This is a genomic window from Pseudomonas sp. GW822-FHT06D10 (genome assembly GCF_058799535.1).
Genome location: NZ_JBXALN010000009.1, coordinates 225134 through 282804 on the forward strand (window position 1 = coordinate 225134; position 57671 = coordinate 282804).

The 57671-nt window shown below is 66.2% G+C and carries 39 protein-coding genes and 1 pseudogene (2 of these 40 running past the window's edge); 15 read left to right on the forward strand and 25 right to left on the reverse strand.

What is annotated here, in order from left to right; translation table 11 throughout:
- From AC1RL5_RS27055 to AC1RL5_RS27085, 7 genes are all read right to left on the reverse strand, one after another.
- A protein-coding gene (locus AC1RL5_RS27055) for a 3'-5' exonuclease (RefSeq protein WP_011062475.1) crosses the window boundary here: on the reverse strand, positions 1-171 show its beginning. It extends 369 nt beyond the left edge of the window; the window shows 171 of its 540 coding nt (coding positions 1-171); it begins with the start codon at positions 169-171; its stop codon lies beyond the left edge, outside the window.
- A gap of 149 nt (positions 172-320) precedes the next feature.
- Positions 321-2276 carry an acetyl/propionyl/methylcrotonyl-CoA carboxylase subunit alpha gene (locus AC1RL5_RS27060; protein ID WP_492589396.1) on the reverse strand — a complete coding sequence of 652 codons (1956 nt, stop codon included), beginning with the start codon at positions 2274-2276 and terminating at the stop codon, positions 321-323.
- Positions 2277-2333: 57 nt separating this feature from the next.
- Complete coding sequence (locus AC1RL5_RS27065) at positions 2334-3131, reverse strand: enoyl-CoA hydratase/isomerase family protein (RefSeq protein WP_072450596.1); 798 nt, start codon at positions 3129-3131, stop codon at positions 2334-2336.
- Positions 3128-4285, reverse strand: a complete 1158-nt coding sequence (gene atuD, locus AC1RL5_RS27070) for a citronellyl-CoA dehydrogenase (protein WP_011062472.1) — start codon at positions 4283-4285, stop codon at positions 3128-3130. The genes AC1RL5_RS27065 and atuD overlap by 4 nt, the downstream gene beginning before the upstream one ends.
- 41 nt (positions 4286-4326) lie before the next feature.
- Entirely contained in the window at positions 4327-5943 is a 1617-nt protein-coding gene (gene atuC / locus AC1RL5_RS27075) for a geranyl-CoA carboxylase subunit beta (RefSeq protein ID WP_072450595.1), read from the reverse strand.
- Between the two features lie 3 nt (positions 5944-5946).
- Positions 5947-6816 (reverse strand): SDR family oxidoreductase, encoded by an 870-nt coding sequence (locus AC1RL5_RS27080; RefSeq protein ID WP_492589395.1) that lies wholly within the window; start codon positions 6814-6816, stop codon positions 5947-5949.
- 10 nt (positions 6817-6826) lie between these two features.
- Complete coding sequence (locus AC1RL5_RS27085; RefSeq protein WP_492589394.1) at positions 6827-8617, reverse strand: acyclic terpene utilization AtuA family protein; 1791 nt, start codon at positions 8615-8617, stop codon at positions 6827-6829.
- A gap of 186 nt (positions 8618-8803) precedes the next feature.
- On the opposite strand from AC1RL5_RS27085, the gene AC1RL5_RS27090 reads away from it, so the two are divergent.
- The 3 genes from AC1RL5_RS27090 (at position 8804) to AC1RL5_RS27100 (ending at position 10773) form a co-directional block, all read left to right on the forward strand.
- Entirely contained in the window at positions 8804-9427 is a 624-nt protein-coding gene (locus AC1RL5_RS27090; protein WP_015636493.1) for a TetR/AcrR family transcriptional regulator, read from the forward strand.
- A 96-nt stretch (positions 9428-9523) separates the two neighbouring features.
- A complete protein-coding gene (locus AC1RL5_RS27095; protein WP_093407954.1) occupies positions 9524-10318 on the forward strand; it encodes a substrate-binding periplasmic protein in 795 nt (264 codons plus the stop codon).
- 95 nt (positions 10319-10413) lie between these two features.
- Positions 10414-10773 (forward strand): hypothetical protein, encoded by a 360-nt coding sequence (locus tag AC1RL5_RS27100; RefSeq protein WP_492589393.1) that lies wholly within the window; start codon positions 10414-10416, stop codon positions 10771-10773.
- Between the two features lie 33 nt (positions 10774-10806).
- Here AC1RL5_RS27100 and AC1RL5_RS27105 read toward each other — a convergent pair whose 3' ends face one another.
- On the reverse strand, positions 10807-11355 hold the full coding sequence (locus tag AC1RL5_RS27105; RefSeq protein ID WP_011062465.1) for an RNA polymerase factor sigma-70: 549 nt from the start codon (positions 11353-11355) through the stop codon (positions 10807-10809).
- Between the two features lie 373 nt (positions 11356-11728).
- Between AC1RL5_RS27105 and AC1RL5_RS27110 the strand changes: the two genes are divergently transcribed.
- The 5 genes and pseudogenes from AC1RL5_RS27110 (at position 11729) to AC1RL5_RS27130 (ending at position 29184) form a co-directional block, all read left to right on the forward strand.
- A complete protein-coding gene (locus tag AC1RL5_RS27110; RefSeq protein WP_492589392.1) occupies positions 11729-24745 on the forward strand; it encodes a non-ribosomal peptide synthetase in 13017 nt (4338 codons plus the stop codon).
- 227 nt (positions 24746-24972) lie between these two features.
- Complete coding sequence (locus AC1RL5_RS27115) at positions 24973-26010, forward strand: hypothetical protein (protein ID WP_072450593.1); 1038 nt, start codon at positions 24973-24975, stop codon at positions 26008-26010.
- 119 nt (positions 26011-26129) lie between these two features.
- On the forward strand, positions 26130-27179 hold the full coding sequence (locus tag AC1RL5_RS27120; RefSeq protein ID WP_083533693.1) for a hypothetical protein: 1050 nt from the start codon (positions 26130-26132) through the stop codon (positions 27177-27179).
- A gap of 728 nt (positions 27180-27907) precedes the next feature.
- Positions 27908-28263, forward strand: a pseudogene (locus tag AC1RL5_RS27125) (DUF6124 family protein).
- Between the two features lie 108 nt (positions 28264-28371).
- Positions 28372-29184 (forward strand): alpha/beta fold hydrolase, encoded by an 813-nt coding sequence (locus AC1RL5_RS27130; RefSeq protein WP_072450591.1) that lies wholly within the window; start codon positions 28372-28374, stop codon positions 29182-29184.
- A 212-nt stretch (positions 29185-29396) separates the two neighbouring features.
- On the opposite strand, the gene dsbG is transcribed toward AC1RL5_RS27130, so the two are convergent.
- Genes dsbG through dsbD form a run of 3 tightly spaced genes read right to left on the reverse strand, consistent with a single transcriptional unit; the run spans position 29397 to position 32754 of the window.
- Entirely contained in the window at positions 29397-30164 is a 768-nt protein-coding gene (dsbG, locus tag AC1RL5_RS27135; RefSeq protein WP_011062459.1) for a thiol:disulfide interchange protein DsbG, read from the reverse strand.
- A complete protein-coding gene (locus tag AC1RL5_RS27140; RefSeq protein ID WP_103407891.1) occupies positions 30140-31003 on the reverse strand; it encodes a TlpA disulfide reductase family protein in 864 nt (287 codons plus the stop codon). The genes dsbG and AC1RL5_RS27140 overlap by 25 nt, the downstream gene beginning before the upstream one ends.
- On the reverse strand, positions 31003-32754 hold the full coding sequence (gene dsbD, locus AC1RL5_RS27145; RefSeq protein WP_072450589.1) for a protein-disulfide reductase DsbD: 1752 nt from the start codon (positions 32752-32754) through the stop codon (positions 31003-31005). The genes AC1RL5_RS27140 and dsbD overlap by 1 nt, the downstream gene beginning before the upstream one ends.
- 153 nt (positions 32755-32907) lie before the next feature.
- On the opposite strand from dsbD, the gene AC1RL5_RS27150 reads away from it, so the two are divergent.
- From AC1RL5_RS27150 to AC1RL5_RS27165, 4 genes are all read left to right on the forward strand, one after another.
- Positions 32908-33585 (forward strand): response regulator, encoded by a 678-nt coding sequence (locus AC1RL5_RS27150; protein ID WP_011062456.1) that lies wholly within the window; start codon positions 32908-32910, stop codon positions 33583-33585.
- Entirely contained in the window at positions 33586-34911 is a 1326-nt protein-coding gene (locus tag AC1RL5_RS27155; protein WP_072450588.1) for an ATP-binding protein, read from the forward strand.
- A gap of 235 nt (positions 34912-35146) precedes the next feature.
- Entirely contained in the window at positions 35147-36559 is a 1413-nt protein-coding gene (locus AC1RL5_RS27160; protein ID WP_011062454.1) for an aspartate aminotransferase family protein, read from the forward strand.
- Between the two features lie 82 nt (positions 36560-36641).
- The gene (locus AC1RL5_RS27165; RefSeq protein ID WP_011062453.1) at positions 36642-36866 is read left to right on the forward strand and encodes an MbtH family protein; all 225 of its coding nucleotides are present in this window, start codon (positions 36642-36644) and stop codon (positions 36864-36866) included.
- A gap of 289 nt (positions 36867-37155) precedes the next feature.
- Here the strand turns inward: AC1RL5_RS27165 and AC1RL5_RS27170 are convergent, their stop codons facing one another.
- From AC1RL5_RS27170 to AC1RL5_RS27215, 10 genes are all read right to left on the reverse strand, one after another.
- Positions 37156-37983 carry a class I SAM-dependent methyltransferase gene (locus AC1RL5_RS27170; RefSeq protein WP_072450587.1) on the reverse strand — a complete coding sequence of 276 codons (828 nt, stop codon included), beginning with the start codon at positions 37981-37983 and terminating at the stop codon, positions 37156-37158.
- 211 nt (positions 37984-38194) lie between these two features.
- Positions 38195-39178 carry a metal ABC transporter solute-binding protein, Zn/Mn family gene (locus tag AC1RL5_RS27175; RefSeq protein ID WP_123397298.1) on the reverse strand — a complete coding sequence of 328 codons (984 nt, stop codon included), beginning with the start codon at positions 39176-39178 and terminating at the stop codon, positions 38195-38197.
- Positions 39179-40078, reverse strand: a complete 900-nt coding sequence (locus AC1RL5_RS27180) for a metal ABC transporter permease (RefSeq protein ID WP_047288112.1) — start codon at positions 40076-40078, stop codon at positions 39179-39181.
- Positions 40078-40821, reverse strand: a complete 744-nt coding sequence (locus tag AC1RL5_RS27185; RefSeq protein WP_093407968.1) for a metal ABC transporter ATP-binding protein — start codon at positions 40819-40821, stop codon at positions 40078-40080. The genes AC1RL5_RS27180 and AC1RL5_RS27185 overlap by 1 nt, the downstream gene beginning before the upstream one ends.
- Positions 40818-41747 carry a metal ABC transporter substrate-binding protein gene (locus AC1RL5_RS27190; protein ID WP_492589391.1) on the reverse strand — a complete coding sequence of 310 codons (930 nt, stop codon included), beginning with the start codon at positions 41745-41747 and terminating at the stop codon, positions 40818-40820. The genes AC1RL5_RS27185 and AC1RL5_RS27190 overlap by 4 nt, the downstream gene beginning before the upstream one ends.
- Positions 41748-41783: 36 nt before the next feature.
- A complete protein-coding gene (locus tag AC1RL5_RS27195; RefSeq protein ID WP_492589390.1) occupies positions 41784-42356 on the reverse strand; it encodes a DUF6162 family protein in 573 nt (190 codons plus the stop codon).
- Positions 42353-42691, reverse strand: coding sequence for a hypothetical protein (locus tag AC1RL5_RS27200; RefSeq protein WP_015636478.1), 339 nt, complete (start codon positions 42689-42691; stop codon positions 42353-42355). The genes AC1RL5_RS27195 and AC1RL5_RS27200 overlap by 4 nt, the downstream gene beginning before the upstream one ends.
- Positions 42688-43230 carry a PA2404 family protein gene (locus AC1RL5_RS27205; protein WP_011062445.1) on the reverse strand — a complete coding sequence of 181 codons (543 nt, stop codon included), beginning with the start codon at positions 43228-43230 and terminating at the stop codon, positions 42688-42690. The genes AC1RL5_RS27200 and AC1RL5_RS27205 overlap by 4 nt, the downstream gene beginning before the upstream one ends.
- Entirely contained in the window at positions 43227-44450 is a 1224-nt protein-coding gene (locus AC1RL5_RS27210) for a PepSY-associated TM helix domain-containing protein (RefSeq protein ID WP_053159635.1), read from the reverse strand. Before AC1RL5_RS27210 ends, AC1RL5_RS27205 begins: the two co-directional genes overlap by 4 nt.
- 296 nt (positions 44451-44746) lie before the next feature.
- On the reverse strand, positions 44747-45214 hold the full coding sequence (locus tag AC1RL5_RS27215; RefSeq protein WP_492589389.1) for a VOC family protein: 468 nt from the start codon (positions 45212-45214) through the stop codon (positions 44747-44749).
- A gap of 283 nt (positions 45215-45497) precedes the next feature.
- Between AC1RL5_RS27215 and AC1RL5_RS27220 the strand changes: the two genes are divergently transcribed.
- From AC1RL5_RS27220 to AC1RL5_RS27230, 3 genes are all read left to right on the forward strand, one after another.
- Positions 45498-46721, forward strand: a complete 1224-nt coding sequence (locus AC1RL5_RS27220; protein WP_492589388.1) for an SfnB family sulfur acquisition oxidoreductase — start codon at positions 45498-45500, stop codon at positions 46719-46721.
- A gap of 3 nt (positions 46722-46724) precedes the next feature.
- A complete protein-coding gene (locus AC1RL5_RS27225) occupies positions 46725-47390 on the forward strand; it encodes a methionine ABC transporter permease (protein ID WP_011062441.1) in 666 nt (221 codons plus the stop codon).
- A gap of 82 nt (positions 47391-47472) precedes the next feature.
- A complete protein-coding gene (locus AC1RL5_RS27230) occupies positions 47473-48243 on the forward strand; it encodes a MetQ/NlpA family ABC transporter substrate-binding protein (protein WP_492589387.1) in 771 nt (256 codons plus the stop codon).
- Positions 48244-48334: 91 nt separating this feature from the next.
- On the opposite strand, the gene AC1RL5_RS27235 is transcribed toward AC1RL5_RS27230, so the two are convergent.
- The 4 genes in view from AC1RL5_RS27235 to AC1RL5_RS27250 are tightly spaced (at most 15 nt apart) and all read right to left on the reverse strand, a layout consistent with a single transcriptional unit that may run on beyond the window.
- On the reverse strand, positions 48335-49669 hold the full coding sequence (locus AC1RL5_RS27235) for a coiled-coil domain-containing protein (RefSeq protein WP_492589386.1): 1335 nt from the start codon (positions 49667-49669) through the stop codon (positions 48335-48337).
- Complete coding sequence (locus AC1RL5_RS27240) at positions 49666-55983, reverse strand: AAA domain-containing protein (RefSeq protein WP_492589385.1); 6318 nt, start codon at positions 55981-55983, stop codon at positions 49666-49668. The genes AC1RL5_RS27235 and AC1RL5_RS27240 overlap by 4 nt, the downstream gene beginning before the upstream one ends.
- Before the next feature lie 15 nt (positions 55984-55998).
- The gene (locus tag AC1RL5_RS27245; RefSeq protein ID WP_123397295.1) at positions 55999-56643 is read right to left on the reverse strand and encodes a 4Fe-4S single cluster domain-containing protein; all 645 of its coding nucleotides are present in this window, start codon (positions 56641-56643) and stop codon (positions 55999-56001) included.
- Positions 56640-57671 carry the 3' portion of an AAA family ATPase gene (locus tag AC1RL5_RS27250; protein WP_072450581.1) on the reverse strand. It continues 807 nt past the right edge of the window, so 1032 of the gene's 1839 nt are visible here — the last part of the coding sequence; its start codon lies beyond the right edge, outside the window; it ends in the stop codon at positions 56640-56642. Before AC1RL5_RS27250 ends, AC1RL5_RS27245 begins: the two co-directional genes overlap by 4 nt.

Genomic DNA, 57671 nt, shown 5'->3' on the forward strand with positions numbered 1-57671 from the left:
CGGCGTCAGCATGGGGCGCCGCAAGGGGCGGACGAAACGCTGGAAGTGGTCCTGTTCCCGGCCCTGACGGTTGACCAGGGTGGCGCCGATCTCAATGATTTCCATCTCGCTCACCGGCCAGCCCCCTTCATCCGTCGTGGCTTCCAGATCTATTACCAGCCAGTGGGGCATCACGAATTCCAGCCTTGAAACATCCTGAAGAGGCTTGAGCGTAGCCAAAGCCGAGGCATCCGCCTAGGGGGACGGCTGCTTGAGCGCATCGAGGGGGCATCGTCCCGACCGATGCCCCGTCTGCCTGGATCTGCTGGAAGGTGCCCGGGCTACTCCACTTCCACCAGTACCTGGCGGTTTTTCACCTGGTCCCCGAGGTTGACCTGGACCCGGGTGATCACCCCGTCGATCCCGGCCTTGAGCGGGTGCTCCATCTTCATCGCCTCCAGCACCAGCAACAATTGGCCCTTGCTTACGTGCATGCCCTCACTGACCAGTACATCGACGATCGCCCCGTCCATGGGCGCCTTGAGCGTACCGCTGGAGGCAGTGTTCTGGCCCTGGGCCGGGGCATGGGTGCGATCCACCAGGTGCAGGCTGCCCTTGGCGTTGCTCAACCACAGCTCCCCGCCCTCCAGCCGATAGGCGCACGGGCGGCGAATGCCGTTGATCTCCAGGCTGGCCCGCCGGCCATCGGCGCTGCGTACCTTGAGCTCCAGCAGCCCATCGCCCTGGCGCACCTGCACAGCGCCCGAGGGCAGTGCGTTCAGGTGCAGCGACCATTGCCGGTCCTGCACCCCGAGCCGGTAGTCCAGGGGCACCCCGGCATTGTTGCTCCAGGCATTGAGCGCCGGGCCATGGGCGCTGGCGCTGTGGTGGTGGAAGAGCGCAGCGGCGATGGCCAGTTCCTCGGCAGTGGGCTCCTGGGGTCGCAGGCTCGGGTCCTGGGCAAAATGCTCGGCAATGAAGGCGGTGCTGAAGTGGCCGCTGGCGAACACCGGGTGGCGCAGCAGGTTGGCCAGCAGCCGGCGGTTGCTTTCCAGCCCCAGCAGCACGCAATCCTCGACGCCACGCAGCAGCTTGCGCCGCGCCTCTTCGCGGGTAGCACCGTGGGCGATCAGCTTGCCCAGCATCGGGTCGTAGAACGGGCTGATCCATTGGCCTTCCTGCAAGCCATGGTCGGTGCGGATCCCTGGTGCCGGCTCCCAGCGCAGGATCTGGCCGGTCTGCGGCAGGAAGTTCTGTGCCGGGTCCTCGGCATACAGCCGCACTTCAATGGCGTGGCCGTCGAGGCGCACCTGCTCCTGGCCCAGGGGCAGCGGCTCGCCGGCCGCCACTTGCAGTTGCAGGGCCACCAGGTCCAGGCCCGTTACCAGTTCGGTGACCGGGTGCTCCACCTGCAGCCGGGTATTCATCTCCAGGAAATAGAACTGCCCGCTCGCATCCAGGAGGAATTCCACGGTACCGGCGCCCACATAGTTCACCGCCCGCCCGGCCTTGAGCGCTGCCTCGCCCATGGCCTGGCGCAGCTCCGGGGTCATGACCGGGCAGGGCGCCTCTTCGATGACCTTCTGATGGCGGCGCTGGATCGAGCAATCCCGCTCACCCAGGTAGATCAACTGGCCATGCTGGTCGCCGAACAGTTGCACCTCCACGTGCCGCGGCTCGATCAGCGCCTGCTCCAGGATCAGTTCGTCGCTGCCGAAGGCGTGCAGGGCTTCGGAGCGGGCCGTGCGGATCTGTTCCAGCAACTGGCCGGCCTGGTGTACCAGGCGCATGCCACGCCCGCCACCGCCGGCGCTGGCCTTGATCATCAGCGGATAGCCGATGCGCTGGGCTTCGCGCTGCAAGGTGGCGTCGTCCTGTTCCGCCCCCTGATAGCCCTGGATGCACGGCACGCCGGCTTCGAGCATGGCGATCTTCGAGCGACGCTTGCTGCCCATCAGCTCGATGGCGGCAGCGCTGGGGCCGATGAACACCAGGCCGGCGCTTTCACAGGCGGCGGCGAACTCGGCATTTTCCGAAAGAAATCCGTAGCCCGGGTGAATGGCGTCGGCACCGGTGCGCCGTGCCGCTTCCAGCAGCGCGGCGCCGTCGAGGTAGGACTGCTGTACCGCGGACGGGCCGATATGCACCGCTTCGTCAGCCAGTTGCACATGCAGGGCCTCGGCATCGGCATCGCTGAACACGGCCACGGTGCGATAGCCCAGGGCCTGGGCGGTACGCTGGATGCGGCAGGCGATTTCGCCACGGTTGGCGATCAGGATCTTGTTGAAATTGGGCATACAGGCTCCCGGGAATCGGTGGGGGGCGTTCGCCGGCAAGCCGGCTCCTACAAGGGCTCAGTTGGCCCAGGCCGGTTTGCGTTTCTGCACGAAGGCCAGGGTGCCCTCGACCCCTTCCTCACCCAGGACTGCATCGGCGAAGTCGTTGGCGGCCTGGTCCAGCAATGGCCCCTGCGGTTGGTCGACACTCGCCAGGAGCAAGGCCTTGGTCGCCGCGTTGGCCCCCGGGGCGCAGCGCAGCACCAGGGAAAGCTGCTGCTCCAGGCGTTCGTGCAGGGCCTTGGCATCGTTCTCGACAAAGTGCACCAGGCCCAGGCGCTGGGCTTGGGCGCCATCGAAACGGGCGGCGGTCAGGGCCAGGCGCCGGGCCTGGGCCAGGCCGATGCGCTGCACCACGAACGGGGCAATTTGCGCGGGCAGCAGGCCCAGGCTGGTTTCCGGCATGCCGAACTGGGCCGAGTGCTCGGCGATGGCGATGTCGCTGACACAGGCCAGGCCGAAACCGCCCCCCAGCACCGCGCCCTGCAGCACACACACCAGCACCTGGGGCAGGTGCTGCGCTTCTTCCAGCAGGGCGCCGAAGGCCCGGTTCAGTTCACGGTAGGCGGCGCTGCCATGGGCCCGGGCGCCGGCCATGTCCTTGAGGTCGCCACCGGCACAGAAGTGCTCGCCGGTGCCGCGCAGCACCAGGGCACGGACGCTGCGCCGGTCACGGACCGCGGCCATCACCGTGCGCAGTTCGGCGACCATCTGCAGGCTCATGGCATTGCGGTTTTGCGGGCGATTGAGGCTGATGAACAGCACGCCGTTGCGCGGCTCCAGCAGCAGGGTCTGGCAGGCAGGGAGCGGGTTCATTTCTTTTTCCCCGGCAGGATGCCCATGAGCTTGCAGATGATCCCCAGCATGATCTCGTCGGCACCGCCGCCGATGGACACCAGGCGCACATCGCGATAGGCCCGGGCCACCGGGTTATCCCACATGAAGCCCATGCCGCCCCAGTATTGCAGGCAACTGTCGCTGACCTCGCGGCCCAGGCGCCCGGCCTTGAGCTTGGCCATGGAAGCCAGCCGGGTCACGTCCTGGCCGCGTACATACTGCTCGGTGGCCTGGTAGACCAGGGCCCGCAGGCACTCGATCTCGGTGGACAGCTCGGCCAGGCGGAAGTGGATCACCTGGTTGTCGATCAGCGGGCTGCCGAAGGTCTTGCGCTCCTTGCAGTACTCGATGGTGCTGTCCACGCAGTACTCCAGGCCCTTGATCATGTTCGCCGCGCCGAACAGCCGTTCCTCCTGGAACTGCAGCATCTGCATCATGAAACCGGCGCCTTCGTGGCCGATGCGGTTGCGTTGAGGCACCCGCACATTGTCGAAGAACACCTGGGCGGTTTCCGAGCTGCGCATGCCGAGCTTGTCCAGATGCGAGCTGAGGCTGATGCCCGGGGTGTTCATCGGCACCATGATCAGCGACTTGTTGACGTGGGGCTTGTCGTCCGAAGTGTTGGCCAGCAGGCAGATGAAGTCGGCGCTGGGGGAGTTGGTAATCCACATCTTGCTGCCGTTGATCACGTAGTCGTCGCCGTCCTTGCGGGCGTGGGTCTTGAGCCCGGCCACATCGGAACCGGCGCCGACTTCGGAGACGCCGATGCAGCCGACCTGCTCGCCCGTGATGGCCGGCCGCAGAAACTCGTCGCGCAGTTCATCGGAGCCGAAGCGCGCCAGGGCCGGGGTGCACATGTCGGTCTGCACGCCGATGGACATGGGAATGCCACCGCAATGGATGGTGCCGAACTCCTCGGCGGCGACGATGGAGTAGCTGTAGTCCAGGCCCATGCCGCCGAATTTTTCCGGCTTGGAGATGCCCAGCAGCCCCAGTTCACCGGCCTTGCGGAAAATCTCGTGGATGGGAAAGCGCCCGGCCTTTTCCCATTCCTCGACGTGGGGGTTGATCTCGCGGTCTACAAATTGGCGCACCGTGCGCCGCAGTTCTTCGTGTTCCTGGGTGAAGATCATTGTTGTTCTCCTCAAGTGGGGTCAGACCGCGAAATGTCCTATCAAAACCGCGCCACGCCAAAGCTGTTGGGCGCCAGCTCGCGCACCTGCGCCTCATGGCAGATGTCCAGCAGGTAGCCCAGCAGAGTGCGGGTATCGCGCGGGTCGATCAGCCCGTCGTCCCACAGGTTGGCGCTGCCGTAGAGCGCCGTGGACTGGCTGTCGAGCTTCTGCGCGGTGACCTGTTCCAGCATGTCGAGCATCTTCGGGTCGGCTTCCTGGCCGTTCTTCGCATGCTTGGCCTCGGTGACGATGCGCAGCACCTTGCCGGCCTGGGCGCCGCCCATCACCGCGGTGCGGCTGTTGGGCCAGGCGAAGATGAAGCGCGGGTCCAGGCCACGGCCGCACATCGCATAGTTGCCGGCGCCGTAGGAGCCACCGACCACGATGGTCAGCTTCGGCACTCGGGCATTGGCCACCGCCTGGATCATCTTCGCCCCGTGCTTGATCACCCCCTGCTGTTCGGATTCGGTGCCCACCATGAAGCCGGTGGTGTTGTGGAAGAACAGCAGCGGGGTCTGGCTCTGGTCACAGAGCTGGATGAATTGCGCGGCCTTGCTCGCGCCCTGGGGCGTGATCGGGCCGTTGTTGCCGATAAAGCCGCAGGGCCGGCCCTGGATCTGCAAGTGGCCGCAGAGGGTCTGGGCATCGAACTCGCCCTTGAACTCCAGGAACTGCGAGCCGTCTGCCAGGCGGGCGATGATTTCCCGGGCGTCGTAGGGCTTCTTCGGATCGTCGGGAATCAGCCCGAGCAACTCGTCGATGGGATACAGCGGCTCGTTCCAGGTCCTGGCGGGCTGCACTGGCAGTCGGGCGTTCCACGGCAACAGGCTGACGATCTCGCGGACGATGCGGATGCCGTCGGCGTCGTTTTCCGCCAGGTATTCGGCGGTGCCGGCCACCTGGGCGTGCATCTCGGCGCCCCCCAGTTCTTCATCGGTGGCCACTTCACCGGTGGCGGCCTTGAGCAGCGGCGGGCCGGCGAGAAACAGCTTGGCCTCGCCACGCACCACCACCACGTAGTCCGAGAGTCCGGGCTGGTAGGCGCCGCCGGCGGTGGCCGAGCCATGGACCACGGTGATCTGCGGCAGGCCCATGGCCGACATCCGCGCCTGATTGGCGAAGCTGCGTGCACCTTCGACGAAGATTTCCGCAGCGTAGTTGAGGTTGGCGCCACCGCTTTGCGCCAGGGTCACCACTGGCAGTTTGTTCTCCATGGCGATCTGTTGCAGGCGCAGGGATTTCTTCAGGCCGCTGGGGGAGATAGTCCCGCCCTTGATCGCGCAGTTGTTGGCCACCACCAGCATGCGCACGCCGCACACATAGCCGATGCCGGCAATCAGGCCGCCGCCGGCCTGGGTACCGTCCTTGTCGTCGTGCAGCTTGTAGCCGGCCAGGCTGGCCAGCTCGAGAAACGGCGCGCCCGGGTCCAGCAGCAGGTTGAGGCGTTCGCGGGGCAGCAGTTGGCCGCGCCGGTCGAACTTGGCCTTGGCTTCGGCGGCCTTGGCCAGCAGGTTCTGCTGCAGTTCCTGCAACTGTTGCAGGCCCGCCAGCATGGCTGCGCGGTTTTGTGCGAACTGCGGACCGTGGGGGTCGAGTTGGGACTGGATCACCGGCATGGCTTATTCCTCGCCCTTGAGTACGTCGGGCAGGTAGGCGCGATGGAAGCCGTTGTAGGACTCGCTGTTGCGTGCCTTGCCCAGGGGCCAGGCACGGCTGCCCAGGCTGGCGGCGCCGTCGATGCGCAGGGTGCTGCCGCTGATGAAGGCCGCGCCGGGGCTGAGCAAGAAAACGATGGTGGCGCTGACTTCCGATTCGCTGCCGATGCGCTTGAGCGGTACGTGTTCACGCAGGGTGGGGATCACTGCCTTGAACGCGCCTTCATAGGTGTCCATGCCGCTGGAGGCGATCCAGCCCGGCGCCACCGCGTTGACCCGCACCCCGGCGTGCCCCCATTCGTAGGCGGCGGTCTTGGTGAAGTTGTCCATTCCCGAGCGCGCCGCACCGGAGTGGCCCATGCCGGGCATGCCGCCCCACATGTCGGCGAGCATGTTGACGATGCTGCCGCCGTGGCGGCTCATGGACTGGTTGAACACTTCCCGGGCCATGAGGAAGCCGCCCACCAGATTGGTGCGCAGCACGGTTTCGAAACCCTTCTGGTTGATCGAGGCCAGGGGCGCCGGGTACTGGCCGCCGGCATTGTTCACCAGGCCATGGATCGGACCAAAGCGCTCCATCAGCCGGGCCACCAGGGCCTTGACCGCTTCCTCGTCGCGGATGTCGCAGGCCTGCCAGTCGGCCTTGCCGCCGTCCTCGGCAATTTCGCCGGCGACCTTCTGCAGTTTTTCCGCCTTGCGCCCCACCAGCAGCACCTGGGCCCCCAGGGCCGCCAGTTCGTGGGCAGTGCAGCGGCCGATACCGCTGCCGCCGCCGGTGACGATGATGGTCTGGCCGGCGAACAATTGCGCTTTGAAAATCGAGTCGTACACCACGGCAGCTCCTTTAATTGACGGCGTCGGCGATGCTCTGCGGCACCGGGATCTGGATTTCCAGCAACTGCTGGGCGAAGGCCTTGCCTTGCGGGTCGATGCGCAGGCTGGCGACGCCGCCGCCGCCCAGGGCGTTCTCCAGCAGGAAGTTGAGGCTATGGGTGCCCGGCAGGTACCAGCGCTGGACCCGGCCATGCACCGGGTCCAGCACATGGCCCATCCAGTCCACCAGCACCTCGGGAGTCAGGGCTTCGGCGATCCACGGCAGGTAGTCGGGGTGGCGCGCCATGACCCCGATATTGCTGTGGTTGCCCTTGTCGCCGGAGCGTGCCACCGCCAGCTTCACCAGCGCCACGCTGGCATCGGCGCGGCCGCGGGGGGCGGGCAGGGAATGGGGGGCGGGCAGGGCCGCCGGGTCCAGGCGGTCGGTGTGCGGCAGGGCGCAAGGGTGACGCTGGCCGGCAAGGTCGATCTCCAGCCGGCAGGCGTCCTTGTCCAGCAGGAAGGAGAACAGGCGGATCACCGGGTACACCGTCGGCCGGCCACCGACGATGCCGGTGAGCCCCGGGGCCATGCCGGTGGCGGCCTGGGCGATTTCCCGGGAGAACAGCACCAGCGCCGCCTTGTTCGGATGGCGCACCGCCAGCTTGATCACCACCTCGCGGCTGTCCTGGCGCTGGCCGTGGGGGCCGTAGGTGGCCTCGCTGCCCAGCAGTTCGATGTTCACTTCGCTGTAGGGCCCCCAGCCGCGCTGGGCGAACATCTCGCTGGTCTTGTCGATGATCGCCTGGCTGACCCGGTGCGCCTTGGCAACCGCGTCGATCCCGGCCATCAGGCAACTGGCGGTGCAGCGGAAGCCGTCCGGGTAGGTGGCGCTGACCTTGTACTGGTGGCTGGGGGGCAGGCCCCTGGCACCCTGTACATGAACCCTTTCCGGGCCCTGTTGCCGCAGTTCCACCTGAGAGAAATCGCACACCACATCCGGAAGCAGATAAGCCCTGGGGTTGCCAATTTCGTACAGCAGTTGTTCGCCCACCGTCAGCGGGCTCACCAGCCCTCCGGTACCGGGTGCCTTGCCGACCACAAACTGGCCGTCAGCGCCGACCTCGACGATGGGGAAGCCGATATGTTCGTAGTCCGGCACCTGGCGCCAGTCGGTGAAATTGCCGCCGGTGCACTGCGCGCCACATTCGATGATGTGCCCGGCCAGGGCGGCCTGGGCCAGGCGGTCGTAATCCTGCCAGGACCAGTTGAACTCGTGGACCAGGGCGGCGCTGACCACCGCGCTGTCGACGCCGCGGCCGGTGATCACGATATCCGCCCCCAGGCGCAGCGCTTCGACGATGCCGGGGGCACCGAGGTAGGCATTGGTGGAGACGCACATTGGCGGCAGTGGCGCGCCGCTGAACATCTCCACAATGGCGGCGTGGCTCAACTGCTTGAACTGCGGTTGCAGGTCGTCCCCCAGCAGCACGGCGATCTTCAGCGCCACCCCGGCCTGTTCGCAGGCGGCCTGCAAGGCACTGGCACAGGCCTGCGGGTTGACCCCGCCGGCGTTGCTGATGACCCGGATGCCCTGTTCGCGGATCGAGCCCAGCAAGGGTTTGAGCACCTCGACGAAATCCGTGGCGTAGCCCGCCGTCGGGTCCTTCATGCGCGCCCCGGCCATGATCGACAGGGTGATCTCTGCCAGATAGTCGAACACCAGGTAGTCCAGGCGGCCGCCTTGCACCAACTGCGCTGCGGCGCTGCTGGTGTCGCCCCAGAAGGCACTGGCGCAGCCGATTCTTACGGTCTTGGTCATGACAGGGCTCTCGAATGAAGAACTGCGAGGAGGCTACCAAGCAAGCGCTTGGTTTGTAAATACGTTGGCCTATTCTTCTGGCCAAGCGCTTGCTTGGTAACCGGCAGAGGCTTAAATTGCGCGCGCCGCGCCCGGATTTGCCGGGTTACGCTGAGCTATTGATGACGTGAAGGTAGGAGAACACCGGTGGACGAGCAAAAAGCCCTGCAGGTAGTACGCGAGCTGATCGCCAGTGGCCAGGTGACCGACCCCGAGAGCGCCCGGGGCAAACTGCTGCAAACCGCAGCGCACCTGTTTCGCAACAAGGGTTACGAGCGCACCACCGTGCGTGACCTGGCCAGCGCGGTGGGCATCCAGTCGGGCAGCATCTTTCATCACTTCAAGAGCAAGGACGACATCCTGCGGGCGGTGATGCAGGAAACCATCCACTACAACACCGCCTTGATGCGCGCTGAACTGGCCGAGGCCGGCAGCGTGCGCGAACGGGTGCTGGCGCTGATCCGCTGTGAACTGCAGTCGATCATGGGCGGCAGCGGTGAAGCCATGGCGGTGCTGGTGTACGAGTGGCGCTCACTGTCCCCGGAAGGCCAGGCAGCCGTCCTGGCGCTGCGCGATATCTACGAACAGATCTGGCTGCAGGTGCTGGGGGAGGCCAAGGAGGCGGGGTTCATCAAGGGCGATGTGTTCATTACCCGGCGCTTTCTCACCGGCGCCCTGTCCTGGACCACCACCTGGTTTCGTGCCGAGGGCAGCATGACCCTGGAACAGCTGGCCCAGGAGGCCCTGCTGCTGGTGCTCAAGGATCATTGAGCGGCTGGCTAATTGTGCGTGGCAACATTGTCGAAGTGGCTGAAAACGCCTAGCTTTAGCTCATTCATTTTCATTTCCTTGAGGTGTGTTGCCTTGATGTCCTTGCCGCTGCGGTCAGCCTTGCGAATGCTCTTGCTGGCGCTGGCAACACTTTGGGCCTGTCCGGCCTCCTCGGCGCAGCTGGTGCGGGTCGCGGCGGCGCATTTCCCGCCTTATACCGTCCGTCCAGAAACCGGTGCCGACACCGGTTTGCTGCCGCAACTGGTGGAAGCCCTCAACCAGTCCCAGAGCGACTATCAGTTCGTCCTGGTGCCCACCTCGATTCCCCGGCGTTTCCGCGATTTCGAGCAGGGCCGGGTGGACCTGGCGATCTTCGAGAACCCGGCCTGGGGCTGGCAGAACATTGCCCACACCAGTGTCGACATGGGCCTGGAAGACGCGGAAATTTTCGTCGCCCAGCGTCAGGGCGGGCGCCAGCAGGACTATTTCGCCAACCTGAAGGGCAAGCGCCTGGCCCTGTTCAGCGGTTATCACTACGCCTTCGCCCAGTTCAACGCCGACCCCAAGTTCCTGGCCGACACCTACAACGCCACCCTGACCTATTCCCATGACAGCAACCTGCTGATGGTCCTGCGGGGCAGGGCGGACATCGCCCTGGTGACCCGCTCCTACCTCAGCGACTTCCTGGCGCGCAATGCCGAAAGCACGGAGCAGTTGCTGGTTTCCGAACGCATCGATCAGGTCTACCACCATTACGCCCTGATCCGGCCCAAGGCGCCGATCACGGCCGAAGACTTTTCCGGGCTCCTGCAAAAACTGCGGGACAACGGCCAGATGCACAAGATCTTCGATCCCTATCGCATTGTGGTGATGAGCGTGCCCCACGCCTGACATCACGCAGCGACCGGCCCGGCCCGCGACGGGCTAAATTTCCGGCGGCGGCCCACGTCACTTGGTTGAATGCCCAACCGACGGTGAGCGCTGCCATGTCCCCTGTTGATCCGCTGAATGTTGCAGCCCTGCCCACTAGCCAGCTCACGGGAATCGATGAGATCATCGCCCGCCAAAGGCTGTTCGAGTCTCTGCGGGGCCGGGGGCAGGCGCCCGTGCCGGTGGATGCCCAGGCAGCCGAGGCGGCGCGCCAGGATCGGCTGGCTTTCTGGCTGTCGGCCCAGGTACATGCCCTGTATCTGGACCCGCCAGGTGCGCAGCGGCCGGCGCCAGGCGCCCACGCGCCGCCCTGTGCTGCGCATGACCGTTGTCGGTTCTGCCAGCAGGAGTTCGATCTGTTGCATAAACGTGCAGCGTTACTGGTGCTTGGCCGCAGTGGCCTGCTTGAGGTGTAGGCACCCTTCAAGCCGGGTCATGCAGGGCGCCAGTCAGCGACGGGCGAAGGTATCGGGGCGGTTGCCCGAGACTTTGCGGCAATGCACCAGGGCATCGCGAATCATGAAGTTGACCAGGGTCGGCGATACCCCCAGCTCCTTGGCGATGTCCTTTTGCGGGACGCCATGCAGGCGGTACATCTCGAAGGCGTAGCGCGTGCGGCTGGGCAGCTCGGTCAGGGCTTCGGCGATGTTTTCCAGGGTGGAAAAGTTCATGTGGGAGGTTTCAGGTGAAGCGCCATGAATAACCACATTCAAGCCTTCCTCTTCAGTACCCGAGTACTTCTGCTCCAGCGCCTGCTTGCGGTAGTGGTCGATGGCCAGGTTGCGCACGATCTGGAACAGGTAACTGAGCTGGGCCTTGAACGAGGAGGTGATCTGCGGCGCTGACTGCAGGCGGAAAAACGCATCTTGAACCACGTCTTCAGCCCGGGATCGGCAGCCGGTAATGCGGGCTGCAATCTTCACCAGGATCAGACGGTTGTCGACAAAAGCCTGGAGTAACGGTGAATCGCACCTGCTTGTGGATACTTGTTCCGTCATGGAAATCACCTTGTTGCAAAGAGGTTAGTGGGACGTCAGAAAAATCTGACCCGTCCTACACATCGAGCGACAAATTAGGCTGAATGATAATGATTGTCAATTGAGAAAAAGAACTAATGCTCTCTGTCAGTGCAGATTGCGAACGGCTGCTCGTCAGTGGGCTGGATCAGGCCTTGAAGGGCAGGATGCGGACTAATTATTTCAAGACGTCATCCGTTCTCATTGGAGAAAGATTCCGGGTAGCAGACCCGGCCACGGCGCCCTCCGGATGCCCACGACTTTCTTATAACTATTTGATTGATAGATAGTTATTAAAGTTATGGGAGAGCAGGGCCCGCTCTCCATTGCAAGCACAATCCTGGCAGGAAACCCCATGACGGACGCGTTCGAACTCCCCAGCACCCTGGCCCAAGCCCTTCAACGCCGGGCAGTCCTGGCACCTGATCAAGTGGCGTTGCGCTTTCTCGCCGAAGAGCAGGATCAGAGCGTGGTCCTCAGTTACCGGGACCTGGACCTTCGTGCGCGCACCATTGCTGCGGCTCTGCAAGCCAACGCCGAATTCGGCGATCGCGCGGTATTGCTGTTTCCCAGCGGCCCGGACTACGTCGCGGCGTTCTTCGGTTGCCTGTACGCCGGGGTGATCGCGGTGCCGGCCTATCCGCCGGAGTCCACCCGTCGTCATCACCAGGAGCGCCTGATTTCCATCATGGCCGACGCCGAGCCACGGTTGCTGCTGACCAGCGCCGGGCTGCGGGATTCACTGTTGCAGATGGACGAACTCAAGGCCGCGGGCGCGCCGCAACTGCTGTGTGTGGACACCCTGCAAGCCGGGCTGGCCGAAGATTGGCAGGCCGTGGCGCTGCAGGGCGACGACATCGCCTTCCTGCAATACACCTCGGGCTCCACCGCGCTGCCCAAGGGCGTGCAGGTCAGCCATGGCAACCTGGTGGCCAACGAACTGCTGATCCGTCGCGGCTTCGGTATCGACCTCAACCCGGACGACGTGATCGTCAGCTGGCTGCCGCTGTACCACGACATGGGCTTGATTGGCGGCCTGCTGCAACCGATTTTCAGCGGCGTGCCCTGTGTGCTGATGTCACCGGCCTACTTCCTGGCACGGCCCGTGCGCTGGCTGGAAGCGATCAGCGAATACGGCGGCACCATCAGCGGCGGCCCGGATTTCGCCTACCGCCTGTGCAGCGAACGGGTCAGTGAGTCGGCCCTGGAGCGCCTCGACCTCAGCGGCTGGCGCGTGGCCTATTCGGGGTCCGAGCCGATCCGCCTGGACACCCTGGAGCGTTTCGCCGAGAAGTTCAGCGCCTGCGGTTTCAGCCATGAAAACTTCCTCGCCTCCTACGGCCTGGCCGAAGCCACCCTGTTCGTGGCCGGTGGCGTGCGCGGCCAGGGCATCCCGGCCCTGCACCTGGACGACCAGGCCCTGGCGCAGAACCGCGCCGAGCCGGGGCAGGGCAGCGCAATGATGAGCTGCGGCTTCAGCCAGCCGGAACACGCCGTGCTGGTGATGGATCCGCAGCAACTGGGCGAATTGCCTGACAACCGTATTGGCGAAGTCTGGGCCGCCGGGCCGAGCATTGCCCATGGCTACTGGCGCAATCCTGAAGCCACCGCCAAGACCTTCGTCCAGCATGCCGGTCGTACCTGGTTGCGCACCGGTGACCTGGGCTTTATCCGCGATGGCGAGCTGTTCATCACCGGGCGCCTGAAGGACCTGCTGATCGTGCGTGGACACAACCTCTACCCCCAGGACATCGAAAAGACCATCGAGCGCGAGGTGGAAGTGGTGCGCAAGGGCCGGGTGGCGGCGTTTGCGGTCACCGAGCAGGGCCAGGAAGGCATCGGCATCGCCGCGGAAATCAGCCGCAGCGTGCAGAAGATCCTGCCCCCCGAGGCGCTGATCAAGGCCATCCGCCAGGCGGTGGCCGAAGCCTGCCAGGAAGCGCCGAGCGTGGTGGTGCTGCTCAACCCCGGGGCCCTGCCGAAAACCTCCAGCGGCAAGTTGCAGCGTTCCGCCTGCCGCACGCGGTTGGCCGATGGCAGCCTGGATTACTACGCGCTGTTCCCGCAGGCCGGCAGCGCAACGGCTGACGCCGCAGACAGCGCCGGTGACGCGCTGCAAACCCTGATCGGGCGCATTTGGCAAGAGCAACTGCAATGCGCTTCAGTGGCGGCCGACGATCACTTCTTCCTCCTGGGGGGCAACTCGATTGCCGCTACCCAGGTGATCGCCCGCCTGCGTGAAGAGCTGGGGCTGGAACTGGGCTTGCGCCTGCTGTTCGAGGCTCCGACCCTGGGTGCCTTCAGCGCTGCCGTGGCGCGCCAGCAGCAGGACGGCGGCGTGGCCCAGGGCAGTATCAATGCCCTGTCGCGCCAGCAGCCGCTGCCGCAATCCCTGGCGCAGAACCGCCTGTGGATCACCTGGCAACTGGACCCGCAGAGCAGCGCCTACAACATTCCCGGCGGCCTGCGCTTGCGTGGCGAGCTGGATGAAGAGGCCCTGCGCGCCAGCTTCCAGCAACTGATCCAGCGCCACGAAGCGCTGCGCACGCGCTTCTTCGAGCGTGACGGCCAGGCCCTGCAACAGGTGGATGCCGCCGGCGAATTCAACCTGCAGGTGATCGATATCAGCGACCTGCCACCGGCCGAGCGCGAAGCCCGGGCGCGGCAGATCCGCGAAGATGAGGCCCGGACCCAGTTCGATCTGGAGAAGGGCCCGCTGTACTGGGCGACCCTGGTGCGCCTGGACGATGAAGAGCACCAGTTGCTGCTGACCCTGCATCACATCATTGCTGACGGTTGGTCGCTGAATGTACTGATCGACGAGTTCTCGCGGCTCTATGCCGCCGCGGTCCAGGGCCAGAACCTGGAACTGGCACCGCTGGCCCTGCAATACGCCGACTACGGCAGCTGGCAGCGCCAGTGGCTGGCCCAGGGCGAAGGCCAGCGCCAGCTGGACTACTGGAAACAGCAGTTGGCGGACGAAGCCCCAGTGTTGAGCCTGGCCACCGACCACCCGCGTTCGGCCCAGGTCCGCCACAGCGCCGCGCGCCATGACCTGCGCCTGAGCGCGAGCCTCAGTGAAGCCGTGCGCCAGACCGCCCAGGCTCGGCAGGCCACGCCGTTCATGCTGTTGCTGGCGGCGTTCCAGACCCTACTGCACCGCTACAGCGGGCAGAGCGATATCCGCATCGGTGTGCCCAACGCCAACCGCCCGCGCCTGGAGACCCAGGGCCTGCTGGGCTTTTTCATCAACACCCAGGTATTGCGCGGGCAGTTGGATTCGCGCCAGTCCTTCGCCGACCTGCTGCAGCAGACCCGCCGCACCACCCTGGAGGCCCAGGCCCACCAGGACCTGCCTTTCGAACAATTGCTCGAAGCCTTCCCCGAAGCCCGCGAGCAGGGCCTGTTCCAGGTCATGTTCAACCACCAGCAGCGCGACCTCGGCGCCTTGCGCCGCCTGCCCGGGCTGCTGGCCGAAGAGCTGCCGTGGCACAGCCGCGAAGCCAAGTTCGACCTGCAACTGCACAGCGAAGAGGACCGCAACGGCCGCCTGAGCCTGGCCTTCGACTACGCCGACGAGCTGTTCGACGCGGCCAGCATCGAGCGTCTGGCCGGGCATTTCATCAGCCTGCTGGAGCATGCCTGCCTACAACCGGACTGCGCCCTGGGCGACTTGCCGTTGCTCGGCAACGCCGAAGCGGCGCAACTGCAGCAATGGAGCGTGGCCCCCTGCGCGCCGGCCGAGCAGTGGCTGCCGGAGCGCCTGCACGAACAACTGCGCCAGAGCCCGGAACGCACCGCGCTGGTCTGGGACGGCGGGCAACTGGGCTTTGCCGAACTGCACGCCCAGGCCAACCGCCTGGCCCACTACCTGCGGGACAAGGGCGTCGGCCCGGACGTGTGCGTGGCCATCGCCGCCGAGCGTTCGCCGCAACTGCTGATCGGCCTTCTGGCAATCATCAAGGCCGGTGGCGCCTACGTGCCCCTGGACCCGGACTACCCCGCCGAACGCCTGGCCTACATGCTCGAAGACAGCGGCGTGGGCCTGCTGCTGACCCAGACCCATCTGCTGGGCCGGATGCCCGAAGCCCCGGGTGTCAGCGCCATCGCCATGGACAGCCTCAAGCTCGACAGCTGGCCGAGCCACGCGCCGGGCCTGCACCTGCACGGCGAACACCTGGCCTACGTGATCTACACCTCCGGTTCCACCGGCCAGCCCAAGGGCGTCGGCAACACCCATCGCGCGCTGATGGAGCGCCTGCAATGGATGCAGGACAGCTACCAGTTGCAGGCCGACGATGTGCTGATGCAAAAAGCCCCCATCAGCTTCGACGTGTCGGTGTGGGAGTGCTTCTGGCCGTTGATCACCGGCTGCCGCCTGCTGATCGCCGCCCCTGGCGAGCACCGCGATCCCCATCGCATCGCCCAGTTGGTGCAGGAGTACGGCGTTACCACGCTGCACTTCGTGCCGCCGCTGTTGCAGTTGTTCGTCGATGAGCCGCTGAGCGCCGAATGCCACAGCCTGCGCCGGGTGTTCTCCGGTGGCGAAGCCCTGCCGGCCGAGCTGCGCAATCGCCTGTTGCAGCAGTTGCCCAATGCGCAACTGCACAACCGCTATGGCCCGACCGAAACCGCGATCAACGTCACCCATTGGCAGTGTTCAGTCGATGACGGCGAGCGTTCGCCCATTGGCCGGCCCCTGGGCAACGTGGTGTGCCGGGTGCTGGACGCGGACCTCAATCCGTTGCCGGCGGGAGTTCCGGGTGAGCTGTGCATCAGCGGCCAGGGCCTGGCCCGGGGTTACCTGGGACGCCCGGCGCTGACCGCCGAACGCTTTGTGGTCGACCCGCTGAGCGCGGAGGGCGCGCGCCTGTACCGCACCGGGGATCGGGTGCGTTGGTGCGCCGACGGCGTGCTGGAATACCTCGGTCGCCTCGACCAGCAGGTCAAGCTGCGGGGCTTTCGGGTCGAGCCGCAGGAAATCGAAGCGCGGCTGCTGGCCCAGGACGGCGTGGCCCAGGCCGCGGTGCTGGTGCGCGACACCCTGGCCGGCCCGCAGTTGATCGGCTACTACACGCCCAATGCGCACGATGAAGATGAACAGCAGCAAAGCGCCCGGCTGAAAACTGCCCTGGCCGCCGAGCTGCCGGAATACATGGTGCCGGCGCAACTGGTGCGTCTGGACGCCATGCCCCTGAGCCCCAGTGGCAAGCTCGACCGCCGGGCCCTGCCGGAGCCGCAATGGCAGGTGCGCGAGCACGTCGAACCGAGCACCGAACTGGAACAGCAGATCGCGGCTATATGGCGCGAAGTGCTGGGCCAGCCACGCATCGGCCTCAAGGACGATTTCTTCGCCCTGGGCGGGCATTCGCTGCTGGCCACCCAGATCATTTCCCGCACCCGCCAGGCCTGCGACGTCGAGCTGCCACTGCGGGCGCTGTTCGAAGCCAGCGAGCTGGGGGACTTTGCCGAACAGGTGTTGCTGATCCAGGAGTCCGGCGCGCGCAACCAGCAGCCGCCGATTGCCCGGGTAGACCGCAGCCAGCCGGTGCCGCTGTCCTATTCCCAGCAGCGCATGTGGTTCCTCTGGCAGATGGAGCCCGACAGCCCGGCCTACAACGTCGGCGGCATGGCGCGGCTGTCCGGGGTGCTGGACGTGGGCCGCTTCGAGGCGGCGTTGCAGGCGCTGATCCTGCGTCACGAAACCCTGCGCACCACCTTCCCCAGCGTCAACGGCGTGGCCCGCCAGCAGGTGCATGCCGACACCGGCCTGCGCATGGCCTGGAAGGATTTCTCGGCCCTGGCCCCTGATGCGCGGCAGCAGCGCCTGCAACAACTGGCGGACAGCGAAGCGCACCAGCCCTTCGACCTGGAGACCGGCCCCTTGCTGCGCGCCTGCCTGGTCAAGGCCGGCGAGCAGGAGCACTACTTCGTCCTGACCCTGCACCACATCGTCACCGAAGGCTGGGCCATGGACATCTTCGCCCGCGAGCTGGGCGCGCTGTACGAAGCCTTCCTCGACGACCGCGAATCGCCCCTGGAACCCTTGCCGGTGCAGTACCTGGACTACAGCGTGTGGCAGCGCCAGTGGCTGGAATCCGGCGAGCGACAGCGCCAGCTGGACTACTGGACCGGGCAACTGGGCCGCGAACACCCGCTGCTGGAGCTGCCCAGCGACCGGCCACGCCCGGCGGTGCAAAGCCACCAGGGCGAGCTGTACCGCTTCGACTTGAGCGACGAGCTGGCGGCCCGGGTGCGGGCCTTCAATGCCGAGCACGGCCTGACCCTGTTCATGACCATGACCGCCGCACTGTCGGTGCTGCTGTACCGCTACAGCGGCCAGAGCGACCTGCGCATCGGTGCGCCGGTGGCCAACCGCATCCGCCCGGAAAGCGAAGGGCTGATCGGCGCCTTCCTCAACACCCAGGTGCTGCGTTGCCAGCTCGATGGGCAGATGAGTGTCGGCCAGTTGCTGGAGCAGGTGCGCCACACCGTGATCGAGGGCCAGTCGCACCAGGACCTGCCGTTCGATCATCTGGTGGAAGCCTTGCAACCGCCGCGCAGCACTGCCTACAACCCGCTGTTCCAGGTGATGTGCAACGTCCAGCGCTGGGAATTCCAGCAAAGCCGGCAACTGGCGGGCATGACCGTGGAATACCTGGTCAACGATGCCCGGGCCACCAAGTTCGACCTCAACCTGGAAGTCACCGACCTGGATCAGCGCCTGGGCTGCTGCCTGACCTACAGCACCGACCTGTTCGACGAGCCGCGCATTGCGCGCATGGCCGGCCACTGGCGTAATCTGCTGCAGGTCCTGATCGACGACCCGCAACGGCGCCTGTGCGAGTTGCCACTGCTGCAGGCCGATGAACAGCAGCACCTGCTGGACAGTTTGAGCGTCGAGCCTGGCGAGCAACGCCTGGATCAGTGCATCCACCACCTGTTCAGCGAACAGGCCCTGGCCCGCAAGGACGCCCCGGCCCTGACCTTCGCCGGACAGACCCTGAGCTACAGCGAGCTGGACAGCCGCGCCAACCGCCTGGCCTGGATGCTTCGTGAGCGTGGTGTGGGCCCGCAGGTGCGAGTCGGCCTGGCCCTGGAGCGTTCCCTGGAAATGGTCGTCGGCCTGCTGGCGATTCTCAAGGCCGGCGGCGCCTACGTGCCCCTGGACCCGGAATACCCCCTGGACCGCCTGCACTACATGATCGAAGACAGCGGCATCGGCCTGCTGCTCAGCGATGCGCGGATGTTCGCCGCCCTGGGCGAGCTGCCGGCGGGAGTCGGCCGCTGGTGCCTGGAAGAGGACGGTGCGCTGCTGGCCGACTACCCGGCGGGCGAATTGCCCTTCATCAGCCTGCCCCAGCATCAGGCGTACCTGATCTACACCTCCGGTTCCACCGGCCAGCCCAAGGGCGTGGTGGTGTCCCACGGGGAAATCGCCATGCACTGCCAGGCGGTGATCCGCCGCTTCGGCATGCGCCCGGATGACTGCGAGCTGCACTTCTATTCCATCAACTTCGACGCCGCCACCGAGCGCTTGCTGGTGCCGCTGCTCAGCGGCGCCCAGGTGGTACTGCGGGCCCAGGGCCAGTGGGACGCCGAAGAGATCTGCCAACTGATCCGTCAGCACCGCATCAGCATCCTCGGTTTCACCCCCAGCTACGGCAGCCAGTTGGCCCAGCATCTGGCGACCCAGCAGCAGACCCTGCCGGTGCGCATGTGCATCACCGGCGGCGAGGCCCTGACCGGCGAACACCTGCAGCGCATTCGTGCGGCCTTCCAGCCGAACCTGTTCTTCAACGCCTACGGCCCCACCGAAACCGTGGTCATGCCCCTGGCCAGCCTGGCGCCGCAGCAGTTGGCCGAAGGCGTGGCCAGCGTGCCCATCGGCAGCATCGTCGGGGCCCGGGTGGCTTACATTCTCGATGCCGATCTGGCGCTGGTGCCCCAAGGCGCGACCGGTGAGCTGTATGTCGGCGGCGCCGGTCTGGCCCAGGGTTATCACCGTCGTCCGGGGATGAGTGCCGAGCGTTTTGTCGCCGATCCGTTCGCCACCGATGGCGGGCGCCTGTATCGCACCGGGGACCTGGTGCGCCAGTGCGCCGACGGCCAGGTGGAATACATCGGCCGGGTGGACCATCAGGTGAAGATTCGCGGTTTCCGCATCGAGCTGGGGGAAATCGAAACCCGCCTGCTGGATCATCCGGCCGTGCGTGAAGCGGTGGTGCTGGCCTTGGATACCCCGGCCGGCAAGCAGCTGGCTGGTTACCTGGTGACCGAGGTGGCCGAGCACAACGAGGTGCAGCAGGCCAACCTGCGTGAAGCCCTCAAGCAGCAGCTGAAAACCCAGCTGCCGGACTACATGGTGCCGACCCACCTGATCCTCCTGGCCAGCATGCCGTTGACCGCCAACGGCAAGCTCGATCGCCGAGCCCTGCCGATGCCCGATCCGGAGCTCAACCGCCAGCAGTACGTGGCGCCGAGCAACGAGCTGGAACAGACCCTGGCCAGGGTCTGGGGCGAAGTGCTGAACGTGCAGCAAGTGGGCCTCAACGACAACTTCTTCGAACTGGGGGGCGACTCGATCCTGTCGATCCAGGTGGTCAGCCGCGCCCGCCAGCTGGGGATCCACTTCACCCCGCGCGATCTGTTCCAGCACCAGACGGTGCAAACCCTGGCGCGGGTCGCCAGCCACACTCAGCGCGTCAGCGCCGAGCAGGGCCAGCTCAGTGGCGAATCGCCGCTGACGCCGATCCAGCACTGGTTCTTCGACAGCCGCATTCCCCAGCCGCAGCACTGGAACCAGGCGCTGCTGCTGGAGCCGCTGGGTGTCCTTGATGCCCAGTTGCTGGAGCAAGCCCTGCTGGCGCTAGTGGAGCAGCACGACGCCCTGCGCCTGCGCTTCAACCAGGCGGGCGGGCAGTGGCGCGCCGAGTACCTGCCGCTGTCCGATGCTCCCTTGTTGTGGCAGGTGCGGGTGCCGTCCATGGCCACCTGCGAGGCACTGTTCGCCGATGCCCAGCGCAGCCTCGACCTGGAACACGGGCCGCTGCTGCGGGCGGTGCTGGTGGACGGCCCTGAAGGCGAGCAACGCCTGTTGCTGGCCATCCACCACCTGGTGGTGGATGGCGTGTCCTGGCGCGTGCTGCTGGAAGATTTGCAAAACGCCTATCGTCAGTTGCAAGCCGGAAAGGCCCTGAAGCTGCCGGCCAAGACCAGTGCCCTGCGGGACTGGTCGAGCCGCCTGCAAGCCTATGCCGGCAGCGAATCCCTGCGTGAAGAGCTGGGCTGGTGGCAGCAGCAACTGGCCGGCCCGGCCGCGCAACTGCCAGGCTTGAATGCCGCTGGCAGCCAGCAGCATCAGCAGGCCCGCAGCCACAGCGTGACCCTGGATGCCGAGCGCACCCGGCAACTGCTGCAACAGGCGCCGGCGGCCTACCGTACCCAGGTCAACGACCTGCTGCTGACCGCCCTGGCCCGGGTGCTGTGCCGCTGGAGCGGGCAGCCTTCGGCCCTGGTGCAACTGGAAGGCCACGGCCGCGAGGCGCTGTTCGACGAGATCGACCTGACCCGCACCGTCGGCTGGTTCACCAGCGCCTATCCACTGCGCCTGACCCCGTTGCAGGTGGAAGAAGCGGCCGGGCAGGGGGCCTCGATCAAGGCCATCAAGGAACAACTGCGGGCCGTGCCGCACAAGGGCCTGGGTTACGGCGTGCTGCGCTACCTGGCGGATGACGCCTGCCGCGAGGCCCTGGCAGCGCTGCCGCTGGCGCCGGTGACCTTCAACTACCTGGGGCAGTTCGACCAGAGCTTCGGCGCCGACGCCTTGCTGCGCCCGCTGGATGAATCCGTGGGCCCGGCCCATGCACCGGAAGCACCGTTGCCCAACGAACTGAGCATCGACAGCCAGGTGTATGGCGGCGAGCTGGTGCTGCGCTGGACCTACAGCAGCGAACGTTTCGACGCCGAGCTGATCGGCGAGCTGGCGGACGCCTATCTGGGTGAGCTGCACAGCCTGATCGCCCATTGCCTGAAGGACGATGCCGGTGGCCTGACGCCGTCGGACTTCCCCCTGGCGCGTCTGACCCAGGCCCAGCTCGATGGCCTGCCGGTACCGGCTGTGCAGATCGAGGATGTCTACCCGCTGACCCCGATGCAGGAGGGCATGCTGTTGCACACCCTGCTGGAGCCGGGCACCGGCCTGTATTACATGCAGGACCGCTACCGCATCAACAGCGAACTGGACCCGGAGCGTTTCGCCCAGGCCTGGCAGGCGGTGGTGGCGCGCCACGAAGCCCTGCGCGCGTCTTTTTGCTGGAACGTCGGCGAAGACATGCTGCAAGTTATCCACAAGCCGGGCCGCACCCCGATCGAGTTTCTCGACTGGAGCGCGGTGCCCGAGGCCGAGCAGGAAGCCAAGCTGCAAGCCTTGCATAAGCAGGAGCGCGAGGCCGGCTTCGATCTGCTCAACCAGGCGCCGTTCCACCTGCGGCTGATCCGCGTCGGCGCTGCGCGCTACTGGTTCATGATGAGCAACCACCACATCCTCATCGATGCCTGGTGCCGCTCGCTGCTGATGAACGACTTCTTCGAAATCTATACCGCCCTCGGTGAAGGCCGCGAGGCGCAGCTGGCGGTGCCGCCGCGTTACCGCGACTACATCGGCTGGCTGCAGCACCAGAGCCTGTCCGAGGCGCGGCAGTGGTGGCGACAGAACCTTGAAGGTTTTGAACGCACCACGCCGATCCCCAGCGACCGGCCGTTCCTGCGCGAACACGCCGGTGACAGCGGCGGCATGATCGTCGGCGACTGCTACACCCGCCTGGATGCCCGGGATGGTGCGCAACTGCGGGAACTGGCGCAGCAGCACCAGCTCACCATCAACACCTTTGCCCAGGCGGCCTGGGCCCTGGTGCTGCGGCGCATGAGCGGCGATCGCGACGTACTGTTCGGCGTTACCGTGGCCGGGCGCCCGGTGGAAATGCCGGAGATGCAACGCACCGTCGGCCTGTTCATCAACAGCATCGCCCTGCGGGTCAAGCTGCCCCAGGACGGTGAGCGCTGCAGTGTGCGCCAGTGGCTCAGCGCCTTGCTCGACAGCAACATGCAGCTGCGCGAATACGAGTACCTGCCGCTGGTGGCGATCCAGGAAACCAGCGAACTGCCCAAGGGCCAGCCGCTGTTCGACAGCCTGTTCGTGTTCGAGAACGCGCCGGTGGAAGTCTCGGTGCTGGACCGTGCCCAGAGCCTGAACGCCAGTTCGGATTCCGGCCGTACCCACACCAACTTCCCGATCACCGCGGTGTGCTACCCGGGGGATGACCTGGGCCTGCACCTGTCCTACGACCAGCGCTACTTCGAGCAGGCGACCATCGAACGCATGCTCGGCGAGTTCAAGCGCCTGCTGCTGGCGCTGATGCAGGGCTTTCATGGCGACATGGCCGAACTGCCGCTGCTGGGTGAAGAGGAGCAGGACTTCCTGCTGGCCGGCTGCAACCAGAGCGAGCATGAGTACCCGCTGGAGCGCAGCTACGTGGAACTGTTCGAGGCCCAGGTGGCGGCTCATCCGCAACGCATCGCCGCCAGTTGCCTGGACCAGCGTTACAGCTATGCCGAGTTGAACCGCTGCAGCAACCGCCTGGGCCACGCCCTGGTTGCCAACGGCGTGGGCTTTGATCAGCCGGTGGCCCTGCTGGCCGAGCGCGGCCTGGAACTCTTGGGCATGATCATCGGCAGCTTCAAGGCCGGGGCCGGCTACCTGCCCCTGGACCCGGGCCTGCCGGGCCAGCGCCTGGGCCGCATCATCGAGCTCAGCCGCACGCCGATCCTGGTCTGCACCGCGGCCTGCCGCGAACAGGCCCAGGCCCTGCTGGACGAGTTCGGCTGTGCCGGGCGTCCGCGGCTGCTGGTCTGGGAAGAGCTGCAAGCCGCCGGGCATGCCGAGCACAACCCGGGCCGCTACAGCGCGCCGGACAACCTGGCCTATGTGATCTACACCTCCGGTTCCACCGGCCTGCCCAAGGGCGTGATGGTGGAGCAGCGCGGCATGCTCAACAACCAGCTGAGCAAGGTGCCGTACCTGCACTTAAGCGAGGCCGACGTGATCGCCCAGACCGCGTCCCAGAGCTTCGACATTTCGGTCTGGCAGTTCCTTGCCGCACCGCTGTTCGGCGCTCGGGTGGACATCGTGCCCAACACCATCGCCCACGATCCCCAGGGGCTGTTGGCCCACGTCGAGGAGCAGGGCATCACGGTGCTGGAGAGCGTGCCGTCGCTGATCCAGGGCATGCTCGCCCAGGACGCCATCGCCCTGGATGGCCTGCGCTGGATGCTGCCCACCGGCGAGGCCATGCCGCCCGAGCTGGCGCACCAGTGGCTGCTGCGTTATCCACAGGTCGGCCTGGTCAACGCCTACGGCCCGGCGGAGTGCTCCGATGACGTGGCCTTCTTCCGTGTCGATATGGCCTCGACCCGTGGCGCCTACCTGCCCATCGGCACGCCCACCGACAACAACCAGCTGTACCTGATGGACGAAGCCCTGGAGCTGGTGCCCCTGGGAGCGGTGGGTGAATTGTGCGTGGCTGGCACCGGTGTTGGCCGTGGCTACGTCAGCGACCCGTTGCGTACCGCGCTGGCCTTCGTGCCCCATCCGTTCGGTGCAGCGGGCGAACGCCTGTACCGCACCGGCGACCTGGCACGCCGGCGCAGCGACGGCGTACTGGAATACGTTGGCCGCATTGACCATCAGGTGAAGATCCGCGGCTACCGCATCGAGCTGGGGGAAATCGAAGCGCGCCTGCATGAACAGCCGGAATTGCGCGATGCCGCCGTGGGCGTGCAGGAGGGCGTCAACGGCAAGCACCTGGTTGGGTACCTGGTGGCCAGTGACACGAACCTGAGCCCGAGCGAATGCCTGGAGCGGATCAAGCCGCGGCTGCGCGCCGAACTGCCGGAATACATGGTGCCGCTGCACTGGTTGTGGCTTGCGCACCTGCCGCTCAACGCCAACGGCAAGCTCGATCGCAAGGCCCTGCCGGCCCTGGAGATCGGCCAGCTGCAGAGCCAGGACTATCAAGCGCCGGGCAATGAGCTGGAGCAAACCCTGGCGGACATCTGGGCCGAGGTGCTCAAGGTCGAACGGGTGGGCGTGCGCGACAACTTCTTCGAGTTGGGCGGGCATTCCCTGCTGGCGACCCAGATCGCTTCACGGGTACAGAAGACCCTGCAACGCAACGTGCCGCTGCGGGCCATGTTCGAATGCAGCACGGTGCAGGAGCTGGCCGCGTACATCGACGGCCTGGGGGCCAATGAAATCAGCGAGGAGAAAGTGGATCGGCTGAGCGACCTGATGGCCGAACTGGAGGGGCTGTGATCGACGGATGAGCGGTGGGGCGTTGTTCGCGCAGCAGGAGGACCGACATCTGGCGTAGGAGCCGGCTTGCCGGCGAAGAAGCCCGCAAGCCTTGCATCGTCCTGGCCGACGCCTTCGCTGGCAAGCCGGCTTCTACGGGCGAAGAGGCCCGCAGGTCCTCTGCTATGATCGCGCCCGGCCCAGGTCCAAGCACCTGCGCCGGGCGTTTTCATTCAAGGACCGGAACCATGGCAGAACAGCTTTATTGGCGCGACATCGAAGATTCCCTGGGCAATTGGAGTGGCCTCGGTGTCGAGGTCGAACCGGGCTCCACGGACAGACCGCCGTTGTACCTGCGCACCGGCGCCAATGCCCGGATCAAGCTGATGCACCACGACACGCCTTTGTTCTGGGCCACCCTGGCCCGGGACCACGGCGGCGTCTGGCTGGTGCGCAACCCGCTGGCGGACGGCGCCGAATGCCGGCTGCTGGCACCCATTGACTCACCCACCGTGGAGCAGCACGCCGCCCTGGCGCCCGAGCTGCGGATCAAGGCCTGGAGCCGCTATTTCGTCAGCCGTCTCAGTGAAAGCGCCCGGCACTTCCTCACCCCCGGTTTCTGGCTGGCCCAGGGCCTGCTGCCGGAGCCCTCCAGCACCGCGAGCGGCCTGGACCACTGGCGCTTCACCTCGGTGATCGACCCTTTGACCCATGTGCCCAACTGGCACCTGTACGGCGAGGATTTTCTCGACAACCTGCAACCCCAGACCCTGGAGTGGATCGACTGGTGGCATGGCGGCGGCAAGCTCATCGGCCTGCACCGTGTCGACCCCGAGGCCGGGCGCCTGAAGTGGTGGCGCAAGAAGGCCCGCGAAGGCAACCTGCCGCCGATCCTGTTGTGGTACGTCGGCGGGTTGGCGTCCTACGTGGTGATCGATGGCCATTACCGTTTGCAGGCGGCCATCGCGGAAAACCTCGCGCCATCATTCGTCGTCCTCAGCGCCACCCGCGAGCGCGGCTTCGCACCGAGCCTGGAGCATCAGCAACGGGTCATGGATTCACTGCGCAAGCGCGGCGACGCGGTGCCGCGCAACCCGGCCCTGAGCACCGAGAACCTCAACCGGGTGCTGATCCAGGCGTTCGATGACCGGCCGCAGTACCGCAGCGCTACCCCGGCCTGGGCCGGCAATGAGCCGGAGTCGCAGTGGTGCGACGAGGTGCGTCAGTGCCTGGGCGGGCAAGGGTTGGCAGACGAAGTAGACGCGGTCATTGGCCGCCATGGGTAAGGCGCTGGCCGCCTTCGCTGGCAAGCCAGCTCCTACAGGCGAATGCGCCCTCCAGCCCTCTGCTATAGTCGCGCCTGCCCGCCGCAGGGCCGGTCATTGATCAAGGATTAGGGACAATCGTGGAACAGATTTTCTGGCGTGATATCGAGGATTTGGCCGGCCACTGGAACGGCCTCGGCGTGGACGTCAAACGCCCGGCCAGTGGCAAGCCCAACCTGTGCCTGCTCAGTGGCAACAACAGCCGTATGCAGTTGGTGCTCGGCGACCAGACCCTGCTCTGGGGCACCATGTCCCGCTGCCTGTATGGCGTATGGCTAGTGCGCAATCACCTGCCGGAGCAACTGCCGCAAACCCTGGTGGGCCCCATCGACTCGCCTCAGGTGGAACAACAGGCGCGCCTCGACCCGGCGCTGCGCCTCAAGGCCTGGAGTCGCTTCTTCGTCGAGCAATTGATGCAGCACCAGCCGGACTTCTTTTACCCCGGCTACTGGCTGGTGCGGGCCCTGCGCCCGGCATCGCAGAAACCGATGCGGCCGCTGCTGGAGGGCACCGAAGCCTGGTACTTCAAGGGCGGTGAAGATGCCCTGAGCCATATGCCGCAGTGGGCGATCTATGGTCGCAACATCCTCGACAACCAACAGGCCGGTACGGCGCGCTGGGTCGGGTTGGGGGAGTACGGTGGCGCAGTAGTCGGCCTGCATGCCGTGGACCCGCATTCCGGGCGCTTGAAGTGGTGGCGCAAAAAGGCCCGCGAAGGCAGCTTGCCGCCGATCCTGCTGTGGTACGTCACCGGTCTGAGCTGCTATCTGATTCTCGATGGCCATTACCGCCTGCAGGCGGCCATCGATGAAAACCTGCCGCCGGAGTTTCTGGTGCTCAGCTCGCCGCGGCTCTACCGCTATCGCCCCAACCCGCAAGAGCAGCAGAAGGTGCTGGGGGCGCTGCAAGTGCAAATCCAGCGCAAAAAACTGGACACCGGGCGCTTCAACCAGTTGCTGATCAGCACCTTCGACGACCGGCCGTATCACGGCTTCGGCAGCCAGTCCTGGGCGGGGATTGCCTCGGAGCAGGCGTGGATCGACCAGGTCAGCGGCATTCTCAAGGAGCGCGGTGACCTGAGCGACCTGGAGGAAATCCTCGAACGCGAAGCGCCGGAAGAATACCGCTGAGTCATGCTTGCGGCTGATGCCAATCGGTTTTTTGTAGCCGCTGCCGCAGGCTGCGTACGGCTGCGCAGCAGACGCGGCGATTTCAAGGCCGCCAGCGGTCTTTGACGGGAGATCGCCAAGCAAGGTCCTGCGGACCTTTTCGCAGCCTCGCCAAGGCTCGACAGCGGCTACAGCAACCCCTGGCAACCCTGTAGCCGCTGCCGCAGGCTGCGTACGGCTGCGCAGCAGACGCGGCGATCTCAAGGCCGCCAGCGGTCTTTGACGGGAGATCGCCAAGCAAGGTCCTGCGGACCTTTTCGCAGCCTCGCCAAGGCTCAGCAGCGGCTACAGGTCCGCAGGGCCATAGGTCCACAGGCCTATGCCGATTGGGGCAAGGTGGTTTCGGAAACGAGCTGGAAGGTCGCTGGAATGGTGTTTAGTCGCTTTCTTTTGTAAGGCATTTCCGAGAAACTGCGGGCCGCTTGAATGCGCCTGGTGGGCGGGCTAGGGTGCTGGAGCCATCGCCCAATCGATGGCTCGGATGTGCAAGTCCGACTGTTACCAGACGCATAAGCGCTCAGTCATGCCTGAGCGATTTCATGTTCGCCGTGTTATGGCGGCCGTGCGCGGGAGATCTTCGGATCTGCCGGGGTTCTGGTAACTCGGTCTTGCACACCCGCGTACGGCTGCCACCTTATTCGTGTGCAAGCGAACGGTGTCGGCTCCTTGTCATTACCAGGAGTTTGACCATGAAAAAGCTCGTCCCCGATCCACCCACGTCCTATCGCGATCCCGCCCTCAAGGCCGCCAACGCCACCCTGCGCGTGGCCCTGGCCCGGCAACCGCTGGACCCCGCGCTGTTCCAGCTCACGACCCAAGCCAAACCCGTTTCCCCGACTCGCTGTTCAGCGTGCGCGAAGGCGTTAGCGCCGAAGAGGCCCTGGTGCATGTGGCGCTGCTGCTCAAATGCGCCGAAGAGGTCTGCGATGAAATCACCCAGCAGGGCAGCGGCCTGGAGCGCGGGCTGATCTGGTCCATGGTGCATTCCGTGGAAATGGCCAGGGCCGTGGTCGAAGCCTTGCTCGACGGTCAGCGCGGGCGTTGAATCCGGGCATCTCCTGATACGTTTTGTCGGACGGGTTCGATTGACTGGGCTTTTTTCACGGCACAGTCTGTCGGACCTTTTTCGTCATTTCCTTGCAGGAGCTAGCCCATGCCGTTCGCCACCATCGATGGACAACCGTTGCACTACCTCGACCAGGGCCAGGGGCCGGTGGTGTTCCTGGCCGGCAGTTATTTGTGGGACACCGGCATGTGGGCGCCGCAGATCGATGCGCTGTCGGCGCAGTATCGGGTGATCGCGGTGGACCTGTGGGGCCATGGCCAGTCCGGGGCGCTGCCTGAGGGCACGGCGTCGCTGGATGATGTGGCGCGGCAGATGCTGGCCTTGCTCGACCATTTGCAGATCGAGCGCGTAACCCTGGTGGGCTTGTCGGTGGGGGGCATGTGGGGCGCGCGCCTGGCCCTGGCGGCGCCGCAGCGTATCGACGGCCTGGTGCTGATGGACACTTACCTGGGCGCCGAGCCTGCACCGACCCGGCAGTATTACTTTTCCCTGTTCCAGCAGATCGAGGACAGCGGCCTGATCGCCGAGCCGCTGCTGGACATCGTGGTGCCGATCTTCTTCCGTCCGGGGATCGATCGGCAGTCGGCGCTGTTCCAGGATTTTCGTGCCAGCCTCGCGGCACTGCCGGCCGAGCGCCTGCGCCAGAGCGTAATTCCCATGGGGCGCATCACTTTCAGCCGGGCGGATGTGCTGGATCAGCTGCAGCACCTGGATGGGCCGAACACCTTGTTGCTGTGTGGCGACCAGGACCAGCCGCGGCCACCTGCGGAAACCCTCGAGATGGCCGAACGCATTGGCTGCCCTTACCAGTGGGTTCCTGACGCGGGGCATATTTCCAGCCGGGAAAACCCGGAATTCGTGACCCGGGCCTTGTTGGCGTTTTTACAGCGCGACGGCTGAAGCCTGATTCTTCCGTTGTAGGAGCTGGCTTGCCAACGAAGAGGCCCGCAAGCCAGGTGCCCGCCTGACGGGCGCTTTCGCCGGCAAGCCGGCTCCTACGGGTGGGATACGCGTTGTAGGAGCTGGCTTGCCAACGAAGAGGCCCGCAAGCCGGGCGCCAGCCTGACGGACGCCGTCGCCGGCAAGCCGGCTCCTACGGGGAAGGGGCGGGGTTATTTGGGGCCGAGGATCTGCGTCAGCTTGCCCGGGGCCGGGGCGCCTTGCTGCTGTTGCAACTCGCCCTTGTCGTCGAGGTAGAAGATCGCCGGGGTCGCCGACAGCTCCAGCTCTTCCATCAGTTTCATGTTGGCGTCGAGTTTGGCCTGCACCGCTGCGGGAATGCTGGCCAGGGGTTTCAGGGCGCTGCCCTTGCCGGCCTTTTCGTGATCCTGCAGGGCCTGCTGCGGGTCCTTGGCGGCCAGCAGAGCAGCGGATTTGCCCGGGCTGTCTTCGCGGATGATGCCCACCATGATATGCCGCAACTGCACTTTGCCAGCCTTGACCCAGGGCCGCGCCTGTTCCCAGAACATGTTGCAGTAGGGGCAGTTGGGGTCGCTGAACAGGTAGACGATGCGAGGTGCATCGGCCTTGCCGTCGGCGATCCAGTTGCTCTTTTCCAGGTTGCCCCAGACTTCCTTGGCCATGGGCGCGTAGACCAGTTTCTGCAACGGTTCGGCGCTCAGGTCCTTGCCGTCGGCATCGTAGAGGTTGCCCAGCAGCACGTGCTTGCCGTCAGGGGTGAGGTACAGGGTCATGCCGCGGTTCTGGTACTGCGCGGCGTAGCCCTTGAGGCCGTCCGGGGCGTCGAAGCTGCCGATGATCTTGGCGCCTTTTTCTTCGATCTTGCGAATGGGCGCAGGCAGTTCCTCGGCCTGTAGCAGCGGAGCGTTGAGCAACGCCGCGCCCAAAGACAGGCTCAGCAAGTGGCGGATGAAGGGCATGGCAGTTTCCTTGAAGGGGCGACCGAGGTCGGGTGGGCGTCGTCGAAGTTTTCCAGGGCCCGGGCCAGGCTGGCTTCCGAGAGTTCCCCCAGGTGGCTGCCCAGCAGGCGGCCATCGGCGCTATAGAACAGCGTAGTCGGCAGGGCCATGGAGCCCACGGCCTTGCCCAGGCGGCCACTGCCGTCGAACAGCACGTTGTTCAGGTTCAGGTCCTGGGTGGCCAGGAAGGTGCTGACGCTTTGCATGCTTTCGGCCTGGTTGACGAACAGGAAGGTCAGGTCCGGGCGTTGCTGCTGGGCTCTCTCCAGCACCGGCATTTCCCGCCGGCACGGTGGGCACCAGGTGGCCCAGAGGTTGATCACCAGCGGGCCACCCTGGTAGTCGGTGAGTTGCACGGTTTCGCCGGCGGCGTTGCGCAGGGCCACTTCCGGCAGGCGCGTGCCCTGGTCGTAGAGGGTCAGGGCCAGGGTCGCCAGCAGCCAGAAGGCCAGGCCGCTGGCCACCCCGGCACCCAATGGGCGGCGCAGCGCCGGGCGTTTCCAGCCCCAGGCCAGGGCCGCCAGGAGCATGACGATCACCCCCGGCCAGGCCAGGAAGCCGCCGTCGCGCAGGTCGATGATCATCCACAGGTCGTGCTGGTAGTGCTTCCAGTAAGCGAGCACGAAACTGACCCGGGCGGCGAGCATGCCCAAAAGGAACAGGCTGAACAGCACGGACTCGGGGTTGTCACCGCCGCGCTTGGCCACGCGCCAGCCCACCAGGGTGGCCAGGGCCAGGGCACTGATCAGCAGCAGGTGGTTGAGGGCGATGGCAAAGGTGCCGATGGTAAAGGTCAGCATCAACGGGCTTCCCGGGTCTGGGTCCAGCGTTGCAGGAAGGCGTTGGCATCCACTTCGCCGGTGATGCGCTGGCTGCGGCGTTCACTGCCGTCCGGGCCGATCCACAGCATGCTCGGTGGCCCCGGCACCTTGTAGCGGCTCAGGAGTTCGCGGCCGTCGGCGTTGTCCAGGGTCACGTCCAGGCGCAGCAGGCGCACATCCTTCAGGGCCTCCAGCACCTGAGGCTGGCCGAACACGGTTTTCTCCATGATCTTGCAGGACACGCACCAGTCGGCGTAGTAGTCCAGCAGCACCCACTGGCCCTGGGCCCGGGCGCTGTCCAGGGCGCCTTGCAGCTCGGCGGGGGACTTCACCGTGGTGAAGGCATCATGGGCCGTGACGCTATTGGCCACAGGGCCACCGCTGTAGACCTTAAGCGGCCGCCACAGGTCGTCGCCGCCACCGGCGGCACCCACCAGCAGCATGCCGCCCCAGGCCGCGAACAGCAGCGCGCCGGCACCGAACAGGTGCAGCAAGCGGCCGGCAATCGCCCGTTGCTGCCAGGCGCAGTAGGCCACCACCAGAGCCAGGGCGCCCCACAGCCCCATCCACAGGCCGGGGTTCAGTACCGGGCGCAGCATGTAGATGGCGGTGCCCAGGAACAGGATGCCGAATACACCCTTGAGCAGGTTCATCCACGGGCCGGGCTTGGGCAGGAAGCGGTTGCCCAGGGTCACCAGCAGCAACAGCGGCAGGCCGATGCCAAGGCCCAGGGCGAACAGGGCCAGGCCGCCAAACAGCGCGTTGCCGGTCTGGGCGATGTACAGCAGGCCGCCGGCCAGTGGCGCGGTCATGCACGGGCCCACCAACAGGGCCGACAGCGCGCCGAGAATGCCGCAGCCAATCAGGCTGCCGCCCTGGCGCTGGCGGCTGGCGCCTTCCAGGCGGTCGCGCAGCAGGGCCGGCATCTGCAGTTCGAAGAAGCCGAACATCGGCAGCGACAGCAGCACGAACAGCGCGGCGAAGCTGCCCAGGACCCAGGGTTGTTGCAGCCAGGCTTGCAGGTTGCTGCCCAAAAGGGCGGCGATTACCCCCATGCCGGCATACACCAGGGCCATGCACAGCACATAGCTTGAGGCCAGGGCCAGGCCCCGGCGCGGGCTGGCGCCACTGCCCACCACCATGCCTGCCAGAATCGGCAGCATCGGCAGCGAGCAGGGGGCGAAGGCCAGCAGCAGGCCGAAACCGAAGAAGGCCAGCAGGCCCAGGCCCCAGGATTTGTGTTGCAGGTCATTGGCCAGCAACTGGTCCTGGGCCGAGCCATTGCTGGTGGGCGCGACGTTGCTGGCGGCCACTGCCGGCGCACCGCCCAGGTCCACTTCCAGGGTTTGCGGCGGGTAGCACAGGCCGGCGTCGGCGCAGCCTTGCCAGCCCAGCTTGACCTTGCCGCTGGCGGCGGCCGGCAGCTTCACTTCCAGGCCCTGGCGATACACCGTCTGCTGGCCGAAGAATTCGTCGCTGTGGTCTTCACCGGCCGGCAGGGTGGGTTGCAGCTCTGGCGCCACGCCGTCGAATTTCAGGCGCTTCTGATACAGGTAGTAGCCGTCGGCGATCTGCCAGAACAGCTGGGTTTCCCCTGAAGGCAGGCGCTCGGAGGTGAAGACGAAGGCCTTGCCCACCGGCAGGAAGTCGGGCTTGACCTCGAACGGGTTGTTGCCGGCGTGCGCCAGTGTGGTGAAGAGCATGAACAACAGGAGAAACAATCGACGCATGGCCAAGCCTTAAACCGGTGCAAGTTGCGAGCACAATGGCCGGTCCTGATTAACCGATGATTAACCATACTTGGCTTGTGGCCAGGAAACGGCGGGCATAATGTCCGCTTAATCCGCAGCCCGCTTAATCAACGCCTTTGTACAGGACCGACCATGCACGTACTTGTCTGTGAAGATGATGAGCTGATTGCCAGCGGGATAGTCGCCGGCCTCACGGCCCAGGGCCTGACGGTCGAGCATGTGGCCACCGCTTCGGCAGCGCGGGCCATGCTCGGCGTGGCCGATTTCGACGTGATGGTACTGGATCTTGGCCTGCCGGATGAAGACGGTTTGAAGCTGCTCAAGCAGCAGCGCCAGCAGGGCCTGGAGATTCCGGTGCTGATCCTCACCGCCCGCGACTCGGTGACCGACCGGGTCGATGGCTTGCAGGCCGGTGCCGACGATTACCTGCTCAAGCCCTTCGACCTGCGGGAACTGGCGGCGCGCCTGCACACCCTGTTGCGCCGGGTGGCGGGGCGCAGCGTCAACCTGATCGAGCACGGGCGCTTGACCTATGACCCGAGCACCCGGGAAACCCTGCTCGGCGGCCAACCGGTGGACCTCTCGCGGCGCGAGCAATCCCTGCTCCAGGCGCTGCTGCACAACCGTGGCAGGGTGCTGTCCAGCGAGCAACTCAAGGACAGCGTCTACGGTTTCAACGATGAGCTGGAGAGCAACGCGCTGAATGTGCATATCCACCACCTGCGGCGCAAACTCGGCAACGGCATCGTCGAAACCGTGCGCGGCCTCGGCTATCGCCTGGGCCCGGCCGACGGTGAGGAGAACCGCTAAGTGAGAAGCCTGCGCCTGCGCCTGAGCATGACCCTGGGCGCTGCCTTCATCCTGATCTGGGCCCTGGCCGCGGCCTGGATGCTCAGTGACCTGCGCAACCAGATGATGTTTTCCCTGGACCAGCGCCTGGTCGCCTCGGCGCGCATGGTCGCCGGGCTGCTGGAGCAGATGCCGGCGCTGCCGTCCCATGGCCCGAGCAACCAGATCAACAGCGCGGCCCTGACCATCCCCGGCGGCATGGCCTGCCAGGTCAGTTCCCTGCGCGGGCAGATCCTGGCCCGCAGCCACAGCACTCCGGAGCACCCGCTGGAAGCCGAGAAGCTGGGCTTTCACGACCAGATGATCGACGGCGCGCCCTGGCGCACCTTCACCCTGGTGCGCGGCGACATGCGCATCACCACCGCGGATCGCCAGGTCGAGCGCGAAGCCCTGAACATGTCGGTGCTGCTGGCGGCTTCGGTGCCGGTGGGCGTGGCCCTGCTCGGCTGCCTGTGGCTGCTGTGGCTGGGCATCGGCCAGAGCCTGGCCCCGCTGAACCGGATTCGCGACGCGCTGATGCGCCGCAGCGCCGACTCCCTGGAACCGTTGCAGATCCAGCCCATGCCCAGCGAGCTGCGGCCGCTGCTGGAAACCCAGAACCAGCTGTTCCAGCGCATTGCCAAGACCATCGAGCGCGAACGCCGCCTGACCGGTGACGCCGCCCACGAATTGCGCAGCCCGCTGACCGCGATCAAGACCCACCTGCAAGTGGCGCGCATGACCGAAGGTGCGGCCCGGGACCAGTCCCTGGCCCGGGCCGAGGAGGGCGCCGACCGCATGCACCGCACCCTGGAGCAGTTGCTGTTGCTGGCCCGGGTCGAGGGCAGCCTGTCGTTCGACGACGGCGTGCACTGCACTGCCGAACAGGTGGCGCGCCTGGCGATCCAGGACGCCGCCGTGGGCGCTCGGGCCCGGGTCAAGCTGCATATGCAAGGCAAGGCCGGCGAGGCTGCGGTGGAAATGCCCTCGACCCTGGCCATCGCTGCCTTGCGCAACTTGCTGGACAACGCACTGCGCCACACCCCTGAAGAATGCCCGGTGGAGCTGAATCTGGAGACAGTCGGCGCCCGGGTGCGTTTCCAGGTCCGCGACCATGGTTCGGGCATTCCCGCGCAAGACTTGCAGCACCTGACCCAGCGCTTCTGGCGCGACAGCCAGAGCAGTGGCTGTGGCCTGGGCCTGGCGATTGTCCAGGCCATCGTCCAGCGTTGTGGTTGCGAGCTGAATTTCGACAGCCGCCCCGATGGCCTGCGAGTCGAGCTGACCCTGCCTGCCCACCGCGCCTGACCCATCACCTTCCCCTGTAGGAGCCGGCTTGCCAGCGAAGGGGCCCTTGAGACCGCCTTCGCCAGCAAGCTGGCTCCTACGGGGCGGCATGTGCAATTTCCTCGCCCCGGGGTGTAAATCCCCACCGCGCTGAAGCGTTTTTAGAACAGGAAAACCTGTCAGTGCGCGCCCGCGCTTGGGCTGCGCATCCGGCCGGTGGCCGTTTTGCTCAAATTGCAGCGTGAGGGTTCGAGACATGTCAGCCGTTACCAGCCTGATGGAAGATTCGCCGGTGGGCCTTGGCGCCGCCCCGCAAGAGACGCTTTACCAGTTCGACGAGTCGCCCCTGCTGGCCCGCCAGAGCCGCCAGGAATCCAATGCCCGCAGCTATCCACGGCGCATTCCCCTGGCCCTTAAGCGGGCCAGCGGCATTCACGTCGAAGACGTCGAGGGTCGGCGTTTCATCGATTGCCTGGCCGGTGCCGGGACTTTGGCCCTGGGCCACAACCACCCGGTGGTGATCGCCGCGATCCAGCAGGTGCTGGCCGATGAATTGCCGCTGTTGACCCTGGACCTGACCACCCCGGTCAAGGATCAGTTCGTCCAGGACCTGTTCGGCCTGTTGCCCGAGGCCCTGGCTGGCGAGGCCAGGATCCAGTTCTGCGGCCCCACCGGCACCGATGCCGTGGAAGCCGCGCTGAAGCTTACGCGCACCGCTACCGGGCGCAGCACCGTGCTGTCGTTCCAGGGCGGTTACCACGGCATGAGCCAGGGTGCGCTGAGCCTGATGGGCAGCCTGGGGCCCAAGCGCGCCCTGGCCGGGCTGCTGAACAACGGCGTGCAGTTCCTGCCGTTCCCCTATGACTACCGCTGCCCGTTCGGGCTGGGGGGCGCCGAAGGGGTCAAGGTCAACCTGCATTACCTGGAAAACCTGCTCACCGATCCGGAAGCCGGGGTGGCCCTGCCAGCGGCAGTGATTGTCGAGGCGGTGCAGGGCGAGGGCGGGGTGATCCCGGCCGACCTGGAATGGCTGCAAGGCGTGCGCCGCATCACCGAGAAGGCCGGGGTGGCATTGATCGTCGATGAAATCCAGAGCGGCTTCGGTCGCACCGGCAAGATGTTCGCCTTTGAGCACGCGGGGATCATTCCCGATGTGGTGGTGATGTCCAAGGCCATCGGCGGCAGCCTGCCGCTGGCGGTGATGGTCTATCGCGACTGGCTCGACACCTGGCAGCCGGGTGCCCACGCCGGCACCTTCCGCGGCAATCAGATGGCCATGGCCACCGGTTCCGCGGTGATGCGCTACCTCAAGGAACACCGGGTGCCCGAGCACGCGGCGGCCATGGGCGAGCGCTTGCGCGAGCACCTGCTGATCCTGCAGCGCGACTTCCCGCAACTGGGGGATATCCGTGGTCGTGGCCTGATGCTCGGGGTGGAACTGGTGGACCCGGCCGGCGTGCCGGATGCCCAGGGCCATCCACCCCAGCATGCGCGCCTGGCACCGCTGGTGCAGCGCGAATGCCTCAAGCGCGGGCTGATCCTGGAGCTGGGCGGGCGCCACGGCGCCGTGGTGCGTTTCCTGCCGCCGCTGGTAATCACCGCAGCGCAGATCGACCAGGTGGCCCAGATCTTCAGTAAAGCCGTAGCGGCGGCAGTGGCCAGCCTCTAATTTTTTGCCCCGCCGTTTCGTTCCTTCTACACAACCGCCGTGCGCTGAGCGCGGCGAACCTTATCAGTGATGGAGACAAGCAATGACTTCAGTATTCGACCGTGAGGACATCCTGTTCCAGGTGGTGGTCAACCATGAAGAGCAATACTCGATCTGGCCCGACTACAAGGCCGTGCCCCAGGGCTGGCGCACTGTGGGCAAGAGCGGTTTCAAGAAGGACTGCCTGGCCTACATCGAAGAAGTCTGGACCGACATGCGTCCCCTGAGCCTGCGCCAGAAGATGGACCAGCAGGCCGTAGCCGGCTGACCTGTAGCCGCTGCCGAGCCTGCGAGGCTGCGCAAAGGGCCGCAGGACCTTCAGCGATCTCACGAGCAGCGCCTCCTGCGGAGCCGTTCGCAGCCTGCGGCAGCGGCTACAAAGATCCCGGATCAAGATTGTTCTGTAGCCGCTGCTGAGCCGTGGCGAGGCTGCGAAAAGGGCCGCAGGACCTTCAGCGATCTCACGAGCAGCGCCTCCTACGGAGCTGTGCGCAGCCTGCGGCAGCGGCTACAGAGGCGCTGCCTTCTTGAGCTTGGCGGTTTTTCATGCCGGGCGATCAGCCCCCGCGCTTGACGGCCTGCAAGGTGTAGCTCAGTGGCAGGCGCCATGGCGCTTCCTTGAGTCGCCATTCGCCGCGTTCATCCACCACCATCTGCCCGGGCAGGGCTTCCCAGGGGATGCTCTGGTGCTCCACCAGTCCCGTGATGTCCAGGCCCTGGGCCAGCAAGGCGCTGATGATCTCTCCCAGGCCGTGGTTCCATTCGTGGGTCATGGTGGCCTTGAGGGGGCTGTCGGTTTCCACGTAGGTGTTTTCGTCGTCCCAGACCAGAGGCTCGCGGGTTTCGAAGTAGGGCAGTTCCACCCGCAATGAGTCGTGGTGATCTTCGTTGATGGCCCAGAGCATCGGGTGGCCTTCGCGGATGAACAGCCGGCCACCGGGCTTGAGCAGGGCGCCGACGGTCTGCGCCCAGCGCTCGATGCTCGGCAGCCAGCACAGGGCGCCGATGCCGGTGTAGACCAGATCGAAGTTGCCTTGGGGCAGTACCTCGGCGGCCAGGAACACGTCGGACTCGTGGTAGTCGATAGGCGTATTGCAGCGTCGGGCCAGGGTCCGGGCTTCAGCCAGGGACGCCGGGGAAAAATCCACGCCGCTCATCTGCGCGCCGAGGCGGGCCAGGGACAGGGTGTCGGTGCCGATATGGCATTGCAGATGCACCCCGCGCAGGCCTCGGATATCCCCCAGCAAGGGCCGGTCGAACTGCACCACGTCGGACAGATAGCCGGTTTCGTCGACAAAACGCTGCACCGCGTAGTCCGCCGAGGCGGCATGCAGGGGCGCGCGTTCGTCCCAGTTGGTCTTGTTGAGTTTTACGTAGTCGCTCATGGCGCGGGCTTCTTCTCTGGGCTTTTGGCGAAGCGCAGACTAGCACCGGAAAATGCGCGCGATCTTGAGGGAATATGTAAGCGGCCCCGGCCCCCTGACCCCGACTGTAGCCGCTGCCGAGCCATGGCGAAGCTGCGCCAAGCTCCGCAGGACCTTCAGCGATCTCAAGAGCAGCGTCTCCTGCACAGCCGTTCGCAGCCTGCGGCAGCGGCTACAGGCTCAGGGCCTGGGTGACTTTCTGCAGGTTGCCTTCCAGTTCGGCGAGCGGGTCGGCGCTGTCGGTTTCCAGCACCAGTAGCTGGCTGCCGCCGGCGCTGATGGCGGCTTTCAGTGCATCGGACGGCTGGCGGTGGTGCAGGACCAGGGCCACATCGTTGTCCTTGAGCCGGGCTTGCAGCTTTTTCAGGGCCTCGGGGGTCCATTCGTTGTCGGCCCGGGCGTCCACTTCCAGCAGTTCCAGGTTCAGGCCACTGACCAGGTACCCGAAGTGCTCGGAGAGGCTCAGCACGCTGAGGTTGTCGGCCTCGGCCAGGCGCGCTTCGCTGTCGGCGCTGAGTTTCAGCAGGCGCTGTTTGAGGCCTGCCAGGTTGCTTTCGATCTGCGGTTTGGCTTCGGGCGCCAGCCGCGCGAGGTCCGCCGCCAGCACGTCGGCCATGCGCCCCAGGTTGTTGCTGGACAGCCAGGGCTGGGCGTTGAGCCCGTCGCTCTTGCCCGGTTGCAGGGCCACCCCGGGCAGGGCGCCGTCCACCGGGCGTGCAGCGTCGATCTCGACGATGCGGATGTTGCTGCGCCGGGCGTTGGGGTACAGCGGGTCGTCCGGCCAGATCGAGCGCAGGCCGATCACTGCGTCGGCATTGAGTGCCAGCTTGGCCAGGGCCGGAGCGCCACGCCCGGTGAAATAGGCAGTCTGCCGCGAGCCCGGCAGGTTGGCCGGGGCGGCCCGTTCCAGCTTGATGTCGGTACCCTGCAGCAGGATCTGCCCCAGGCCGAAAGTCACCGGCAGGGAAGCCAGCACCGTCGGTGATTTGCTTGAGGTGGCGCTGTGCAGCGCGGTGTTGCCCATGCCGTGGCTGGCGACCACGCGCATCGGTTCGAAGTGGTCGCGCTCGGCCAGGGCCGGAGTAACGATCAGGCCGCCGAGGGCCAGGGCCAGGGTCAGGCGACGCAGTGACAGGTGAGGCAATGAACTGTGCATTTATCCGATATTCCCTTTCAGGCTGGGGACAGTGCCGCGAGCGATGGCGGCCAGGGCGAAGGCGACACCGGCCACCAGGATGATCGCGGCGCCGGAGGGCACCGGCAGGTCGAAGACGATCGGCAGCAGGATGCCGCACAGGGTGCTGACGGTGGCGATGCTCACCGAGATCCAGAAGAAGCCCTTGAGCGACTGGCTCAGCAGGCGTGCCGCGGCGGCCGGAATCACCAGCAGGGCGCCTACCAGGATGGCGCCGATGACTTTGACCGCGGCCACGGTGATCAGGGTCACCAGGATCACGAACAGGTAGTCCAGGGCCTTCACCGCTACGCCGCGTACCGCCGCCAGCTGCGGGTTGAAGCTGGCCAGCATGATGCGGTTGTACAACGGCAGGCTCAGGCCCAGCACCAGGGCGCCGACGATCAGCAGCACCAAGAGGTCGCTGCCGTTGACCGTGAGCACCGAGCCGAACAGCACGTTTTCCAGGATGTGCACGTTGATCTTGCCGGCGAGGATCAGCAGCAGGCTGGCGCCCAGGGCCAGGGACACCGAGAGGAACACGCCGATCAGGGTGTCCGGGGCCAGGCCGGTGCGGTTGCGCAGGTAGTTGAGCAGGATGCCGAACAGCAGGCAGTAGCCGAACAGGCTGCCGTAGGGGCCGGTGTAGGGTTCGCCCAGGAGGATGCCGATGGCCACCCCGGTCAGCGCCGCGTGGCCCACGGCTTCGGAGAAGAAGGCGAAGCGTTTGACCACCACCAGGGTACCCAGGCCGCCCAGCACCGGGCCGATCAGCAGCCCGGCCAGCAGGGCGTTGACCACGAACCCGTAGGCCAGGGCTTCGGGCAGGTAGCCGGCCGAAGCCCAGCCCTGGACCATCAGGCGAAAAGCTTCATAGGTCATCAGGCAGTGCTCCCGGCGGTTCGTGGATGGGTGGAGAACAGGCTGAGCAGGCGCTCCGGGGTCAGTGTCTGCTGCGCCGGGCCGTCGAACAGCACCCGACGGTTGAGGCCGGTGACCCGGTCCGCCAGGCGGCCCACGGCCTCCAGGTCGTGCTCGATCCACAACAGGGTGATGCCGCTCTGGCGCCAGTCGTGGAGCAGTCGTTCGAAGACCTGGATGCCGGCCTCGTCCAGGGCCGACATCGGTTCATCCAGTACCAGCAGTTGCGGTGCCGGGATCAGGCCCTGGGCCAGCAGTACCCGCTGGCGTTCACCGCCGGACAGGGCGCCCATGCGCCGCTTGCGCTTGTCCTGCATGCCGACTCGTTCCAGGGCCTCGCCAATGGCCTGGGCGTAGTGCCGGCTGAGGCCGAGAAAGGCCGGGCGGCGCTGGCACATGGCGGCCATGAAGTCGTCCACGGTCATGGGCAGGCCGCGGTCGAACTCCAGGGCCTGGGGCACGTAGCCGATGGTGCCGGGGGCATCCGGCCACTGCAGGCGCAACTGGCCCTGGTGCGGCATCTGCCCCAGCAGGGTCTTGATCAGCGAACTCTTGCCGCCGCCGTTGGGGCCCACCAGGGCGTGCACGCTGCCGGGCTGCACCTGGAAGGCGACGCGATCGAGGATGGTGGTGCGGCCCAGGGTCAGGCTGACCTGGTCGAACTCGATGGCCGGGCCCCGCAGCAGGGTCTCGATGGCGGTCATGCCCCGGCCTCCTGGATGGCCCGGACCACGGTGTCGAGGTTGCCCTTCATTTCCTTCTCGTACTTGTCGGCGCTGTAGTCGCCGTAGGAAATGTGCGACAGCGGGTAGAGCTTGACCCCGGATTCACGCTGGATGGTGTCGACGTAGGTGGAGGGGAAGTCCATCTCCGAGAAGATCACCTTGACGTCCAGCTCGCGCAGTTGGTCGATGGTCTTCTTCAACTGGCTGGGGCTGGGTTCGATGCCGTGGGCCGGCTCCACCACCGCGGTGACTTGCAGGCCGAACTCGCGCAGCAGGTAGTCGTAGGCAGCATGCACCGTGGCCACCCGCAGGTCGGCATTGGGCGCCTGGGTCAGCTTGGCCAGGGCGTCGGCGCGCATCTGCCGCAGGCGCTTGCCGTAGGCGCGGGCGTTATGGGTGTAGGTCTTGGCGTTGGCCGGGTCCATCTTGCCCAGCTCCCGGGCGATGTTGTTGACCTGGGCGATGGAGGCGCTGATGGAGAGGAAGGTGTGCGGGTTGACCACTTTGCCGGCGCCTCGCGCGGCCACCCCGGTGGCGGCCAGCAGCGGCACGTTTTCGTTGGCTTCGATCACCGGGATGTCCGGGCGCTCGCTGGCGGCGATCATGCGGTCGGCGAAGTCATCGTGGCCCACGCCGTTGAGCACTATCACGTCCAGGGTGCCGATGCGCTTGATGTCCTCGGCCCGGGGTTCGTAGGCGTGGGGGTTGAAGCCGGCGGGAATCAGCGGCACCACCTCGGCCTTGTCACCGACGATATTGGCCACGTAGCTGTAGTAGGGGTGCAGGGTGATGCCGATGCGCAGGCGCTTGGCCGGGTCGGCGCTGGCCAGGGGGCTGAGCACCAGGGCCAGCAGGCTGACCAGCAGCACCCGCAGGAATGGGCGGCGTTGCGATGAAATAGGCATGGGCAAGCGTTCTTCTCTCGGATGAATGCAAAAAGATCAATGACGATGCTGGCGAGTCACCCCGGCATCGAATTGCGCGACCACCTGTTGCCAGCCGGTGGCGGCCAGCGTCGCGTCGCTGAGATCGACAGGCACGGTGACGGACGGGGCACGATTGAGCCAGATATCCACCTTGGCCTGATCCTCGGTATCCAGGCGCATCAGAAAGGAACCGGCCACTTTCGGGTTCTGGCTCAGGCCCAGGTAGGCCTGATCCTGCAATTGCCAGGCATGGCCACCACGGCTCACCGAGCTGGCGTCCTGGGCGAAGGGGGCGAAGCCTTCCTCGGCCAGTTGCGCCGGGCTCGGCAGCGTCTGGCTTTCGGCCTGCAGCAGGTGGATTTCATCGAGGGTCACCCGCAGGTCGGCGTAGATGCCTTGTTCGCCGGCACTCAGGTCGCGGCGGGCGTCGAGCTGGTGGCTGGCGACGCTGGCGGTTTCGACTTTTTCGCCGCGCCACAGCACCACGGTGGCAGCCACACTCAGAATCAGTGCACACAGCAACAGCACATAGAGGGTTTCATGGCCGGCGCCGGCGGGGCGCACGACCTGGGTGGTGGCAGGAGTCATGGGGCCTCGATATCCGCTTGGTCGATCTCGACCACGTGGCCGGGGCCCGCATCGAAGAGTACGTAGAACTCGCTGGAAGGTTTCTTGAAGGTCAGGGTCGAGTCGGCCCCCAGCTTGCCCGGCACCAGGATGGTTTCGTCGTAGCCGATCACGTCCAGGGTCACCCCCGGGGCGCCGCTGCCATCGGAAAAGCCACCGGTGCAGCGGATCTGCTCGGCGTCTATGGCCTTGCACTCGCACATCGGGTTATGGGCCAGGGCGCTGTGGCTGAAGGCGCCGCCCAGCAACAACAGGGCCAGGGCGCCAAGGCGCCGTGGGGATACTGCGCAACTCATCGTTTGCCTCCTTGTTTTTCGAGCCAGGCCACGGTGGCGGGTGACGCCTGGCTCAGGGGAATGGATGCCTGGTGCATGCTGCCGTCCCAGCCTTCCATGGTGATCCACAGCTCGGAATCGGCCTTGGTCTTTTCCGGGATGGGCAGGCTGGCGCCCATGCGGTACGGGCTGCCGAAGAAAATCACCCCGGCGGCCCGCAGGCTGCGGGGCTTGCCGATGCGCAGGTAGGTGGCCTTGACCGGCTCGATGCAGGCCTGGCACAGGGCGGCGTTGAAGCTTTTCAGGTAACCGGCGGGGCCATCGCTGCGCGGCGCTTCGTTGCGCATTTCCGCCAGGCGCAGGCTCCAGGGGCCGACCTGGATTTCGCCGATCTCCCGTTCACCCAGGCCGCTTTCGCCGCGAAACAGGGCAACGTCGGCGAAGTATTTGGGCATGAAGCCCAGGGGAATCAGCAACAGCAGGATGTTCAGGTGAAAGCGCCACTTGTGCCAGAGCCGGCTCAGGTTCGAAGGCGCGGCGGCGGTGCTGGTCTGGCTCACAGGGTGCTCTCCGAGGTTTCGGCGCTCATGGCCGGGGCGGGTGCCTGGGCGGGTTTGCTGGCGGGGCGCGCCCGGGCGGCCTTTTCTTCGCGCTTGAGGGCGTTGGCGGTGGCCAGGGCGGTACGCTTGGTCCAGATCAGCAGGCCGCTGAGGACCATCATGCTCAGCACCAGGCCGAAGAAGAACCAGATCAGCTTGATCCAGAGGCCGCCGAAATCACCGGTGTGCAACGGGCGCATGGATTCGGTGACGAACTCCAGGGTGTTGCGGTCTGCCAGCAGGTGCGAGGTGTCCAGGGAGCCGGTATAGGGGTTGATGTTGGCGGTCTGGTACATCAGCGGATACCAGCCGCGGCCGCCGACATACAGGTGGCTGTAGGCGTTGCTCGGCAGGCTGACGAAGCTGATGTCGAAGCCGGGGATTTTCTGTGTGGCAATGCCGATGGCCTGGTCCAGGCCGATCATCGGCGCCGGGCTGCCATCGCCCGTGGTCGGCACTTGTTCACGGGCGATCACCGGGACCACGGGTTCGCTGGAGATACTGATGTGGTTGTCCGAAAGAATCGCTTCGATCATGAACCAGGTGCCGGTGATGGAGATCACCGCGATGAACCAGATTGACCAGATACCGCTCAGGCGATGGAAATCACCCCAGAAGATCCGTGCGCCATGGCGCAGGCGCAGGGTCGGCTTGAGAAAGCCTTTCCAGAACTTCTTGTAGACCACCAGCCCGGTGATCAGCGACACCAGCATGGGCAGGCCCAGCAAGGACACCAGGTACCAGCCCCAGCTGTAGCCGTTGGTGAAGGGCACCAGCCACCAGCCGTGCAGGGCGCGGGTGAAGCCCTGGAAATCGAACTGCGGGCTGGTGCCCTGGATCACCCCGGTGTAGGGGTTGACGTAGAGCGTCGGCGAGCGGCCGTCCGGGTAGCTGACACTGACACTCAGGGCGAAGTGGCTTTCATCCGGGGTGACGATGGTGTCCACCCGGGTCTGGGGTTCGGCGCGCTTGATGGCCTGGACGATCTGGTCGTAATTCAGCGGTTGTGCGTCATCGCTGGGCTTGCTGGCGCGCACGTCGGGGTTGGCCAGCCACACGATCTCCTGGCTGACCACCGCCAGGGTGCCGGTGACGCAGACAATCAGCACAAAGAACCAGATGGGCAGGGCCAGCCAGCTGTGCACCAGAAACCAGATTTTTGAACGGGACTTCTTCGACATTGAATGGGCGTCTTGATTCGAGGAATGGAGCGGCACTGGAACCCGGGACCGGGCCCGGGACAAAAAGCGCCGGGCATAGCCTGGGCCAACGCGGCCTGCTGCATCTAATTAAGACGAATGAGAATCGTAAATCCCGAAAGGCGATATGAAAGTAAATGTTACGAAGCTGCGAAACCCTCGTGAAAGCCGCTGCTTGACTGGTTTGGCCAATGCCCATGGCCCCGTAGGAGCGGGCTCGCCCGCGAACGGGTCCGCGAGACGCCTTCGCCGGCAAGCCGGCTCCTACAGGGGCAGGCTCAGCCGGCCTGTTGCTGGAACATTTCCCGGGCCCTTCGGCCGATTTCCTCGGCGCTCAGTTCCTCCTTGCGGCTGGCGAGGAACCACACATGCCCGAAAGGGTCGCGCAGGCTGCCGCTGCGATCGCCGTAGAACTGGTCCTTGACCGCCGACACTTCGGTGCCGCCCGCGGCGATCGCCTGGGCAAAGCGGTTGTCGACATCTTCCACATACAGGTGCAGCCCGACCGATGTCTTGTGGGCTTCCGGGCTGCCCATCGGGGTTTGTTCGCAAGGGCTGCCGAGCATGATGGCCGAACCGCCGATGCGCAGTTCGACATGGCCGACCCTGCCGTCGGGCATGTCCAGGCGCATGATCTGCACCGCGTCGAAGGCCTTCTTGTAGAACTCGATGGCCTCGGCGGCGCGCTGGATGCCCAGGTAGGGGGTGACGCCGCTGAAACCTTCGGGAATGGGATTGACGCTCATCAGGGTTTCTCCTTGATCTTGTTGTTGGGGGCGACGCTGACGCCGCGTGGAGCAGGCTTCACTCTATACCCGGGCCCTTGCCTGCCCGGCACGGGCCGACGAGGTGTCGTCCAGGCAACACTGGCCTACTGTTGGCCCATCAACAGCCTTCCAGCAATCTGCCCGGCAGAGGGCTTGATGCCGGGGCGAAATAACCACCCAAGTCCTTGAATTCATGGGGGCAGGCTTTAGGCACAGAAGCTGCAATGAACGGCAGTCACCTTCATTCGCCCGAGAGCGCCGTATGCCTGCATTGCCTGAATCTGCCGTTTATCCCCTGCACACTCCCGCTGCCCATGTGATCCGCGATGGCGCCGAAGCCCTGACCGTGGCCCGGCAAGTGGCCGCGATCCTGCTGGAGCAGGACGCCGAGCGCGACCGTACCCGGGAAGTACCGGCGCAGGTGGTCGACCTGTACTCCAACAGTGGCTTGTGGGGCATCAGCGTGCCTCGCGAATTTGGCGGCGCCCAGGTGTCCTATGCGGTGCTGGCCGAGGTCATCGCGATCATTTCCGCTGCCGACCCGTCCCTGGGGCAGATCCCGCAGAACCACTACTGCCTGCTGGAAGACATCCGCCTGCAGGGCACGCCGGAGCAACAGGCGCACTTTTTCGCCCTGGCCCTGCAAGGCCATCGCTTTGCCAATGCGTTGTCGGAAACCGGCGGCAAGAACGTCCAGGACATCCAGGCCACTGTCCGCCGCTCGGGTGACGGTTATGTGATCAATGGCCGCAAGGGCTACTGCACCGGTTCGCTGTATGCCCATTGGCTGGCAGTGCTGGCCCTGGACGAGCAGGGCAGGGGCCAGCTGGCCTTCGTGCCCCGGGGCAGCGAGGGGCTGGCGGTGATCGACGACTGGGACAGCATCGGCCAGCGCACCACCTCCAGTGGCACCGTACTGGCCCAAGACCTCAAGGTGCCGGCCTTCAACCTGTTTCCCACCTACCGTTCCTACGAAAGCCCGACCCTGGCCGGGCCCTTCGCCCAGCTGACCACGGCCGCCATCGACGCCGGGATTGCCCGGGCGGCGCTGCGCGACACCATCGCCTTCGTGCGTGAGCATGCCCGGCCGTGGATCGATGCCGGGGTGGAGAAGGCCAGTGAAGACCCGCTGGCCATCATCCAGGTGGGGGCCCTGGACATTCGCCTGGAAGCCGCCGAGGCCCTGCTGGAACGGGCCGGCCTGGCCCTGGACGCGGCCCGCCCGGCACCCGATGAAGACAATGTGGCCCGGGCCTCCCTGGCGGTGGCCAAGGCCAAGGTGCTGACCACCGAAATCGCCATCGAGGCCAGCAACAAACTGTTCGAACTGGGGGGCACCCGTTCCACCCTCAAGCGCCACAACTTCGACCGCCACTGGCGCAACGCCCGGGTGCATACCCTGCACGACCCGGTGCGCTGGAAATACCACGTGGTGGGCAACTGGCTGCTCAACGACATCAAGCCACCGCGCCATGACTGGTCCTGAACCATGGCCGAACTGTTCAAGAACATTTACTGGGCCGATATCGCCCAGGCCTGCGTCGATACCCTGAGCATGCTCGGCGCGGCCCTGGGTTTTACCGTGCTGCTGGGGCTGCCCCTGGGCGTGCTGCTGTTTCTCACCGGCAAGCGCCAGTTGCATGAAGCGGTGGGCCTGTATCGGGTGCTGTCGGTGCTGGTCAACATGCTGCGCTCCTTGCCCTTCATCATCTTGCTGATCGTGCTGATTCCCCTGACCACCTTGCTGGTGGGCACCTCGCTTGGCGTGCCGGGCACTATCCCGCCGCTGGTGGTGGGCTGCACGCCGTTCTTTGCCCGGCTGGTGGAAACCGCCCTGCGGGAAGTGGACCGCGGGGTGGTGGAAGCGACCCAGGCCATGGGCGGCAGCACCTGGCAGATCATTCGCCACACCTTGCTGCCCGAAGCCCGGGGCGGACTGCTGGCGGCGGTCACGGTGACCGCCATCGTGCTGGTGGATTACACCGCCATGGCCGGGGTGATCGGTGGCGGCGGCCTGGGCGACCTGGCCATCCGCTACGGCTACCAGCGTTTCCAGACCGATGTGATGGTGGTCACCGTGGTCCTGCTGCTGGTGCTGGTGCAGGCCCTGCAGATGACCGGTGACCGCCTGGTGGCGCACTACAGCCGCCGTTGAAGCGATTTCTTCGAACCCAACCCGAAACACGGCCCCACGTGCGCCCCACGACGGCTGTCTGCCTCTGCCTTAGGAGCAACCCATGAAGAAGACCCTGGCCGTATTGGCCGCCGTACTGTCCCTGAGCGTCAACGCCAACGAAAAGCTGCTGGTGGGCGCGACCCCGGTGCCCCACGCCGAGATCCTCGAATTCGTCAAACCGCAACTGGCCAAGGAAGGCGTGGACCTGCAGATCAAGGTGTTCACCGACTTCATCCAGCCCAACCAGCAACTGGCGCTGAAGAACCTCGACGCCAACTACTACCAGTACCGGCCGTTCCTCGATGACTTCAACAAGACCCGGCACACCGACCTGATGCCCGTGGTGGGGGTGCACATCGAACCGTTCGGCGCCTATTCCACCAGGATCAAGAGCATCGCCGAGCTCAAGGACGGGGCCAGTGTGTCGATTCCCAACGACCCGGTGAACACCGGCCGGGCCCTGGTGCTGCTGGATGAAGCGGGGCTGATCAAGCTCAAGGACCCGAGCAACACCCTGGCCACCCAGCGCGACATTGTCGAGAACCCCAAGCACCTGAAGATCCGTGAACTGGAAGGCGCCTTGCTGGCCCGCTCGGTAAGCCAGGTGGACCTGGCGTTTGTCTTCGCCAACTACGCCCTGGAAGCCGGGATCGATACCAACAGCGCCTTGATCGTGGAGAAGGGCAAGGACCTGTACATCGAATTTCTGGTGGCGCGCCCGGACAACATCAACGACCCGCGGATCCAGAAACTGGCCAAGGCGCTGAACTCCGACGCCGTGCGCCAGTTCATCCTGACCCGCTACAAAGGCCAGATCGCCCCCGGCTTCTGAGCATCTGCTCCCTTGTAGGAGCTGGCTTGCCAGCGAAGAGGCCCGCGAGACCGCCTTCGCCGGCAAGCAGGCTCCTACAGGGTGAGGCGGGTCAGGTGCGCTGTTGCGCCTGCTCCCGGTATTGCTGCCGGGTGTCGTCCAGCAGCACCTCCCTGAGCGGCACCGCCCCTACGGCCAGGGCTTTCTCGATGCTCAGGTCGTCGCCACGGGCCGCCAGCAGGGCTTGCAGCCGCTGGAACTCGCCGCACCAGATGGTCTCGATGTCTTTGTCGCGCTGGGTATCGCGCTGGGCGCTGAGGGCTACCGCGCGTACCTGCAACCGGCCGTTATCGGCATTGCCGCCCACCTCCACGCCATAACCCGGAGTGGCGCCCTTGCGCAGCACCACCCTGCCGTCCTGGGCCCAGGCGGTGGCCATGCCCTCGCGAACTTCGTAGCCCAGGCTGGCCAACCCTTCGAGTACCGCCTGGCGGCGGGCCAGGGCGGCGCGTTGTTGCAGCTCGGCTTCGATCAGCGCACTGAAACGGGCAATCAGCCCATCCACTGGCGCCATATGGGCCAGGCTGCATTGGCCGGCCTGGGCCAGCTCGTTTTCGGCACTTGCGGGGCACAAGGTCGCCACTTCGCTGGCCAGTTCCTCAAGGCGCGCCAGGCGCGCGCGGCGCTCCTGGCTGTCGCGGGTGGCCTGGGCCAGCTCCAGCACCAGGCTGTCCAGCAGCAGGTTGCGCTGCTGCACGCGGGTTTCTGCATCTATCTGGCGCAACTTGGCCAGGTAGGGTTCGGCGCTGGCCTGATCATCGAGGGTCAGCAACTGGGCAATGTGCTGCTCGATGCGTTCCAGTCTGGGTTCCGCTTGCTCATTGGCGGCGCGCCACTGCGCCAGGGTCTGGGTTGGGGTTTCGCCTTGCAGGCGCCGGGCCAGTTGCTGCTGGGCCTCGCTCAGGCCCTGTTCTTCGACTGCCGCCCCCAGGCTGGCGAAACCCTGGGCCAGGATCGACTCCACAGCCGGCACCGGCTGCCCATCGGCAATCGCCCGCAACGGCTCCAGCAATTGGGCTGCGAGCGGCTTGCCTTGCAGGGCGCCCAACAGGGTGGCGGCGTTTTCCCGCTGGCGGCGGGCCAGTTGGCGCTGTTGCGTGGCTTGCTGCACCGCGCGGTTTTCCCGTTGTTGCAGATCGTCCTTGAGGAACTCGATTTCGATCGGTACCTGCTTTTGCAGGTCCTGCAGGCGATCGGCCTCGATCAACTGGCGCAACTGTTTGAACCGCTCGTGGGTGGCGGCCCGTTCCTGTTCGGTCAGTTGCCCCAGGCGTTGTGCCTGCTCTTCCCAGCGGGCAATAGCTTGCTCCAGGCGCCGCAGGTGACCGGCGCAGATCTCCAGGATTTCTTCACGGGTGACGATACGCACCACTTTCGGGCCGCTCATGGGGTTTGCTCCGTGTCTGCCAGGGCTTGGGGCTGCGTCACCGAATCGGCACCGGCCAGCGGCTGCAGGGCCTGCTCGATGGCGGCCTGCAGGCGAGCGCGCTCGCTTTGCGGGTCGTGGTACCAGGCCTGCGACGAGACCCGGTGCAGGTGGGGAATGGCCCGGCGCAGCACCGAAGGGCGCCAGATTTCCCGGGAGCGAGCGCGGGCCAGGAGGCCGTGGCGCGGGGTATCGCATTCGATGCCCAGGGCGTAGAGCCCGGTATCGGGGTGCTCGATGGCAAAGTCCAGGCCGAAGGCATCCCCTTCGTTGGCGCTGACCGGGCTCCAGCCCAGGGTGCGGATGAACGCCGCCACCGCCTGGGTGAAGCCGTCGCTGTGGGCGTTGTGCTGGACCTTTGCATCCTGGCGCTCGGTGACCAGGCGCCCCAGCAGGCTGTGGCCGCTGGCAAACTCCCCGGCCGACAGGGCGCGGGCGTACTCCAGGTAGCCTTGCAGGTAGTCCCGCGGGCTGGCGGGCGGGCGCTGGGTGGTGAGCATGTCGGAGATATCGGCAATCGGCATCGAGGTGATCATCACCACTTTGCGCCGGGCCCGGGTCACCGCCACATTGAGTCGGCGCTCGCCGCCGGTCTGCCCCAGGACCCCGAAGTTGCGGCGGAAGCTGCCCTGGCTGTTACGCCCGAAGGTCGAGGAGAACACGATGATGTCGCGCTCATCGCCCTGGACGTTCTCGACGTTCTTGACGAACACCGACATGTCCTCGCCGTCCTCGCTGCGTTCGCGCTCCTGGCTGTAGGCTGCACGAAACGCCGGATCCTGCTCGGCGCGCAACTCCAGGCGCTCTTCGATCAGGTCGGCCTGCTTGCGGTTGAAGGTCACCACCCCCACCGAGGGGCGTTCGGCATAGGGCGCCTGCCAGAGCTCGGCCAGGTAGTCCACCACCCGTTCGGCCTCGTCGGGGTTGACCTGCTGCTGGTAGACGCCGTCCACGCGGATCAGCTCCAGCGGCTTGATGGCGAGGATATTGGCCTGGGGATGGCGTACCGGGATGCTCAGGCGGTTGCCGTAGAACGAGGCGTTGGAGAAACCGATCAGCTCGCGGTAGGCCGAGCGGTAGTGGATCTGCAGGGTGGTGGCGGGTAGCGAGCTGCGAGCCAGTTGCAGCAGGTCCGGGCAGTCCTTGATTTCGCGGCGGTTCCAGGTGTCTTCGAAGGCCTCCCGTTGTTCCTCGTCGGCATCGGCGTCCGGCTGGTCGCCATCGAACAGTTCGGCTTCGTCGCTTTCCACCCGGCTGGAGAAGAAGGCGGTGGGCGGCATCTGCTTCTCGTCGCCGCTGACCACCGTGACCCGGCCCCGGTACAGGGTCGGCAGGGCGAACTCCACCGGCATCTGCGAGGCTTCGTCGTAGATCACCGTATCGAACAGCCCGGGCTTGAGCGGCAGCACCCGGCTGGCCACGTCCGGGTTCATCAGCCACACCGGTCGCAGGCTCATCAGCCCCAGCCCCGCGCCCATCTCCATGAACTCGCGCAAGCGTCGCGAACGACGCCCGGTGAGGCGGGTGACGTCCTCCCACTGTTTGCGGGTGCCCAGGCGCGACAGCTCGATGCCTTCACTGAGCAACTGACGGTTGAGGTTGCGCATCTGGGTGTCGGCTTCGCCCAGGCTGGCGATCTTCGCCGCGGTTTCGCTGTGCTCGAGCATCAGCTCGGGTTGGCGTTGTTCGATCTGGCGCTTCCAGCCCAGCCGTGCTTCGCGGTTGAGCATGCGCCGCACCACGGCTTCCAGTTGCTCGGCGGGAATGGCGTCGAGCGCGTCCTGGTAATCGCGCAGGACTACCAGCAACTCCAGGTCCGCCGGCGACAGCTGGCCGGCCCGGGCCCGGAAAGCCTGGTAGGCGCTCAGGGTCGGCAAGGCGTCGCGCAGGCGGTTGAGGGCCGACTGATTGCCCTGGTTGTGCTCCACGCGCTGGCGCAGTTGGCCCAGCAGCTCGGGTTGCAGCCACTGATCCAGGCGCTGCAGGGCATTCAGGCTGTCCTGGCGCACGCTGTGGCGGATAAACGCGGCGTCGTAGCCGGCCAGCAGGCTGTCCAGGGAGCGCCGCTCGCCGGTCAGTACCACCGCATCCAACTGCTCCACCCGGGGGGCTTGCGCCAGGGTCATGGCCAGGGCGCGCATTTCTTCCAGTTGCCCGAGGTCCTGGCGTACCTGCGGCAGCAGGCCCGGGCCGCAATCGCTGGCGATCTCTACAAGGCTCAGTTGTTGATGCAGGTGTTGCAACTGCGCGCGCAAGGGCCGCCACTGGCTTTCCAGCAGGGCCGCCGCCAGCAGTTCCGGCAGGCGCTGCGGCTGGGCCGCGGCGCCCTGTTCGGCGAGGAAGGCCAGCAACTGGCGCTGGCGGATCAGGCGCAGCGGGTTGAGCCGCGCCAGCCAGGAGCGACCCTGGATAACGGCGCGGGCGCGTTGCTGCAGGGTGCGCAGTTGGGCCGCGGGCAGGGCGCTGAGGCCCGGCGCCAGGTCGGCCTGGTAAGCGGCGGCGTCGCACTGTGCCAGTTGTTGAGCCAGTGCCTGCAGGGCCTGGATCAGCCCGTCGCCTTCTGCGGCCTGGCCGTTGCTGCCACGAAACAGCGGGAGCCAGCGTGCCAGCCGTTGGCGACGCTCATCGTCCAGGCCCAGCAGGCTGTGCAGGTGCTGGTCGAGCCAGGCGCGGTAGGGCGCCGGGTCGTCGACTTCGAAGTCGGCCGGGTGTGCCTGCAGGGTTTCCAGGCGCTGTTCCTCGCAGCTCAGCAGGCGCTCGAAGCCCTGGTTGAACGCTTGCACCGTGGCGGCGTCGGTGGGGAAGGGCTGGAGCTGGGCCAGGGCGCTGTGTTCATAGCGGGCCGGCAGCCACAGGCGGATCAGCGGCGCGCAGGCCTCTTCCAGACGGGTCAGGCTGGCGATGTCCAGGGCCGCCAGGTGCTGGCGCAATACCGGGACATCCAGGGCCGCTGGCCCCTGTTCCAGGCCGATCAGCTCGCCGATCAACTGGCGGTAGCTCAAGCCACAGTGTTCATCGATGCGGTGCAGGCTCTGGTGGAAGCGATCCAGTTCGCCCTCCAGGGCTTCGATGCGTGCCGCCAGGCGTTCACGCTGGTGCAGCCAGGGTTGCTGGACGGCATCGTCCTTGAACAGGGCCTCAAGCTGTTCGCGGACACTGCGGATCACCGGTTCGCGGTCACGGTTGATGTCGTTGAGCATCACCACCCGGTTGCCCAGTCCTTCGGCCACCAGGCGCTTGTGCACCACTTCCAGGGCGGCGTGCTTCTGGCAGACGATCAGCAGGCTGCGCTGGCGGCCGATGGCGTCGGCCACCATGTTGACGATGGTCTGGCTCTTGCCGGTGCCGGGCGGGCCTTCCACCAGCAGCCCGGGGGCCTGTCGGGCCTGGAGCACCGCGGCTTCCTGGGAGGGGTCGCTGGCCACGGTAAAGAAGCGCTGCAGTTCAGGCGCGAGCGCGGTGGCAGCGCTGTCGCCGCTGTCGGGCTCCGCGGGGTTCAGGCGCAGGGCGGTTTCCAGGCCGGTGCCGCCGGGGGGCAGGGCCTTGAGCTGGCGCAGGTCCTCGCCGATGGCCTGGCCCATGAAGGCCACATGGAACAGCACGGCGGCACAGGCCAGTTGATCCTGGTAGGGCTGCACTTCGGTGCTCGGCGGTGGCAGGCTGCCGAGCACCCGGGAGCTGGCAGTGGCCAGCATGCCGAAGGCGTCCATCACGTCGGCGGCCTTGAGCGCCGAACGCCCCAGTAGTTCATCGGCGGCCTTGCGCCAGAGCTTGGCGGCATCGATGCCCAGCAAGGTGTCGAGCCCCGGATTGAGGCGCACCTCTTCACGCTCGCTGTCGAAGACCAGGGCCACCTTGCCGCGGCTGCCGACTTCCAGCAGCAGCTTGACCGGCCACAGCAGCAACGGCGCGATGCGAGTGCGAGTGGTGCCACGCGCGTCCCGGGTCAGGAGGAAAGGGAAGCCCAGGTACAGGCCATCGATCCCGGTGTCGCGCTTGTACAGCGAACTCTGGCGGTACAGGCTGCTGAGCCGTGCATCCAGCTGCGGGTTTTCGGCGAAGCACGCCGGGTCGAGGCTGATGGGCTGGGCGTTGCGCGCCACCAGGTGATCCAGCAGCGCCGTGGCCGGGCTGCGCTCACTGTGAAATTCGTTGAGGTCGACCCGGGCGGTGGTCTTGCCGATGCTCATGCGCACCAGCGGGCCGCGCAGCACCACGCTGGCGACCTTCTTCTCGAAGAAGTCGAGGATCTGCGACACGTAGTGCTGCTTTTGCGGCTCCAGCCACTGCTCTGCGCCGATGGCCAGCAGCACCAGGGCCCTGGCCAGGGGCATGCGGCGTTCCAGGCGGAACTGCTCGGCCCATTCATCGACGCTCGGCACGCCACAACGGGCGAAGCCGCTGATGCGCTCGTCGACTTCACGGTACAAGGCCGGGCGCGGCAGCCCCAGCAGGGCACGCGCACTGGCCGCATCGAAGCTCAGGACCACGGCTTCGCGGGCCAGGGTGGCGGCTTCTTCGAGGATCGCGTCCACCGAGCGGAACTGCCCGATGGCGGCGCTGAGCAGCACGATCAGGTCTTCTTCGCTGATGGAGCGGCGGTCCGACAGGGACAGGATGCCGTTGTGCTCGCTGTCCGGCAGCAGGCGCTGGCGTTCTTCCCACTGTGCGGCCAGACGGGCGCGGGAGCTGGAGAGCAGGTAGATGCGCAGTTGCTCCTCGTCCAGTTCGATGGCCTGGTGCTGGGCGCGCTGGCGTACCTGTTCGGCCCGCAGCTTGAGCCGCGACAGCCAGTGCTCGGTCTCCAGGCGTTCCAGCAGGTCCGGGGCCGGGCCGCTGATCAAGCGGTAACCGTCCAGGGGATGCTCCAGCAACCAGCCGGGGGTGACGATCTCGCCGCGCTGGATCAGGGGCATTTCCGGGTTCAGCAGTTTCAAGGCGAGCATCAGCCGGGTGTCATCGTCCAGCCCTTCGTGCTGGGCCACCTGGCGCAGGCCCGCCAGCTGCCGTGCGGGCAAACCGGCCTGTTCGGCCCAGGTGACGATCACCCCGCGCAGCAGGTGATCCAGGGCCTGGGGCCAGTGTTCGACTTCGGCGGCAGCCAGGGCGAACGGCCCTGGCCGGCGAAAGCGCCGGCTGCCCAGGGCGATGCTGGCGCCTTCCTCGGCGTCCTCTTCACTGGCGACCGAGGCCGGGACGCTGGGGCTTTCGCCTTGGAGCCAGGCCTGCACCTGGGGCCATTGCCAGCGCTGGTGGCGGTCCCGGGCCAGCAGGCCGCGCAGCAGCAGTTCCAGGCGCGGGTCGAGGTCGTCCGGCAGCAGCACGCCGTTGGCCAGAATGTGAATCAGGTAGGCGTTGGCATTGATGCCGGCGAAGCATTCTCCCTGGGTCAGTTGTTCCAGCAGGATCATCCCCAGGCTCCACCAGTCGGAGGCTGCGGCCACGCCCCCGGCAATGGCTTCGGGGGCCATGTAGCGGCTGGTTTCCAGGGGCGAGACGATGTCCAGGTCGAACTCCGACAGCCGCGCCGAACCGAAGCCGCTGATCACCAGGTCCAGGGGCTCGCGGCTGCGCACCAGCAAGGTTGCCGGGCGCAGGTCGCGGTGGCGCAGGCCGGCTTCGCTGAAGGCATGCAGGGCCTGGCCCAGTTCACGGACGATGTGCTGCACCGCGGCCCTGTCGCTGACCACGATCCCCAGGTCGGCCAGGGTGCCGCCGGTGAGTTCTTCAGCCACTTCGAAGGCGCGCTCGTCCCAGCGGCCGGTGAGGATGATTTCCGGCACGTGTTCCCGGGGCAGGCGCTTGAGGGCTTCGTACACCGACGGGTCGGGTTCGGCGCCGGCCTGGTACAGGGTCAGCACCGCCTGGTGCGCGGTTTCCCGGTGCTCGGCGATAAAGCGCTCGCGCACGCCGCCGCTGCTGATCTGGCGCAGCAGGCGCCAGCCTTCGATCACGGTTTCACTGTCGGCGGCTGGGGGCGCTGCGGGTGGCTGTTGCTCCGGGGCGAGCGGGTCGGCGCCGCAGACCAGGCACATCAAGTCGCCGTCCGCCATGGCATGACCGTTGCTGCAGAGCAGGGGCGAGCCGCTGTCCGCCGCGACCGGGGGCTGCGGCTCAAGCGCTTCGAGGGTGACTACCGGTTGTGGGCGCCAGCCTTCGGGATGAATCGCTTCGGCGGAGAGTTCCCAGCCGCAGGCCCGGTTGTCTACCTGGCCTTCACAGAAAATTTCGGCCAGTGGGCGTTCAGTCTGGCAATTGGGGCAAAAACGTATCATCGGTAGCGGTTCCGGTTAACGGCGGCGTGAGGTGTGGGCGCTGATCTGGAGTTGGTGGCCCTGGTCGTGCAGCAGGTCGCGCAGACGCAGCACGTCGTCACGCCGGGGAATTCCAGCCATCCAGACACTGCCGTCGTCGTCGAACATCACATCCAGCGCGCGGTCTTCGTGGTGCAGCGGGCGCTGGTAGGTGGACAGACGCTGGCGGCCCAGCTCGGTCAAGAAGATCAGGCGCTGGTTGTCGCTGCCCCGTAGGACCAGCGTTTGCGCCTGTTGTTGCTCGAAGGGGTCGCAGATCAATGCATCCAGCAGGCCTTCGGCTTGTTGCAATAGCGGTTGCAGGGTTTCCAGGGAGTGGCCGCTGTAGACCAGGATGTCGACCTCGGTGCGCTCGCGCAGGCCTCGAAGCAGGGCCAGCAGCGCCTCGGGCTGGTCGAAGGGCTCGCCGCCGGACAGGGTGATGCCTTCGGCCCGGGCCAGCCAGGGTTGCAGGTCGTCCAGCACCTGGGCCAACGGCAAGGGGTGCTTGCCCGGCCCCCAGGTGTCCGCGGAAATGCAGCCTGCACAGCGGATGCTGCACCCCTGGAACCACAGGCCCAGGCGCTGCCCCGGCCCCAGGGTGGTGACCGGGAAGTGCACCCGCGACAGGCTGATGTTCACGAGGCTCGGGCAAGCAGTTGCAGGCCGCCGGCCTGCAGTTGGCGGATTTCGAAGGATTGGCCGGGCTGCGCATCCTGGTCGAACAGGGCCCGGGCCAGGGGGTTGAGCAGGTGCGCCTCCAACTGGTTGCGAATGCCCCGGCCACCGTTGGACAGGTCCTGCAGGCACAGCTGGCGCAGGTTGTGCAGCGAGTCGTCATCGAGCTGCACATGCAGGGCCTGGGCCGCCAGGTCGGCGAGGATATTGCCGACCATCTGCTGGAAGATCTGCTCGGCGATGTCCGGGCGGATGAAGTCGAAGACGATGACGTTCTCGCCGATCCGGTTGAGGATTTCCGGGCGGTTGAGCACCAGTTTGAAATAGCGCTCGATCTCGCCCTGGACCTTGCCTTGCACCGCTTCGAAGGCTTCGCCGGGCTGGACGTTGGCGACTCGCTCGCCGTTGTCGCCCTGGCGGTAGATGCCCAGGTTGGAGGTGAAGACGATCAGCGCCTCGGAGAAGTACACCCGGTCGCCCCGGCCTGAGGTAAGCACACCGTCATCAAGGATCTGCAGGAACTTGTCGAGGATCCGCGGGTGAGCCTTTTCGATCTCGTCGAACAGCACCACGCTAAAGGGTTTTTCGCGGATCGCATTGGTCAGTTCGCCGCCCACGTCGTAGCCGACATAGCCGGGTGGCGCGCCTACCAGACGCTGGTCCGCGTGTTCGGCGCTGAATTCTGACATATCGAAGCGGATGTACGCGCTTTCATCGCCAAACAGCAGGCTGGTGATGGTCTTGGCCAGTTCGGTCTTGCCGACCCCGGTGGGCCCGGCAAGAAAGGCCACGCCCCGGGGCCGGTTGCCCTTGCGGCTGGCGCCGACCCCGGTCATGGCGCGCTTGACGATATCCAGCATGTGGGTCACGGCGTGGCCCTGGCCCTTGACCCGCTGGCGGATGAAACCGTCGGCCTGGCGGATGCGCTGGCGGTCGATCTTCAGCCAGGGGTCTTCGGTGACCCCGACTTTATAGCGGCGTACGGCATCGCC

Bases quoted from the DNA above. Each gene is read 5' to 3' on its own strand.
- AC1RL5_RS27060 (WP_492589396.1), bottom strand. From the start codon at position 2,276: ATGCCCAATTTCAACAAGATCCTGATCGCCAACCGTGGCGAAATCGCC.
- AC1RL5_RS27065 (WP_072450596.1), bottom strand. From the start codon at position 3,131: ATGAACCCGCTCCCTGCCTGCCAGACCCTGCTGCTGGAGCCGCGCAAC.
- atuD (WP_011062472.1), bottom strand. From the start codon at position 4,285: ATGATCTTCACCCAGGAACACGAAGAACTGCGGCGCACGGTGCGCCAA.
- atuC (WP_072450595.1), bottom strand. From the start codon at position 5,943: ATGCCGGTGATCCAGTCCCAACTCGACCCCCACGGTCCGCAGTTCGCA.
- AC1RL5_RS27085 (WP_492589394.1), bottom strand. From the start codon at position 8,617: ATGACCAAGACCGTAAGAATCGGCTGCGCCAGTGCCTTCTGGGGCGAC.
- AC1RL5_RS27095 (WP_093407954.1), top strand. From the start codon at position 9,524: ATGTCCTTGCCGCTGCGGTCAGCCTTGCGAATGCTCTTGCTGGCGCTG.
- AC1RL5_RS27100 (WP_492589393.1), top strand. From the start codon at position 10,414: ATGTCCCCTGTTGATCCGCTGAATGTTGCAGCCCTGCCCACTAGCCAG.
- AC1RL5_RS27105 (WP_011062465.1), bottom strand. From the start codon at position 11,355: ATGACGGAACAAGTATCCACAAGCAGGTGCGATTCACCGTTACTCCAG.
- AC1RL5_RS27110 (WP_492589392.1), top strand. From the start codon at position 11,729: ATGACGGACGCGTTCGAACTCCCCAGCACCCTGGCCCAAGCCCTTCAA.
- AC1RL5_RS27115 (WP_072450593.1), top strand. From the start codon at position 24,973: ATGGCAGAACAGCTTTATTGGCGCGACATCGAAGATTCCCTGGGCAAT.
- AC1RL5_RS27130 (WP_072450591.1), top strand. From the start codon at position 28,372: ATGCCGTTCGCCACCATCGATGGACAACCGTTGCACTACCTCGACCAG.
- dsbG (WP_011062459.1), bottom strand. From the start codon at position 30,164: ATGCCCTTCATCCGCCACTTGCTGAGCCTGTCTTTGGGCGCGGCGTTG.
- AC1RL5_RS27140 (WP_103407891.1), bottom strand. From the start codon at position 31,003: ATGCTGACCTTTACCATCGGCACCTTTGCCATCGCCCTCAACCACCTG.
- dsbD (WP_072450589.1), bottom strand. From the start codon at position 32,754: ATGCGTCGATTGTTTCTCCTGTTGTTCATGCTCTTCACCACACTGGCG.
- AC1RL5_RS27150 (WP_011062456.1), top strand. From the start codon at position 32,908: ATGCACGTACTTGTCTGTGAAGATGATGAGCTGATTGCCAGCGGGATA.
- AC1RL5_RS27160 (WP_011062454.1), top strand. From the start codon at position 35,147: ATGTCAGCCGTTACCAGCCTGATGGAAGATTCGCCGGTGGGCCTTGGC.
- AC1RL5_RS27165 (WP_011062453.1), top strand. From the start codon at position 36,642: ATGACTTCAGTATTCGACCGTGAGGACATCCTGTTCCAGGTGGTGGTC.
- AC1RL5_RS27170 (WP_072450587.1), bottom strand. From the start codon at position 37,983: ATGAGCGACTACGTAAAACTCAACAAGACCAACTGGGACGAACGCGCG.
- AC1RL5_RS27175 (WP_123397298.1), bottom strand. From the start codon at position 39,178: ATGCACAGTTCATTGCCTCACCTGTCACTGCGTCGCCTGACCCTGGCC.
- AC1RL5_RS27180 (WP_047288112.1), bottom strand. From the start codon at position 40,078: ATGACCTATGAAGCTTTTCGCCTGATGGTCCAGGGCTGGGCTTCGGCC.
- AC1RL5_RS27185 (WP_093407968.1), bottom strand. From the start codon at position 40,821: ATGACCGCCATCGAGACCCTGCTGCGGGGCCCGGCCATCGAGTTCGAC.
- AC1RL5_RS27190 (WP_492589391.1), bottom strand. From the start codon at position 41,747: ATGCCTATTTCATCGCAACGCCGCCCATTCCTGCGGGTGCTGCTGGTC.
- AC1RL5_RS27195 (WP_492589390.1), bottom strand. From the start codon at position 42,356: ATGACTCCTGCCACCACCCAGGTCGTGCGCCCCGCCGGCGCCGGCCAT.
- AC1RL5_RS27200 (WP_015636478.1), bottom strand. From the start codon at position 42,691: ATGAGTTGCGCAGTATCCCCACGGCGCCTTGGCGCCCTGGCCCTGTTG.
- AC1RL5_RS27210 (WP_053159635.1), bottom strand. From the start codon at position 44,450: ATGTCGAAGAAGTCCCGTTCAAAAATCTGGTTTCTGGTGCACAGCTGG.
- AC1RL5_RS27215 (WP_492589389.1), bottom strand. From the start codon at position 45,214: ATGAGCGTCAATCCCATTCCCGAAGGTTTCAGCGGCGTCACCCCCTAC.
- AC1RL5_RS27220 (WP_492589388.1), top strand. From the start codon at position 45,498: ATGCCTGCATTGCCTGAATCTGCCGTTTATCCCCTGCACACTCCCGCT.
- AC1RL5_RS27225 (WP_011062441.1), top strand. From the start codon at position 46,725: ATGGCCGAACTGTTCAAGAACATTTACTGGGCCGATATCGCCCAGGCC.
- AC1RL5_RS27230 (WP_492589387.1), top strand. From the start codon at position 47,473: ATGAAGAAGACCCTGGCCGTATTGGCCGCCGTACTGTCCCTGAGCGTC.
- AC1RL5_RS27235 (WP_492589386.1), bottom strand. From the start codon at position 49,669: ATGAGCGGCCCGAAAGTGGTGCGTATCGTCACCCGTGAAGAAATCCTG.
- AC1RL5_RS27240 (WP_492589385.1), bottom strand. From the start codon at position 55,983: ATGATACGTTTTTGCCCCAATTGCCAGACTGAACGCCCACTGGCCGAA.